The sequence below is a fragment of the Streptomyces sp. ISL-96 genome (assembly GCF_018614035.1).
Classification (GTDB): domain Bacteria; phylum Actinomycetota; class Actinomycetes; order Streptomycetales; family Streptomycetaceae; genus Streptomyces.
Genome location: NZ_JAGGPA010000009.1, coordinates 113597 through 170717, shown reverse-complemented (window position 1 = coordinate 170717; position 57121 = coordinate 113597). Strand labels below are relative to the sequence as shown.

Annotated in this window: 53 protein-coding genes and 1 pseudogene (2 of these 54 cut by a window edge); 29 read left to right on the top strand and 25 right to left on the bottom strand. The window is 69.4% G+C overall.

Going from position 1 to position 57121, the window contains the following annotated elements:
- On the top strand, positions 1 to 1654 hold the 3' portion of the coding sequence (locus tag J7E96_RS06620) for a cation-translocating P-type ATPase (RefSeq protein ID WP_215128386.1). The gene continues 662 nt to the left of window position 1, outside the view; 1654 of the gene's 2316 nt are visible here — the last part of the coding sequence; its start codon lies beyond the left edge, outside the window; its stop codon occupies positions 1652 to 1654.
- Between the two features lie 330 nt (positions 1655 to 1984).
- Here the strand turns inward: J7E96_RS06620 and J7E96_RS06615 are convergent, their stop codons facing one another.
- The 6 genes from J7E96_RS06615 to J7E96_RS06590 form a co-directional block, all read right to left on the bottom strand.
- Positions 1985 to 3274, bottom strand: coding sequence for a citrate synthase (locus J7E96_RS06615; protein WP_215128384.1), 1290 nt, complete (start codon positions 3272 to 3274; stop codon positions 1985 to 1987).
- Positions 3275 to 3470: 196 nt separating this feature from the next.
- Positions 3471 to 5735 carry an ATP-dependent RecD-like DNA helicase gene (locus J7E96_RS06610; protein WP_215128383.1) on the bottom strand — a complete coding sequence of 755 codons (2265 nt, stop codon included), beginning with the start codon at positions 5733 to 5735 and terminating at the stop codon, positions 3471 to 3473.
- Between the two features lie 88 nt (positions 5736 to 5823).
- A complete protein-coding gene (locus J7E96_RS06605; protein ID WP_214907630.1) occupies positions 5824 to 6063 on the bottom strand; it encodes a hypothetical protein in 240 nt (79 codons plus the stop codon).
- Positions 6060 to 6386: a DUF6247 family protein gene (locus J7E96_RS06600; protein WP_251069490.1), complete on the bottom strand. Its 327-nt coding sequence runs from the start codon at positions 6384 to 6386 to the stop codon at positions 6060 to 6062. The genes J7E96_RS06605 and J7E96_RS06600 overlap by 4 nt, the downstream gene beginning before the upstream one ends.
- A 137-nt stretch (positions 6387 to 6523) precedes the next feature.
- The gene (locus J7E96_RS06595) at positions 6524 to 6862 is read right to left on the bottom strand and encodes a hypothetical protein (RefSeq protein ID WP_215128381.1); all 339 of its coding nucleotides are present in this window, start codon (positions 6860 to 6862) and stop codon (positions 6524 to 6526) included.
- Positions 6859 to 7026 carry a hypothetical protein gene (locus tag J7E96_RS06590; protein ID WP_215128379.1) on the bottom strand — a complete coding sequence of 56 codons (168 nt, stop codon included), beginning with the start codon at positions 7024 to 7026 and terminating at the stop codon, positions 6859 to 6861. Before J7E96_RS06590 ends, J7E96_RS06595 begins: the two co-directional genes overlap by 4 nt.
- A 188-nt stretch (positions 7027 to 7214) precedes the next feature.
- Here J7E96_RS06590 and J7E96_RS06585 point away from each other — a divergent pair, with 188 nt between their 5' ends.
- From J7E96_RS06585 to J7E96_RS06545, 9 genes are all read left to right on the top strand, one after another.
- Positions 7215 to 8039: a helix-turn-helix transcriptional regulator gene (locus tag J7E96_RS06585; RefSeq protein ID WP_215128377.1), complete on the top strand. Its 825-nt coding sequence runs from the start codon at positions 7215 to 7217 to the stop codon at positions 8037 to 8039.
- A complete protein-coding gene (locus J7E96_RS06580; RefSeq protein ID WP_215128374.1) occupies positions 8026 to 8250 on the top strand; it encodes a DUF397 domain-containing protein in 225 nt (74 codons plus the stop codon). The genes J7E96_RS06585 and J7E96_RS06580 overlap by 14 nt, the downstream gene beginning before the upstream one ends.
- 117 nt (positions 8251 to 8367) lie before the next feature.
- A complete protein-coding gene (locus tag J7E96_RS06575; RefSeq protein ID WP_251069489.1) occupies positions 8368 to 8631 on the top strand; it encodes a hypothetical protein in 264 nt (87 codons plus the stop codon).
- Between the two features lie 139 nt (positions 8632 to 8770).
- The gene (locus J7E96_RS06570; protein WP_215128372.1) at positions 8771 to 9265 is read left to right on the top strand and encodes a hypothetical protein; all 495 of its coding nucleotides are present in this window, start codon (positions 8771 to 8773) and stop codon (positions 9263 to 9265) included.
- A 239-nt stretch (positions 9266 to 9504) separates the two neighbouring features.
- Positions 9505 to 11154, top strand: a complete 1650-nt coding sequence (locus J7E96_RS06565) for an alpha/beta hydrolase (RefSeq protein WP_215128370.1) — start codon at positions 9505 to 9507, stop codon at positions 11152 to 11154.
- A 58-nt stretch (positions 11155 to 11212) separates the two neighbouring features.
- Positions 11213 to 11692: a hypothetical protein gene (locus tag J7E96_RS06560; RefSeq protein WP_215128368.1), complete on the top strand. Its 480-nt coding sequence runs from the start codon at positions 11213 to 11215 to the stop codon at positions 11690 to 11692.
- Positions 11693 to 11705: 13 nt separating this feature from the next.
- Positions 11706 to 12212 (top strand): type VII secretion target, encoded by a 507-nt coding sequence (locus J7E96_RS06555; RefSeq protein ID WP_215128366.1) that lies wholly within the window; start codon positions 11706 to 11708, stop codon positions 12210 to 12212.
- Positions 12213 to 12282: 70 nt separating this feature from the next.
- Positions 12283 to 12588 carry a helix-turn-helix domain-containing protein gene (locus tag J7E96_RS06550; RefSeq protein WP_215128365.1) on the top strand — a complete coding sequence of 102 codons (306 nt, stop codon included), beginning with the start codon at positions 12283 to 12285 and terminating at the stop codon, positions 12586 to 12588.
- Positions 12560 to 12955, top strand: a complete 396-nt coding sequence (locus J7E96_RS06545; protein WP_215128363.1) for a RidA family protein — start codon at positions 12560 to 12562, stop codon at positions 12953 to 12955. The genes J7E96_RS06550 and J7E96_RS06545 overlap by 29 nt, the downstream gene beginning before the upstream one ends.
- 217 nt (positions 12956 to 13172) lie before the next feature.
- On the opposite strand, the gene J7E96_RS06540 is transcribed toward J7E96_RS06545, so the two are convergent.
- From J7E96_RS06540 to J7E96_RS06530, 3 genes are read right to left on the bottom strand one after another with little or no spacing between them, the layout of a single operon-like run.
- Positions 13173 to 14018 carry a sugar phosphate isomerase/epimerase gene (locus J7E96_RS06540; RefSeq protein WP_215128361.1) on the bottom strand — a complete coding sequence of 282 codons (846 nt, stop codon included), beginning with the start codon at positions 14016 to 14018 and terminating at the stop codon, positions 13173 to 13175.
- Positions 14015 to 15163 carry a dihydrodipicolinate synthase family protein gene (locus J7E96_RS06535; protein WP_215128359.1) on the bottom strand — a complete coding sequence of 383 codons (1149 nt, stop codon included), beginning with the start codon at positions 15161 to 15163 and terminating at the stop codon, positions 14015 to 14017. Before J7E96_RS06535 ends, J7E96_RS06540 begins: the two co-directional genes overlap by 4 nt.
- A complete protein-coding gene (locus J7E96_RS06530; RefSeq protein WP_215128357.1) occupies positions 15160 to 16317 on the bottom strand; it encodes a Gfo/Idh/MocA family protein in 1158 nt (385 codons plus the stop codon). Before J7E96_RS06530 ends, J7E96_RS06535 begins: the two co-directional genes overlap by 4 nt.
- A 92-nt stretch (positions 16318 to 16409) precedes the next feature.
- Between J7E96_RS06530 and J7E96_RS06525 the strand changes: the two genes are divergently transcribed.
- The gene (locus tag J7E96_RS06525; protein WP_215128355.1) at positions 16410 to 17534 is read left to right on the top strand and encodes a LacI family DNA-binding transcriptional regulator; all 1125 of its coding nucleotides are present in this window, start codon (positions 16410 to 16412) and stop codon (positions 17532 to 17534) included.
- A gap of 86 nt (positions 17535 to 17620) precedes the next feature.
- Here J7E96_RS06525 and J7E96_RS06520 read toward each other — a convergent pair whose 3' ends face one another.
- Positions 17621 to 18517, bottom strand: a complete 897-nt coding sequence (locus tag J7E96_RS06520) for an ABC transporter substrate-binding protein (RefSeq protein ID WP_215128353.1) — start codon at positions 18515 to 18517, stop codon at positions 17621 to 17623.
- A 110-nt stretch (positions 18518 to 18627) separates the two neighbouring features.
- Between J7E96_RS06520 and J7E96_RS06515 the strand changes: the two genes are divergently transcribed.
- From J7E96_RS06515 to J7E96_RS06505, 3 genes are all read left to right on the top strand, one after another.
- Entirely contained in the window at positions 18628 to 19587 is a 960-nt protein-coding gene (locus J7E96_RS06515) for a helix-turn-helix domain-containing GNAT family N-acetyltransferase (protein WP_215128351.1), read from the top strand.
- Entirely contained in the window at positions 19584 to 20408 is an 825-nt protein-coding gene (locus J7E96_RS06510; RefSeq protein WP_215128349.1) for a sugar phosphate isomerase/epimerase, read from the top strand. Before J7E96_RS06515 ends, J7E96_RS06510 begins: the two co-directional genes overlap by 4 nt.
- Before the next feature lie 2622 nt (positions 20409 to 23030).
- Entirely contained in the window at positions 23031 to 24926 is a 1896-nt protein-coding gene (locus J7E96_RS06505) for a glycoside hydrolase family 3 protein (protein WP_215128347.1), read from the top strand.
- 151 nt (positions 24927 to 25077) lie between these two features.
- On the opposite strand, the gene J7E96_RS06500 is transcribed toward J7E96_RS06505, so the two are convergent.
- From J7E96_RS06500 to J7E96_RS06490, 3 genes are all read right to left on the bottom strand, one after another.
- Positions 25078 to 26517 (bottom strand): S28 family serine protease, encoded by a 1440-nt coding sequence (locus tag J7E96_RS06500; protein WP_215128345.1) that lies wholly within the window; start codon positions 26515 to 26517, stop codon positions 25078 to 25080.
- Between the two features lie 67 nt (positions 26518 to 26584).
- Positions 26585 to 26956 (bottom strand): hypothetical protein, encoded by a 372-nt coding sequence (locus J7E96_RS06495; RefSeq protein ID WP_215128343.1) that lies wholly within the window; start codon positions 26954 to 26956, stop codon positions 26585 to 26587.
- Positions 26957 to 27178: 222 nt separating this feature from the next.
- A complete protein-coding gene (locus J7E96_RS06490) occupies positions 27179 to 30907 on the bottom strand; it encodes an ABC transporter ATP-binding protein (protein ID WP_215128341.1) in 3729 nt (1242 codons plus the stop codon).
- A gap of 177 nt (positions 30908 to 31084) precedes the next feature.
- On the opposite strand from J7E96_RS06490, the gene J7E96_RS06485 reads away from it, so the two are divergent.
- The gene (locus J7E96_RS06485) at positions 31085 to 31468 is read left to right on the top strand and encodes a type II toxin-antitoxin system RelE/ParE family toxin (protein ID WP_215128340.1); all 384 of its coding nucleotides are present in this window, start codon (positions 31085 to 31087) and stop codon (positions 31466 to 31468) included.
- On the top strand, positions 31468 to 31809 hold the full coding sequence (locus J7E96_RS06480; RefSeq protein WP_215128338.1) for a helix-turn-helix domain-containing protein: 342 nt from the start codon (positions 31468 to 31470) through the stop codon (positions 31807 to 31809). The genes J7E96_RS06485 and J7E96_RS06480 overlap by 1 nt, the downstream gene beginning before the upstream one ends.
- Positions 31810 to 31822: 13 nt before the next feature.
- Here J7E96_RS06480 and J7E96_RS06475 read toward each other — a convergent pair whose 3' ends face one another.
- Positions 31823 to 32740, bottom strand: a complete 918-nt coding sequence (locus J7E96_RS06475) for a serine hydrolase (protein ID WP_215128336.1) — start codon at positions 32738 to 32740, stop codon at positions 31823 to 31825.
- A 394-nt stretch (positions 32741 to 33134) separates the two neighbouring features.
- Complete coding sequence (locus J7E96_RS06470; RefSeq protein ID WP_215128446.1) at positions 33135 to 33893, bottom strand: GntR family transcriptional regulator; 759 nt, start codon at positions 33891 to 33893, stop codon at positions 33135 to 33137.
- Positions 33894 to 34084: 191 nt separating this feature from the next.
- Here J7E96_RS06470 and J7E96_RS06465 point away from each other — a divergent pair, with 191 nt between their 5' ends.
- Positions 34085 to 34537 (top strand): ATP-binding protein, encoded by a 453-nt coding sequence (locus J7E96_RS06465; protein WP_215128334.1) that lies wholly within the window; start codon positions 34085 to 34087, stop codon positions 34535 to 34537.
- Here the strand turns inward: J7E96_RS06465 and J7E96_RS06460 are convergent, their stop codons facing one another.
- The 3 genes and pseudogenes from J7E96_RS06460 to J7E96_RS06450 all read right to left on the bottom strand — a co-directional run.
- The gene (locus J7E96_RS06460) at positions 34538 to 36229 is read right to left on the bottom strand and encodes a thiamine pyrophosphate-binding protein (RefSeq protein WP_215128332.1); all 1692 of its coding nucleotides are present in this window, start codon (positions 36227 to 36229) and stop codon (positions 34538 to 34540) included.
- A gap of 115 nt (positions 36230 to 36344) precedes the next feature.
- A complete protein-coding gene (gene speB, locus J7E96_RS06455) occupies positions 36345 to 37343 on the bottom strand; it encodes an agmatinase (RefSeq protein ID WP_215128330.1) in 999 nt (332 codons plus the stop codon).
- A gap of 42 nt (positions 37344 to 37385) precedes the next feature.
- Positions 37386 to 37646 (bottom strand): annotated as a pseudogene (locus tag J7E96_RS06450) (sodium:solute symporter); the annotation flags it as partial.
- 201 nt (positions 37647 to 37847) lie between these two features.
- Between J7E96_RS06450 and J7E96_RS06445 the strand changes: the two are divergent.
- From J7E96_RS06445 to tesB, 3 genes are all read left to right on the top strand, one after another.
- On the top strand, positions 37848 to 39353 hold the full coding sequence (locus J7E96_RS06445; RefSeq protein ID WP_251069488.1) for a PucR family transcriptional regulator: 1506 nt from the start codon (positions 37848 to 37850) through the stop codon (positions 39351 to 39353).
- A gap of 116 nt (positions 39354 to 39469) precedes the next feature.
- Complete coding sequence (locus J7E96_RS06440; RefSeq protein ID WP_215128326.1) at positions 39470 to 40627, top strand: acyl-CoA dehydrogenase family protein; 1158 nt, start codon at positions 39470 to 39472, stop codon at positions 40625 to 40627.
- Positions 40628 to 40651: 24 nt separating this feature from the next.
- Positions 40652 to 41524: an acyl-CoA thioesterase II gene (tesB, locus tag J7E96_RS06435; RefSeq protein WP_215128324.1), complete on the top strand. Its 873-nt coding sequence runs from the start codon at positions 40652 to 40654 to the stop codon at positions 41522 to 41524.
- Between the two features lie 116 nt (positions 41525 to 41640).
- Here the strand turns inward: tesB and J7E96_RS06430 are convergent, their stop codons facing one another.
- The 4 genes from J7E96_RS06430 to J7E96_RS06415 form a co-directional block, all read right to left on the bottom strand.
- Positions 41641 to 41874: a DUF2191 domain-containing protein gene (locus J7E96_RS06430; RefSeq protein ID WP_308295859.1), complete on the bottom strand. Its 234-nt coding sequence runs from the start codon at positions 41872 to 41874 to the stop codon at positions 41641 to 41643.
- Between the two features lie 103 nt (positions 41875 to 41977).
- On the bottom strand, positions 41978 to 42769 hold the full coding sequence (locus J7E96_RS06425) for a phosphatase (protein WP_215128321.1): 792 nt from the start codon (positions 42767 to 42769) through the stop codon (positions 41978 to 41980).
- A gap of 95 nt (positions 42770 to 42864) precedes the next feature.
- Positions 42865 to 43485 (bottom strand): TetR/AcrR family transcriptional regulator, encoded by a 621-nt coding sequence (locus J7E96_RS06420; RefSeq protein WP_215128319.1) that lies wholly within the window; start codon positions 43483 to 43485, stop codon positions 42865 to 42867.
- 22 nt (positions 43486 to 43507) lie between these two features.
- The gene (locus tag J7E96_RS06415) at positions 43508 to 44743 is read right to left on the bottom strand and encodes a DUF418 domain-containing protein (protein ID WP_308295858.1); all 1236 of its coding nucleotides are present in this window, start codon (positions 44741 to 44743) and stop codon (positions 43508 to 43510) included.
- A gap of 191 nt (positions 44744 to 44934) precedes the next feature.
- Here J7E96_RS06415 and J7E96_RS06410 point away from each other — a divergent pair, with 191 nt between their 5' ends.
- The 9 genes from J7E96_RS06410 (at position 44935) to J7E96_RS06365 (ending at position 53602) form a co-directional block, all read left to right on the top strand.
- A complete protein-coding gene (locus J7E96_RS06410) occupies positions 44935 to 46551 on the top strand; it encodes a carboxyl transferase domain-containing protein (protein WP_215128317.1) in 1617 nt (538 codons plus the stop codon).
- A 25-nt stretch (positions 46552 to 46576) separates the two neighbouring features.
- Complete coding sequence (locus J7E96_RS06405) at positions 46577 to 48799, top strand: acetyl-CoA carboxylase biotin carboxylase subunit (RefSeq protein ID WP_251069505.1); 2223 nt, start codon at positions 46577 to 46579, stop codon at positions 48797 to 48799.
- Positions 48796 to 49761 (top strand): hydroxymethylglutaryl-CoA lyase, encoded by a 966-nt coding sequence (locus J7E96_RS06395; RefSeq protein WP_251069487.1) that lies wholly within the window; start codon positions 48796 to 48798, stop codon positions 49759 to 49761. Before J7E96_RS06405 ends, J7E96_RS06395 begins: the two co-directional genes overlap by 4 nt.
- 2 nt (positions 49762 to 49763) lie before the next feature.
- A complete protein-coding gene (locus J7E96_RS06390; protein WP_215128315.1) occupies positions 49764 to 50924 on the top strand; it encodes an acyl-CoA dehydrogenase family protein in 1161 nt (386 codons plus the stop codon).
- A 253-nt stretch (positions 50925 to 51177) separates the two neighbouring features.
- The gene (locus tag J7E96_RS06385; RefSeq protein ID WP_215128313.1) at positions 51178 to 51561 is read left to right on the top strand and encodes a hypothetical protein; all 384 of its coding nucleotides are present in this window, start codon (positions 51178 to 51180) and stop codon (positions 51559 to 51561) included.
- A 192-nt stretch (positions 51562 to 51753) separates the two neighbouring features.
- A complete protein-coding gene (locus J7E96_RS06380) occupies positions 51754 to 51999 on the top strand; it encodes a hypothetical protein (RefSeq protein WP_215128312.1) in 246 nt (81 codons plus the stop codon).
- A gap of 97 nt (positions 52000 to 52096) precedes the next feature.
- Positions 52097 to 52810, top strand: a complete 714-nt coding sequence (locus tag J7E96_RS06375) for a hypothetical protein (RefSeq protein ID WP_215128310.1) — start codon at positions 52097 to 52099, stop codon at positions 52808 to 52810.
- A 76-nt stretch (positions 52811 to 52886) separates the two neighbouring features.
- On the top strand, positions 52887 to 53318 hold the full coding sequence (locus J7E96_RS06370) for a hypothetical protein (RefSeq protein ID WP_215128308.1): 432 nt from the start codon (positions 52887 to 52889) through the stop codon (positions 53316 to 53318).
- An 86-nt stretch (positions 53319 to 53404) separates the two neighbouring features.
- Positions 53405 to 53602, top strand: coding sequence for a hypothetical protein (locus tag J7E96_RS06365; protein ID WP_215128306.1), 198 nt, complete (start codon positions 53405 to 53407; stop codon positions 53600 to 53602).
- 60 nt (positions 53603 to 53662) lie between these two features.
- Here the strand turns inward: J7E96_RS06365 and J7E96_RS06360 are convergent, their stop codons facing one another.
- From J7E96_RS06360 to J7E96_RS06350, 3 genes are all read right to left on the bottom strand, one after another.
- Complete coding sequence (locus tag J7E96_RS06360; protein ID WP_215128440.1) at positions 53663 to 55381, bottom strand: IS1182 family transposase; 1719 nt, start codon at positions 55379 to 55381, stop codon at positions 53663 to 53665.
- A gap of 114 nt (positions 55382 to 55495) precedes the next feature.
- Complete coding sequence (locus J7E96_RS06355; RefSeq protein WP_251069486.1) at positions 55496 to 56863, bottom strand: vanadium-dependent haloperoxidase; 1368 nt, start codon at positions 56861 to 56863, stop codon at positions 55496 to 55498.
- Positions 56864 to 57054: 191 nt separating this feature from the next.
- A protein-coding gene (locus J7E96_RS06350) for a response regulator transcription factor (protein WP_215128302.1) crosses the window boundary here: on the bottom strand, positions 57055 to 57121 show its final stretch. 620 nt of this gene lie beyond the right edge of the window; only the last 67 of its 687 coding nucleotides appear in the window; its start codon lies beyond the right edge, outside the window — the gene reads right to left on this strand; it ends in the stop codon at positions 57055 to 57057.

Sequence of the window (57121 nt, the reverse complement as noted above, 5' to 3'; positions counted from 1 at the left end):
AGTCGCCGCCGGAGTCGTCACCTTCATCCTCCTCGGCCGCTACCTGGAGGCGAAGGCCAAGCGGAAAGCGGGCTCCGCGCTGCGCGCACTGATGGAGCTCGGATCGAAGGACGTGACGGTGCTCCGGGGCGGTACGGAGGTGCGCGTCCCGGTCGACGCCCTCGCCGTCGGGGACCGCTTCGTCGTACGCCCGGGAGAAAAGATCGCCACCGACGGCACGGTCACCGAGGGCGCCTGCGCTGTCGACGCCTCCATGCTGACCGGCGAGTCCGTACCGGTGGACGTGACCGCCGGCGACACCGTCACCGGCGCCACCGTGAACACCTCCGGCCGGATCGTCGTCGAGGCGACCAGGATCGGCGCGGACACCCAGCTCGCCCGCATGGCCCGGCTCGTCGAGGACGCCCAGAACGGCAAGGCGGACGTGCAGCGCCTCGCCGACCGCATCTCCGCGGTCTTCGTCCCCGTCGTGCTGCTCATCGCCCTCGCCACGCTCGTCACGTGGCTCCTGCTCACGGATGACGCGACCGCCTCCTTCACCGCGGCCGTGGCGGTGCTGATCATCGCGTGCCCGTGCGCACTGGGGCTGGCCACACCGACCGCGCTCATGGTCGGCACCGGACGCGGCGCCCAGCTCGGCATCCTGATCAAGGGCCCGGAGGTGCTGGAGTCGACCCGGCGCGTGGACACCGTCGTACTCGACAAGACGGGGACGGTCACCACCGGGCGGATGGAGCTCCACGACGTCTTTGCCGCACCCGGCACCGACGAGGCCCTGCTGCTGCGCCTGGCCGGCGCGCTGGAGCACGCCTCCGAGCACCCGGTCGCGCGGGCCGTGGCGGCAGGCGCCGCCGGGCGGACCGGGCCGCTGACCGGCGAAGTGGAGAAGTTCGAGAATGTGGCGGGGCTCGGGGTGCGCGGCCTGGTCGACGGCCACGAGGTGCTCGTCGGGCGCGAGGCGCTGCTCGCCGAGGCGGGCGTGGAGCTGCCGCGCGAGCTGGCCGGCGCCAAGACGGCGGCGGAGGCCCGGGGGCGTACGGCGCTGGCCGTGGCCTGGGACGGGTCGGCGCGCGGCATTCTGACCGTCGCGGACGCGGTGAAGGAGACCAGCGCGGAGGCGGTGGCGCGGCTGCGTGAGCTCGGGCTGACTCCCGTCCTGCTGACCGGCGACAACCGGGCGGTCGCGGAATCGGTGGCCCGTGCGGTCGGGATCGACTCCGGTGATGTGTACGCCGAGGTCCTGCCGCAGGACAAGGTGGACGTCGTGAAGCGGCTCCAGGCCGAGGGGCGCAGCGTGGCGATGGTCGGCGACGGCGTGAACGACGCGGCCGCGCTGGCCACCGCCGATCTGGGGATCGCGATGGGCACGGGTACGGACGCCGCGATCGAGGCGGGCGACCTGACGCTCGTACGGGGAGATCTGCGGGTGGCGGCGGACGCGATCCGGCTGTCGCGCCGGACGCTGGGCACCATCAAGGGGAATCTTTTCTGGGCCTTCGGCTACAACGTCGCGGCCTTGCCGTTGGCGGCCGCCGGGCTGCTCAACCCCATGATCGCCGGATTCGCGATGGCGTTTTCCTCAGTGTTCGTAGTGACAAACAGCCTCAGGCTGCGTACCTTCACAGGACGCACACAAAGTGATGGACGTCACTGAGATTTGAGGGTAACCATTTGATCGGCTCGCGAGTCTAAGTGGGCGATGCCAAGAACGTCTTGGGGGACGTTCGCGGAAGGTCTTGGGGGACATTCCGGGCAAGCGTTGGCCGGGACACGTGCACCGGGGAGCTTTGAGCGGCCCTCCCGTACGTACGCGTCCCGGCAGACCGCGTGTGGAGCTTCTGTGCGCACCAGACGCCCGGCCGGATCCCGTGGGGGGAATCCGCTCCGGGGAAAGGGAAGCGCCCCGCATCGTCGACCCGTGGGGGGATCGGCGGCGGGGCGCTTTCCGCTTTTCAGCGGGTGACGCGGTGAGCGGGGTTCGTCGTCAGCGGCCCTCGACCGGGACGAAGTCGCGCAGGACCTCGCCCGTGTAGATCTGGCGCGGGCGGCCGATGCGCGAGCCCGGCTCCTTGATCATCTCGTGCCACTGGGCGATCCAGCCCGGCAGCCGGCCCAGCGCGAAGAGCACCGTGAACATCTCGGTCGGGAAGCCCATGGCCCGGTAGATCAGGCCGGTGTAGAAGTCGACGTTCGGGTAGAGCTTGCGCGAAACGAAGTATTCGTCGGCCAGCGCGTGCTCTTCGAGCTTGAGCGCGATGTCGAGCAGCTCGTCGTCCTTGCCCAGGGCGGAGAGAACGTCGTGCGCCGCAGCCTTGATGATCTTCGCCCGGGGGTCGAAGTTCTTGTAGACGCGGTGCCCGAAGCCCATGAGCTTCACGCCGTCTTCCTTGTTCTTCACCTTGCGGATGAAGTTGTCGACGTCGCCGCCGTCGGCCTGGATGCCTTCCAGCATCTCAAGGACAGACTGGTTAGCACCCCCGTGGAGCGGCCCCCACAGGGCGCTGATGCCGGCGGAGATCGAGGCGAACATGTTCGCCTGCGAGGAGCCGACCAGACGCACGGTGGACGTCGAACAGTTCTGCTCGTGGTCCGCGTGCAGGATCAGGAGCTTTTCGAGCGCCGCGACCACGACCGGGTCCGGCACGTACTCCTGCGCCGGGACCGAGAAGGTCATGCGCAGGAAGTTCTCGACGTACCCGAGGTCGTTGCTCGGGTAGACGAAGGGGTGCCCGATCGACTTCTTGTACGCGTACGCCGCGATGGTCGGAAGCTTGGCGAGGAGGCGGATCGTCGAAAGGTGACGCTGCTTCTCGTCGAACGGGTTGTGGCTGTCCTGGTAGAACGTCGACAGCGCGCTGACGACCGACGACAGCATGGCCATCGGGTGCGCGTCACGCGGGAAGCCGTCGAAGAACCGCTTCACGTCCTCGTGCAGCAGCGTGTGCTGCGTGATCTCGTTCCGGAAGGCGGCAAGCTCGTCGACCTTGGGAAGCTCGCCGTTGATCAGCAGGTACGCCACCTCCACGAAGGTGGAGCGCTCAGCCAGCTGCTCAATGGGATATCCGCGGTAGCGCAGAATGCCCTGCTCACCGTCGAGGTAGGTGATCGCGGATTTATAGGCGGCTGTGTTGCCGTATCCGCTGTCGAGAGTCACCAGCCCGGTCTGGGCCCGGAGCTTCCCGATGTCGAAGCCCTTGTCGCCGACGGTGCTGTCGATCACCGGGTAGGTGTACTCGTCATCGCCGTACCGCAGTACTACAGAGTTGTCGCTCACGTCATCCCTCACCGACGTAGTGCCTCTTCTTCGAGGTGCCCTGACTGTCTCTACCATCCCCCATTTGGCTCAGCAGAGTGCACTCGGGGTCGGCCATTAGGCCCATTCGCGGCACTCAGTGCCGCCAACCTGCTCATCCTGCCCCCTTACCCCCGGTTCTGGAAGTCGACGGAGACGTTTGCCATGAACAGTCCCTCTATGGGGCAGTTTGCGCGGTGGTGCGGCTCCTCTCAATCCGTCCGGCGAGCCGGTGATCGAGCGCCGTACACCGCCGGCCTGCGGAAACCGTACGAACGGCCTGGCCGATCGCCTTGCGCGACCCCACGAGCACGACCAGCTTCTTGGCCCGGGTGACCGCCGTGTAGAGCAGGTTGCGCTGCAGCATCATCCAGGCGCCGGTGGTGACCGGGATCACCACCGCCGGATACTCGCTGCCCTGCGAGCGGTGGATCGTCACGGCGTACGCGTGCGCCAGCTCGTCCAGCTCGTCGAAGTCGTACGGAACCTCCTCGTCCTCGTCCGTCAGCACCGTCAGGCGCTGGTCGTCCAGGCTGAGCGAGGTGACCACACCCACGGTGCCGTTGAAGACCCCGTTCTGTCCCTTCTCATAATTGTTGCGAATCTGGGTCACCTTGTCTCCGACGCGGAACACCCTTCCGCCGAATCTCTTCTCCGGCAGGTCGGGCCTGGCGGGCGTAACAGCTTGCTGGAGCAGCCCGTTGAGGGCGCCCGCGCCCGCCGGGCCGCGGTGCATGGGGGCGAGCACCTGGATGTCACGCCTCGGGTCGAGGCCGAACTTGGCTGGGATGCGGCGGGCGGCCACGTCGACCGTGACCCGCCCGGCGTCCTCGGTCTCGTCCTCGACGAAGAGGAAGAAGTCCGGCAGGCCCTGAGTGATCGGCTGGAGCCCGGAGTTGATGCGGTGGGCGTTCGTCACCACGCCCGACTGCTGGGCCTGGCGGAAGATCCGGGTGAGACGGACGGACGGCACCGGCCCGCCGTCGGCCAGCAGGTCACGCAGCACCTCGCCGGCGCCGACCGACGGCAGCTGGTCCACGTCCCCCACCAGGAGCAGGTGCGCGCCCGGCGCCACGGCCTTCACCAGCTTGTTGGCGAGCAGCAGGTCGAGCATGGACGCTTCGTCGACGACGACCAGGTCGGCGTCCAGAGGGCGGTCCTTGTCGTACGCCGCGTCGCCGCCCGGCTTGAGCTCCAGGAGCCGGTGCACGGTGGACGCCTCGGCCCCGGTGAGCTCGGCCAGGCGCTTGGCCGCCCGCCCGGTGGGGGCCGCCAGGACCACCTTGGCCTTCTTGGCGCGCGCCAGCTCCACGATGGAGCGGACCGTGAAGGACTTGCCGCAGCCGGGCCCGCCGGTCAGTACGGCGACCTTCTCGGTCAGCGCCAGCTTGACCGCCGCCTGCTGCTCGGGCGCCAGCTCGGCGCCGGTACGCCCCGCCAGCCATGCCAGCGCCTTGTCCCACGCCACGTCCCGGAACCCGGGCATCCGGTCCTCCTGGGTGCGCAGCAGCCGCTGGGTCTGCGCGGCGAGGGACACCTCGGCCCGGTGGAAGGGGACGAGATAGACGGCGGTGACGGGATCCCCTTCGCCGCCCTCCTGAGGCGGCACCTTTTCCCGTACGACACCCTCGTCCACCGCCAGTTCGGCCAGACAGTCGATGACCAGGCCGGTGTCCACCTGGAGCAGCTTCACGGCATCGCTGATCAGCTGCTCCTCCGGGAGGTAGCAGTGGCCCTGGTCCGTGGACTGCGACAGCGCGTACTGAAGGCCGGCCTTCACGCGCTCCGGGCTGTCGTGCGGGATCCCGACGGACTGGGCGATCTTGTCGGCGGTGAGGAAGCCGATGCCCCAGACGTCGGCGGCCAGGCGGTAGGGCTCGTTCTTCACTATCGAGATGGAGGCGTCGCCGTACTTCTTGTAGATGCGCACAGCGATGGAGGTCGAGACTCCGACGCCCTGGAGGAAGATCATGACCTCCTTGATGGCCTTCTGTTCCTCCCAGGCCGCCGCGATCATCTTCGTCCGCTTCGGGCCGAGCCCCGGCACCTCGATCAGCCGCTTCGGCTCGGTCTCGATCACGTCCAGGGTGTCGACGCCGAAGTGGGTGGTGATCCGGTCCGCCATGACCGGACCGATGCCCTTGATGAGGCCGGAGCCGAGGTAGCGGCGGATGCCCTGGATCGTGGCGGGCAGCACGGTGGTGTAGTTCTCCACGGTGAACTGCTTGCCGAACTGGGGGTGCGAGCCCCAGCGGCCCTCCATGCGCAGCGACTCGCCGGGCTGCGCGCCGAGCAGCGATCCCACGACGGTCAGGAGATCACCGCCGCGGCCCGTGTCGACGCGGGCGACCGTGTAGCCGTTCTCTTCGTTGGCGTAGGTGATCCGCTCAAGGACGCCTTCGAGTACTGCGAGAGCCGCCGGAACCGCTGCTGGACTGGACATGACCCGACGGTACCGCCGGGGTCCGACAGGGCGGGAAGCCTGTGGACGACTCGGTTGTCACTCCCGGTACGCAGAGGGCGGGCGGCGCTCAGAGCGCCACCAGGTCGACCACATTGATCACGATATGGCGGTTCGAAACGACGTACGTCACAAATCCGCCGGTGAACGCCGCCGACCAGCTGTTGTCTCTGTTGCTCGTAGCGGGCGGACCAAATGGGTTGAGTGCGAGACGCTTTTCAAGCTCTGCGAGTGAAGTGCGCTGAGGTGCGGAGAGCGCCGCCTTGCGCCGAGCAGCCCGGTCCGCGTAACGGATCGCGTAGGCGCTCACCCCTCGCCCCTCGCATTCACCGGATGATTGTCCGCGTCGTACGCGTTGCCTTCCTCGTCGCGGAAGACCATCCCCGCGGTGTCGCCCTCCGCCATGCGCTTGATGGTGTGCTCCACATCGTCCAGGTAGCCGGGAGTCGCGCAGGCACAGGCAAAGGGGAACCACTTGTCGAGTACACCGTCCAGGGCCGCGTGATCGAAATCGGCCGCCGCACTCAGCCATTCCTGCTCGAACGCCTGAAGCCAGTCCGGGCGTCGCTGCAGCGCCACCCGAACGGCCTCCGGGGTTCTCTCGCAGGCCTCCGGGTCCACTTCGAGGACCATGATCAGCTCCTTCGGTGGTGGGTACGGACGAGAGCGCCCATGCTAAAGCCGACCGGAACCACCCGCCCCGTGAACCGCATGGGCCGCCCCTGAAGGAGTGCTTCACTCCCGTTGGGAGTCGCCCTCCCCCCAATCACCTAGCTGTCGCCGTGCCCTCGCTCAGCCTCGGGGCCTCCATCCTCGTCAAACATCAACTGACGCAGCAGCCCTCCCCTGCTTTCCGCGACGCGCTTGACGTCACGCAGCGACTCGGTCAGCCTGCTGGCGAGGTAGTGCAGCTGCCTGCTGGTCGCTCTGCGGTCGGCGAGCAGATCGGCCGCGTGACTGAGCAGATCGCCCGCCATGCCGAGCTGCACGCTCTCGGTGTTGTCCGCAACGCGGGACACATACCCGGCGCCGTCGCCGAGGACGTAGCACGGTTTACCCTCCGGGCCAGCCCACGGCAGCAGTCGCACCGTCCGGTGCTCACTCTTCACGCGGCGACCTCCACCCCATGAATCAGCCGAGGCCCGACGTCCACCCCGTGCACCGCGAGCCACAGCGCCCGCCGCCTCGCCCGCTGTTGTGCGCTGCCCTCCCCGTGCAGGGGGAACAGAAACCGCGACAGCGGCTCGAAGATACGGGCGATACAGTCCTTCATGTCGACCTGCTTTCTTCAGGTTGGCCATGCCCCCGGGCCGTTCACATCAGCCGCGGGGGTCTGGTCTGTGCATTGACGCGCGATCACTGCTTTCTGTAGCGAACCCCTCACACAGTGGCGTCACCCCTGGCTACGCTGCCAGTAGTCGGAGCTTGACAGCGCGCCCGTCAGGTCGGGGAGTTGGCCGCATGGAGAAAAGCCGCAAGCCGCGTACGCCACGTGAGAAGTACGGAGAGGAACTGAGACTCCGCCGGACAACGGCGGGCCTTACCCAGGAGGCCCTGGGCGATCAGGTGGTGTGCTCACCGACACTGATCAGCCACTTCGAGGCAGGAAGGCGGCTCCCGAACCCTGATGACGCGCAGCGGATCGACCGGGCGCTGGGGACGGACGGGTTCTTCGCGCGCTGGTTGCAGGATCTGGAGACGAAGTACGCCGATCACTTCGCGGCCGTTGCCGAATTGGAGCAACAGGCGAAGTTGATCCAGCAGTTCGCGCTCTCCCTGGTCCCTGGCCTGCTTCAGACGGACAGCTACGCGCGTGCGCTGTTCCGCGCTTACCGGCCGAATCACACGCGGGAAGAACTTGACAGAGACGTTGTCATTCGAACAGAGCGCTCCCGGATTCTCGACGGCCCGTTGAACCCGGTCGTATGGACCTTGCTGGACGAAGCCGTGCTCAGGCGCCGGGTCGGCGGACCCCACGTCATGACTGAACAGCTACGCAAGATCGCGGACATGGCCGAGACCGGCCGGCTGCGGCTGCATGTGCTGCCGTTCGGGGTCGGTGCACATGCTCTTCTTGAAGGCCTGCTCACCCTCATGAGCTTCGAGGACGGCGCCCCGATTGCATACGCAGAAGGGCTTCTCACCGGGCACTTGATGGACGATCCGGCTCTGGTGAGCACCAGTCAGACGGCCTACGCTCTAGCGCTGAGCGACGCAATGTCGCAACAGGAGTCACTGGCCCTCGTCAGGGCGGCAGCAGAGGAACACGCACATGGTCAGCAGTGAGCACACCGTCTCCGATTCGTCCACCCTCACGGGCTGGTACAAGTCCAGTTTCAGCGGTGGTGGGCAGGGCGAATGCCTTGAGGTCGCGCGCGGTTACGCCGGCGTGCCCGTACGGGACAGCAAAGCCGTGAACGGCCCGGCGCTCGTCTTCTCGGCTGACGGCTGGTCGTCGTTCGTCACCGCAGTCAGGGACGGCCGCATCGGCGCCTGACGCGTCCGCTCGTCACGGCCCGGCCTGCGGGTCCTGGGCCGTCACGAGAAAGCTCACACCCGAACCGAGCAGGCTAATCACGTGCGTGTTGGTGGCGAGACCACCAGACTCACGGGCATGAATACGAAGATCACCCGTATCAACACGCAGATCGAGGAACTGCAGAGCCGGCTGCGGGAGGCCGAGACTCATCTTGAACATCTCGCGATCACCCGGAAGACCGTCACCGCTCTCGCTGACCGGCTCCCTGCCCAGATCTCCGCGGCCGACCGGCCCGAGCACCCGGACTACCCCCGCATCCTCACCGTCTTCAACGAGGCCACCCGCCCCCTCCGGGCCCGTGAATCGCCCCGGCTCGAGTGGAGACTCGATTCCATGTAGGGATTGAGTCATGGTCACCGTTTCACGCTGCCGCAGGTCCCATGCGAATTCCTCTCGATCTCAGGACGGACCGTAGCCGTCTGGATGTGCACTTGCAGTGCATGACGCGCCTGGGCCGTGCTCGCGCAGCAGATCGCCCGTGAAGAAGAGCAGCGCCGTGCCCTGGCTACTTCGTGCGGCGCTGGAGGGCGACGCCCGGGACGTCCTAGCCCTGCTGCTGGTCAGCCGGGGCCACTGCCAAGTGCAGGGCAGGGCCCCGGCCCCCGACACCGACCTCACCGGCCAGCGCGTGATCGTGGACGCCTTCCTCGCGGCGGCACGCGGCGGCGACTTCGAGGCGCTGGTCTCGGTGCTCGACCCGGATGTGGTGGCGCGGTCCGACGGCGGCGCGCTGGGGAGCCTGGTACGCCACGGCGCGCGGACGGTGGCCGGGCAGGCCATCGCCTTCGCCCGCTTCGCGCAGTACGCACACCCCGCGCTGGTCAACGGGACAGTGGGAGTCGTCGCAACCTCGGAGGGCCGGGCGCTCTCGGTCATGTCGTTCACGATCGCGCACGAAAAGGTCACCGCGATCGACACCCTCAACGACCCGGAACGCCTCCGCCGCCTGGACCTGTCCTCCCTGGACAGCTGACGGCCGGCCCACAGATCGGTGCCGCGCGGACCGCGTCGGCAGCAAATATCCGACCGCCCTACCAGTCTCACCAGCCCCATCGAACACGGATACACTCATTGCTCAACCAGCCCCTCTGCACAAGGTAGTTGGGTCAATACGGGGGTATTTTTGGTGAGAAGTTCACGGAATTCCGGAACGCAGCCACGCGCCATCACCCTCACCCTCACCCTCACCCTCACCCGCAAGACGGGGTGGGCATGACGTCGGATTTCGCACGCCTGATGAAGCAGGATTTCGGCGACCTGAAGGCAGCAGCAGCCGCCTGGCGGAAGCTCGCCACGTGCGCGGACGCGGCCGTCGACCGGCACCGCACCAAAGTGACAGGGCCGCTCCACGCCACCTGGAAGGGTGACGACGCCGACAGCGCCCTGCGGTTTCTCGAGAATGTAGAGGCGCGGCTGGGAATCGTCCAGACGGAAGGCATGGCGATAGCCGTCGTACTGGACGATGTGCGCTTCGAGATGGAGAGCGCACAGAACAAGCTCCGCAACGCCGTGAAGCGGGCCGAGGAGAACCACTACAAGGTCGACGACGACGGCTGGGTCAGTGACCCCACCACCTCTTCGCTCCCCCGCAACGACCCGGACAGCCAGCAGGTCATCAACGGCCGCAGCGGCCCGCTCGGCGAGTACCGGTCGTGGATCGACGAGGCGCTGAAAGAGGCCCGCAAGGGGAGCGCCGACGGGCACCGGGCGCTGACCCTGCTCAACGGGGACGTCATGGACGGCCAGGGGCCGAACGGCACCATGGAGTCCACAAAGGACGTGAAGGAGGCCATGAAGGCCATCGGCGTCGAGGGGCCGCAGATCCCCGAGAACGACCCGAAGGCCGCCGCCACGTGGTGGGACGCCCTCAGCCCGGAGGAGCAGCGCGAGTACACCACGCTCTATCCGCGGGAGATCGGCGCCACCGACGGCCTGCCCACCACCGTACGCAACGACGCCAACCGCACGGCGATCACGCAGGAGAACGCCTACCTCCACTTCGCGGGCCACCCCAGCGACCTCTACCCCGACGACAACCCGCAGGAGTTGCGCAAGCGCATGCACAACATGGAGGTCCTGCAGAACCGGCTCGACGAGGGTGACGCGGCTCCCAAGGGCAAGGAGTTGTACCTCCTCGGCTACGACACCAAGGGCGACGGGCGGGCCATCATCGCGATGGGCAACCCCGACACCGCCGACCACACCGCGGTCCTCGTACCGGGCACCAACACCGAGATGGACAGCGTACCGGGGCAGCTCAACCGCATAGAAGCACTCCAGGATGCCGGCACGAAACACAGCCAGGGTGGATCAGTGGCGACCGTGAGCTGGTTGGGCTACGACGCCCCCGAGGCCTCCGCCACCGACTTCAACAGCGTCGGTGGAACGGGCCGCGCCGAGGATGCCGCCCCCGATCTGCGGCAGTTCATCGAGGGCACCCGGGCCTCCCACGAAGGGCCGCCGAGTCACACCACCGTCGTCGGCCACAGTTACGGCTCGACGGTCGTCGGCGCCGCCGCGGCGGGCGGCGACGGTCTCGGCGCGGACGAGATCGTCGTGGCGGGAAGCCCCGGCATGACCGTCGACAGGGCATCCGACCTGCAGATGAACCCGGACCACGTATGGGTCGGGGGATCGAGTAACGACGGCATCATCGACGGCTTCTCCGACCTGACACTGGGCGAGAACCCGATGGAGGAACCGTTCGGCGGCCACAACTTCGAAGTCAGCAACCAGGGCGATCACAGCGCTTACTGGGACGAGGACAGCGTCTCACTGGACAACCAAGGGAAGATCATCGCCGGTGTGCCGCCGACGGAGACCCCCAAGGAGGACAACGATGTTCCGCTCCTCCCCTGGTAGAGCCACTCCGCTCCGGGCCGCGATCACCGCGGTCGCCGTACTCATCACAGGAGGCTGCATGCCCGCCGACGACGACAGCAAGGACATCAACGCACCGCTGCCCCGGATGACCAGGGAAGCCGCGCTGAAGTGGGCGAGGGACTACACCGATTACATGGGCGGGATCGCGGGTGTCGACATCGACCGCTCCACCGAGGTCCCGCGCTTCGGCAAGTGCGTGGGCAAGAACGACGAAGTGGCCGAGGACGGACGGTTCACCCTCACCTACTACGTCTTCGCCGAGGTGCCGCACACCCAGCACACCGCCGCAGTCCGGGCGTTGAAGAGCCGACTGGAGAAGGAGGGATACGAGATGGCCGGGTACCGCGAATACCAGGACGCCTACTACAGCGCCTCGCTCTCCGCGCGCCACAAGGAGCACGGGTACACCGTCATGGCCGACACGAACAAACCGAAGAAGACCTCGCCCGACTCCATGTCCTTCTCCGCCAACGTCCCTTGCATGCTCCCGCCCGACGCCGAACAGCAGCAGTTCTGAAAGGGGTTGACCCATGTCGTCAGAGCCCAAGGTCGACCCCGCCGAGCTGCGCGCCTCCGCGCACGCGGAGGACGGGACGGCCCAGGACATGAAGGGGCCTTCGGGCACCGCCGTACGCGAATCCGCCACAGCGGCGGGGTCGCTGGCGGGCTGGCAGGTCAGCGCAGCCCTGCAGACCATCGCGGACAGCTGGAAGCCGGCCCTGGCGGGGCTGGACCAGCGGATGCGTACGGGAGCCACGAATCTGCGCTCGTCCGCGAACGGCCATGAGTGGAACGACCGTGCCACGGCGAAGGACTTCGAAGGCATGGACACCGTCGGCACCATGTCCGCGCCCGCCTCGGGCGGCGTCGCACCGCCCACGGCCCGGCTCCCCGATGGCCAGTGGAATCCCAGCGACACCTCCCCCACCCATGAGTTCGGCCCGCCGCCCGCCGGCGACTTCGACGTCACCGCGCGCGACCCGCGCGGTGACGGGGGATCCGCGATGCCGACGTACAACCCGGGTACGGCCGGCTAAGAACTCCTACCGAGGTTTCGGGTTGTCGTCGGGTAGTGACGGTTCATGATCTCTGCGGTATGCCGGTGGTATGCGTTATCCGGAGGGTGGGTGCCTGACCGCTGAGCGTCGGGCATTTCGGGAGAAGATCCGGCTCCAGGCAGGCGAGCGGTTCGCGGCGGGGGAGAAGACCGCTGCAGTCGCGAAGGATCTGCGGGTGAGTGTGCGGTCGGTGGAACGCTGGCGCCGGGCCTGGCGCGAGGACGGCCTGGAGGGTCTGCGCTCTGCCGGGCCGGCGAACTCCCCAACCGTCACCGAGGTCCAGTTCGCCGTACTCGAGGAAGAACTCGGCAAGGGCCCGACCGGGCATGGCTTCGAACCCAGACCAGTTGCATGAAACGCCCGGCTATCACCACATCACCGTGGTCGAGGCCGGCCGGACGGCGTACTTGGCGGGACAGTGCCCACTCGACCCCGATGGATCCCTCGTCGGTTCGGGTTCCCTGGACGCGCAGATCGATCAGGTCGCGGCAAACGCACTGGCCGCACTGACTGCGGTTGGAGCCCAACCGCAGCATGTCGTTCGCTCGGTGATCTACGTGTGCAGCGACGACACCGACGTCCTGGGCGCCGCGTGGCGCCGTCTCACCGGCTCGGTCATCGGTCCGGCGTTCACCACCGCCAGCACGCTCCTGGGCGTCACACAGCTCGGCTTTGGCGGACAGCTCGTTGAAGTGGATCTCACCGCGTCACTGCCCGAGTGAGCGGAAAACCAAGGAGGCCCGGTCCGTCGACCGGGCCCCTCAGATCCCCTCCCAAACAGGCCTCCCTGAATCCCCTCGGATCCCCTCCCAGAAGCCCTGATGCCAAGTAGGACCCGCAGAGTGGCGGAACGGTTGCACGGAGATTTGAATTTATTTTTGACGAGGACACAAGATGCCTGCGGATGATCAAAGCTTGATCGCAGCCGGAGCATTTCGGTCATGATCGGAGGACGTGAGTGACGTAGCGGTCCGCCACCTCTGCCAGGACTTCCGCGCCGTCACGGGACCAGAGGGCCTCGTTGAAGATCTCCACCTCGACCGGCCCTGTGTAGCCGGTCGCGTCCACCAGTTCGCGGAAGCGGCGGAAGTCGACCACGCCGTCGCCGAGCCGGCCGCGGCCCAGCAGTACGCCCGCGGGTAGCGGAGTGATCCAGTCCGCCAGCTGGAAGGCGGCGATGCGGTCGCCCGCGCGGGCGATGTCGTCCGCAACCCGGTCGTCCCACCACAGGTGGTAGGTGTCGACGACCACGCCCAGCTGGTCGGAGGGGAAGCGTTCCGCCAGGTCGAGCGCCTGGCTCAGGGTCGACACCACGCAGCGGTCCGAGGCGAACATCGGGTGGAGCGGTTCGATGGCCAGCCGTACGCCCCGTTCCCCGGCGTACGGCGCCAGTTCCGCCAGCGCGTCCGCGATGCGCTCGCGCGCCGCGTGCAGGTCGCGGCTGCCGGGCGGGAGGCCGCCCGAGACCAGGACCAGGGTGGCGGTGCCGAGTGCGGCGGCCTCGTCGATGGCCCGGCGGTTGTCGGCCAGGGCGGCGGCGCGGTCGGCGGCGCCGACGCCCGTGAGGAAGCCGCCCCGGCACAGGCTGGTGACGACCAGTCCCGCGTCCCGCATCAGGCGCGCGGCCCGCTCGACGCCGTACTCCTGGACCGGTGCGCGCCACAGCCCCACACCCGGAACGCCCGCCTTCACGCAGCCCTCGGCCAGCTCGGGCAGCGACCACTGCTTGATGGTCTCCTGGTTGAGGCTGAGGCGGGACAGGTCGTTCGGTGTTACGGCGCTCACTGGTCCACTCCGTGCAGGGCGAGGAAGGTCTTCATACGGGTCTCGGCAAGGAGGGGGTCCGGGAAGAGGCCCAGGCCGTCGGCCAGTTCGTACGCCCGGCACAGATGCGGCAGCGAGCGGGCGGAGTGGAGGCCTGCGACCATCGTGAAGTGCGACTGGTGGCCCGCGAGCCAGGCGAGGAAGACGACGCCGGTCTTGTAGAAGCGGGTGGGGGGCTCGAAGAGGTGCCGGGACAGCTCGACCGTGGGGTCGAGGAGCTCGCGGAATTTCTTCGCGTCGCCCGTGTCGAGCGTACGGACGGCTTCCGCCGCCAGCGGGCCCAGCGGATCGAAGATGCCGAGGAGGGCGTGGCTGAAGCCGTGGTCGTCGCCGGCGATGAGCTCGGGGTAGTTGTAGTCGTCGCCCGTGTAGCAGCGGACGCCCTTCGGGAGGCGACGGCGCAGGCCGATCTCGCGCTGGGCGTCCAGGAGCGAGACCTTGACGCCGTCGACCTTGTCGGGATGCGCGTCGATGACCTCCAGGAACGTCTCCGTGGCGGCGTCCAGGTCCGGGCTCCCCCAGTAGCCGTCGAGCGCCGGGTCGAACATCGGGCCCAGCCAGTGCAGGATCACCGGCTCGCTCGCCTGGCGCAGGAGGTGCCCGTACGTCGCCAGGTAGTCCTCGGGGCCCCCGGCGGCCGCCGCCAGCGCCCGTGACGCCATGAGGATGGCGCGGGCGCCGGTCGACTCGACCAGGGCGAGCTGTTCCTCGTACGCGGCGGTGACTTCGGGGAGGGTGCTCTCGCCGGGGGGCAGTTGGTCGGTGCCTACGCCGCAGGCGATCGCGCCGCCGACCGACTTCGCCTCCGCGGCCGACCGGCGGATGAGCTCACGCGCGCCCGCCCAGTCGAGGCCCATGCCGCGCTGTGCCGTGTCCATCGCCTCGGCCACGGCGAGTCCGTGCGACCACAGGTGCCGGCGGAAGGCGAGCGTGGCGTCCCAGTCGACGGCGGCGGGTGAGGCCGGTGATACGTCGGCGAAGGGGTCGGCCACCACATGCGCCGCCGAGTAGACCGTGCGGGAGGTGAGGGGGGCACCGTGTGGCGCGAGTGCGAGGGGTTCGGTGCGGGGTTCGTACGCGCGGCCGTGCGGCAGTCTGATCGTCACAGCGACAGCTCCGGTACGTCGTAACGGCGGCCCTCTGCGGACGACTTGAGCCCGAGCTCCGCGAGCTGTACGCCGCGTGCGCCGGCCAGCAGGTCCCAGGCGTACGGCTCGTCGAGCACGACATGGCGCAGGAACAGCTCCCACTGCGTCTTGAAGCCGTTGTCGAAGTCGGCGTTGTCGGGGACCTCCTGCCACTGGTCGCGGAAGGAGTGCGTGACCGGAAGGTCCGGGTTCCAGACTGGCTTGGGGGTCGCGCCGCGGTGCTGCATGCGGCAGTTTCGCAGTCCGGCGACCGCGGAACCGTGCGTTCCGTCCACCTGGAACTCGACGAGTTCGTCGCGGTTGACGCGGACCGCCCACGAGGAGTTGATCTGCGCCACCGCGCCGCCCTCCAGCTGGAAGATGCCGTACGCCGCGTCGTCGGCGGTGGCGGCGTACGGCTTGCCCTGCTCGTCCCAGCGCTGCGGGATGTGCGTCGTGACGTGCGACTGGACGGTCGTGACGCGGCCGAACAGCTCGTGCAGCACGTACTCCCAGTGCGGGAACATGTCGACGACGATGCCGCCGCCGTCCTCCGCCCGGTAGTTCCACGAGGGGCGCTGGGCGTCCTGCCAGTCGCCCTCGAAGACCCAGTAGCCGAACTCGCCCCTGATGGACAGGATCTCGCCGAAGAAGCCGCCGTCGATCAGGCGCTTCAGCTTGAGCAGGCCCGGGAGAAAGATCTTGTCCTGTACGACGCCGTGCTTGATGCCGGCGTCGCGGGCGAGGCGGGCCAGGCCGAGGGCGGCGTCGAGGCCGGTGGCCGAGGGCTTCTCCGTATAGATGTGCTTGCCGGCGGTGATGGCCTTTCTGATGGCCTCCTCGCGGGCGGAGGTCACCTGCGCGTCGAAGTAGATGTCGATCGTCTCGTCGGCGAGGACGGCGTCGAGGTCCGTGGACCATTCGGTGAGGCCGTGGTGTTCGGCGATCTCCTTGAGCGCGTGCTCGCGGCGGCCCACCAGGACCGGCTCCGGCCACAGGACCGTGCCGTCGCCGAGGCCGAGGTCCAGACCGCCCTGTTCGCGGATGGCGAGGATCGAGCGGACGAGGTGCTGCCGGTACCCCATCCGGCCGGTGACGCCGTTCATGGCGATGCGCACTGTCTTGCGTGTCACGAAAGTTCCTCCGTACGGCGATAGCAAGCGCTTTCTATAGGCTATGAAGCTAGCCTGCGGGCAGCTGCTCGTACAAGACCCGGAGGACGACAATGACAGTGACCTTGGCGGACGTGGCGGCACGCGCCCAGGTGTCGCCGGCCACCGTCTCCCGTGTGCTCAACGGCAACTACCCGGTCGCCGCTGCCACCAGGGAGCGGGTACTGCGCGCGGTCGACGACCTCGACTACGTGCTGAACGGACCGGCGAGTTCACTTGCCGCGGCGACGTCCGATCTGGTGGGGATCCTGGTGAACGACATCGCCGACCCCTTCTTCGGGATCATGGCCGGGGCGGCTCAGTCGCAGATCGGCGGCTCCGAGGCACCGGGGGCGGGGCGGGCGGGCGGCGAGAAGCTGGCGATCGTCTGCAATACGGGGGGATCGCCGGAGCGGGAGCTCACGTACTTGACGCTGCTGCAGCGGCAGCGCGCTGCCGCGGTGATTCTGACCGGGGGCGCGATCGAGGACCCCGACCACTCGGCGGCGGTCGCGGCGAAGCTCGCGAAACTGGCGGACGGGGGCGCGCGGGTGGTGCTGTGCGGGCGACCGCCGCTGGCCTTGCCGGGGGGCTTGGCGGAGGGCTTGCCGGGGACCTTGCCGGGCGCCTTGCCGGGGGGCGGAGACGCGGTGGTGGCCGCGTTGACCTTCGACAACCGGGGCGGGGCGCGGCGGCTCACCGAGCATCTGCTGGAGCTGGGGCACCGGAGGATCGGGTACGTCGCCGGGCCGGTGGAGCGTACGACTACCCGGCACCGGCTGGAGGGGCATCAGGAGGCGATGGGGGCGGCTGGGCTGGGTGACGCTGTCGAGCATCTGACGGTGCACGGTCCGTACGACCGGCGGTCGGGGTACGACGCGACGCTGGAGCTTCTGCGGCGGGAGCCGGAGCTGACGGCGGTCGTCGCCGCGAACGACACGGTGGCGCTGGGCGCGTGCGCGGCGCTCCGGGAGCGGGGGCGGAGCATCCCGGACGACGTGTCGGTGGCGGGCTTCGACGACCTGCCGTTCTCGGCGGACACGATGCCCGCACTGACGACCGTACGACTGCCGCTGTACGAGGCGGGGGCACGGGCGGGCCGCCTCGCGATGGGGCGGGAGGCGGCGCCGCCGGGGGGCATCGCTTCCGTACCGGCGGAGCTGATGGTGCGGGGGTCTACGGCGGCGCCGCGGGGGTGAGGTGGGTCGGGTGCGGGCGGGGTCGTGCCGCTCCGGGGGCGGCCCCCTGCGCGGCCCGCCCCTCGCGCCGGTTCACGGTTCACGGTTCAGCGGCCGGCCAGCGCCTCACTCACCCGGGTGAAGAAGCGTGCGTGCGCCGCGCTGCTGGCCGGGAGCTCCGGGTTCCAGGGGATCACGCGGGTGTTGCGGGTGTTGCGGGTGTTGCGGGCGTTGTGGGTGTTGTGGGCGTTGTGGGCGTTCCCCAGGCGGGCCGCGTCGAGGGGCGACGCGTTGGCGCGGGTGTCCGCGAGGATGACCGGCGCGGCGAGCGAAGCCGCTTCGGCCCAGGCCACGGTGGACCAGTTCCCGCCGCCCTCGGCGGGCGGTTCCACCAGGCGTACGCCCAGGTCGGCCAGGGCGCGCAGGTCGGGCCAGGAGTGCGGCCGGGCGAGGTGGACCTGCTCGTCGCCCGCCGGGGAGAGGGCCAGGACGCGCGGTGCGTCGTCCGTAGCGACCGTACGCAGCCGCTCGCGCGCGGCGTCCAGGGCGACCGGGGGCTCCGCGCCGCCGAGTGAGGCCGCCAGTGCGGCGAAGCGTCCGCGGATCGCGTCGAGTGAACGCCCCTGCCCCACTTCCAGTACGACGACCGGAACCCGCTCCTCCAGGTGTTTGGCCGCGTCCGGGTCGATTCCGTACACCTGACCGCCTCCGTAGCTGACGGCTACGACGAGGTCGGCTCCGGAGGAGAGGAGACGGTCGGGGTCGAGTGAGGCGCCCGCCCCGAAGTAGGTCACTTCGCCGAAAGGCAGTCGGCCGGACTTGGCGCGGTCGGGTGCGGCGCCGTCGTGGTACGAGCCGAAGATGCCAAGCGGAAGCAAGCCGTGGTCCCAGAGGGTCGCCCCGGCCTGGATGTAGGCAACGATCCTGGTGGGCCACTGGGCGGCCGACAACAACTGCCCGCGGTCGTCACTGAACTGCCATATCCCATCTGCTGCTGCTGTCATGGGCGAGTCCTGCCCCATCCGGAGCTTCCGTACGCGGCGGCCGGCGGCCCGGCGCTACTGTTGACTGAGTCAAAGAAAAGCCTGAGGCGGACGGACGGATCAGACCCACCATGGCCATTAAGGAAGTCCGCGCGTTCAACCGCTTCTATACGAATCTGATCGGCGCGCTGGACTACAGCCGCCACCTCTACACCCCGTACACGCTGACCGAATCGCGCATCCTCTACGAGCTCGCACACTCTGCGCACGCTGCACACTCTGCACGTACGGACGCGGCCGATCTGCGCGCGCAGCTGTCGCTCGACGCCGGTTACTTGAGCCGTCTGCTGGCCAAGTTCGAGCGGGACGGGCTGATTGAGCGCGGGCCGTCCAAGGACGACGCCCGACGCCAGCGGGTCACCCTCACGGCGCGCGGGCGGGAGGCAGCGGCCCTGCTGGACGAGCGGTCGCGCGAGGCGGTGGGAACGCTGCTGTCGGGCGTACCGCCCGAGGAGCGCTCGCGCCTGACGGGCGCGATGCGCACCATCCAAGAAGTACTGGGCACGAGCACCACCACGGCCCCTACCCCTTCCGAGCCGGTGTTGCGGGAACCGGCGCCCGGTGACCTCGGCTGGATCGTGCAGCGGCACGGCGCGCTCTACGCGGCCGAGTTCGGCTGGAACAGCGAGTTCGAGGGGCTGGTCGCCCGTATCGTCGCCGACTTCGCCCAGGACCACGACCCGCACCTCGAACGCGTATGGATCGCCGAGCTCGACGGCCGCCCGGTCGGCTCGGTGATGTGCGTACGGGACGACGCTCCCGGCACGGCCAGACTGCGCCTGCTGCTGGTCGATCCGCGGGCGCGGGGACACGGGCTGGGCGAGCTGTTGGTCCGTACGGTGATCGATTTCGCTTACGAGGCGGGGTATCGGGAAGTCGTGCTGTGGACGAATGATGTGCTGACAGCGGCACGGAAGATCTATCAGCGCGCCGGGTTCACGCTCGTCGCCGAGAAACCACACCGCTCGTACGGAGCGGACTTGGTGGGCCAGGACTGGCGACTCCCCCTTCAGGAAGGAGCATCAAAGTGAAGTACGCCTTCTCCACCCTTGGGGTGCCGGGCATGCCGATGAGCGATGTCGCACGGCTGGCGGCCGAGACCGGTTACGACGGCGTGGAACTGCGCGCGCACCCCGAGGAGCCGGTCCATCCGGGCATCGGTGTGGAGGAACGGGCGGACGTGGTCGAACGATTCGACGACGCGGGCGTCCGGATTCTGGCAGTGGCGGGGTACGTCCAGGTGGCGGCACCCGGCGAGGACGAGCCCGTGCAGGAGGAACTCCGCGCGCTGCTGGCGCTCGCCCGCGACCTGGGCGCCCCGTACGTCCGGGTCTTCCCCGGTGGTGGTGGCGACGGGCAGAGCCATGAGGAGGCGGACGAGACGGCGGCCCGCCGCCTTGGCCTGGCGGCGGAGACGGCGGCGGACCTGGGCGTACGCATTCTGCTGGAGACGCACGACTCGCACAGGACGGGAGCGGCGGCCTCCCGCATCCTCGGCCCGGTCGGCCACAAGAACGTGGGCGCGCTGTGGGACGTGATGCACACCTGGCTGGGCGGCGAAACCCCAGCGGCGGCACACGCGGTACTGGCACCTCACCTCGGATACACCCAGGTCAAGGACATCGCATCGGCCGACGACACGACCCCGCTGCCGTTGGGCGCGGGAGTGCTGCCGCTGGGCGAGTGCGTCGCGCTGCTCGATGAGGACGGGTGGGTGTGCTGGGAGTACGAGAAGCGCTGGTACCCGAAGGCGGCGGAGCTACCGGGCATGCTGGCGGCGGGCCTGGAGCACATGGAACACCTGAGGCACTCTCACCACACCGGCGGGAAGGACCCTCACCCGGGTCAGTAACAACCAAGGCTTGCTTCTGGGGGTTTCGGGCCGTCCCGAGCGCTCGAGTGTCGGTGGGCCGGACCGGCGCGTCAAGGGCGCTCCTGCGTCGCGTCGCTACGCGAGAACCCTTCGGGCTCCCCTTGACCCGCCGCCCCGGCCCACCGCTAACGCTTACACGGGGACGGCCCAAAGAAAAACGCCCTGCACGGGGGCTCGGGGAGTAGCGCGGGTGGGTTCGGTGGCTGTCGGGCGAGTGGGTGGGGCGCGGTCTGCTTAGGGGGCGGCCCGGCCCCTGGCTCGGCGGGTGCGGCGACGGCCGTTGGTGCGACATCCCCATTCCCACGCATACAAGCACCCACGTCGAAGGGCGGCCGATCTGCCGGGTCGACCTGCGGACTCCTGTCGGCGCGGGTGGGGCGCGACAGTTGAATGGGGTGACTCGGGTGGCTGTGGCGTCCACCCGGACCGGTGGTCGGTTGGGCCGCAAGCAGGTTGCTGATGTGAGTGGGTGGAAGGGCCTCCAGGGGTTGGTGGTCCTGCCGACGGTCCGGCCGGGACGATGACTCGGCCGGGCTAAATGGCGCACTGTCCCGGCTCCCACACCGGCGGGATGGGACGAACCCAGCACGTGACACACAGGCGCGCCCGTTTCACCCCACATTTGACCCATGAGTGAGGCCTCGTCGTGCGTCATCTGTGGGGTTTGTTGCACGCCAATGGCAGAAGACGACTCCCGACGGCCCACCAGTCACACCAGCCCCAACCGGCGCCCCGGTGGGACGGCGTCGTGCCGGTGTGAGGCTGCGGCGGCTGGTGCGGGCCGACACGGTGGCCGGCTACGTCGCTTGTGGGCTTCGTTCGCTGCAACGACCCGCTGCGGGCCGCTGGAACGCGATTAACCCCACACTTGATGAATCCCAACGCCCCTCCAACCCCACCCGTCTCAGCCGTATCGCTCCCCGCCATCACGGGAGCGTTTCAACCCACACAGACGGCTCGGACGACTCAGTGGCCCGCCAGGTCCACCTGAGCCCTTCGACCGCCCTTGATGGGATTCGGGCGCTCCAACCGTCCGCCTCGGAGCCATGTGCGCAACCAACCCAGCACTTCATGAGCCGCAACGCCCCTGCAACCCCATGCGTCCCAGCCATATCGTTTCCCGCCACCACGGGAGCGTTTCAACCCACACGGACGGCTCGGACGACTGGGACGGCACGCCATATTGCCGAGGGTGGACCTGGCGGCCGCCGCGGTGATCTGACAGCCGGAATCCCACCCTCCCGCCACATCAGCTTCAACCGCTTCACTGTCGGCCATCACAGAGACTTTTCGACCGCCCTTGATGGGATTCGGGCGCTCCAACCGTCCGATTCCGGGCCGCGTGTGCAACGAACCCAGCACTTCGTGAGCCGCAACGCCCCTGCAGCCCCATCCGTCCCAGCTGTATCGTTTCCGGCCGTCGCGGAAGCGTTTCGGTCCGCACTGTGGCTCGCACGAGTCGCGGGGCGGCTTCCGCGATCCGGTTTCTGGGCTCCACAGTGCAGTCGGTGCCTCACCACCCGCCCACACCAGCAACGAGCTTGTGGCCCAACCGACCACCGGTCGGGGTGGACGCCACACCGTCCCGAGTCGCCCCATTGAACTGTCGCGCCCCACCCGCGCACCGGACAGGCCGCAGGTCGCCCCGGTTGGCCGGCCGTCCGCCTACCTGAGTGCGCGTGTGCGTGGGAATGGGGGTGTTGCACCAGCGGCCGTTCCCGCAGCCGCTGAGACTGGGGCCGCACCGCCCCCTAGACCCGTACTTCGCAGGTCACCCGATCGTGAAGATCAACTGGTCACGACCGATCGCCGCTCAGTCCGGTCCGCAACGGCGATCGCAATGCCGGTCCGATCCGGTCGGGTTCGGACGCCGAAGAGCCGCTGCGGCGAACCTTTTCAGCGACCCGCGAAGTCCGGGCCTAGAGCTCATGCGCCCCACCCACACACCCTCGGGCGGCAGCGAGACAGCGGCCACTTGCCGGGCCTCCCCGTGGGCTCCCCCCGGGGGCCGCCCCCCAGAAGCATTGCGGCGGAGGGCCGACGGTCAAGGGTGTAGCGCAGCGCAATCGCCGCAGGCGACGCGACGCAGGAGCGCCCTTTACCGGCGGGCCTCCGACGCCACACTTACATGTGGCGGCCCCCATCGCAGAAGCCACCAACGCCCCAGGCCGCGCGAAGCCCCCTTCCCGCTCGGCCCCGAGTGCTACTGCGACCTCGAACAACGCAACCCAGCCGCCCCACCCATCCACCCCATCCACCCATCCACCCCACCCGCACCATTTCCTGAAATCTCCGTAGCGGCGGAACCTGTGGCGTGCCGGGGCCGTCCGATCGGCGTACTGCCGTGAGTCTCCGCACAGCGGTGTCGGCACTCGCTGCTGGCTGCGATCGCCGACTCCCCTCTCCAGCCGCCTGCGGCCGGCAGCACAGCCGTCACTGGTGCGCCCCCCTCCGAATGCGCCAGTGGCGGCTCCCCTTTGTGGGGGGTCCTGGCTCCTATGTGCTGCCACACCCTTGACCTGGCAGTTACTTTCCGTATATCCGTGACTTCTTGGAAGTTTCCTTCAACTCCCTTGTCGGGTACGGCCGTAAGGAGCTCACGTGGACCACCACCGCACCTCCGCCTCCACTTCCAGACGCACCCTGCTCACCGCGACCGCCGCCGCAGTGGCCGCGACCGCCATCAGCTCCACTCCCGCCGCCGCCGCCTCGGACACGGCGACGGCCACGGCCACGGCCACGGCCACAGGTACAAGCACAGGTGACGAGTCCGTCAGGGGCGCCGGGCGGGAGCGGCTCAAGCGCCTCATCTCCCGCATGAGCCTCGAAGAGAAGGTCGGCCAGCTCTTCGTCATGCGGGCGTACGGGCACTCCGCGACCGAGCCCGACCAGGTCGACATCGATATGAATCTCAAGGAGATGGGAGTCAGGACCGCCGCCGAACTGGTGGCGAAGTACCACGTCGGCGGCATCATCTACTTCGCCTGGGCGCACAACACCCGCGACCCTCACCAGATCGCCGACCTGTCGAACGGCATCCAGCGCGCCGGGCTCGCCCAGGACACCCCCGTCCCCCTCCTCATCTCCACCGACCAGGAGCACGGCATCGTCGCGCGCGTCGGCAAGCCCGCGACCCTCGTGCCGGGCGCGATGGCGCTCGGGGCCGGCGGGTCGCGTTCCGACGCGCGCAAGGCGGCGCGGATCGCGGGGGCCGAGCTCGCGGCCATGGGCATCGTGCAGAACTACGCGCCCGTCGCCGACGTCAACGTCAACCCGGCCAACCCCGTCATCGGCGTACGGTCCTTCGGGTCCGACCCGCAAGCCGTCGCCGGAATGGTCGCCGCGCAGGTGAAGGGGTATCAGGGCGCCGGGATCGCCGCCACCTCCAAGCACTTCCCCGGGCACGGCGACACGAAGGACGACAGCCACTACTCCCTCCCGACGATCCATCACACCGCCGAGCAGTGGGAGGAACTGGACGCGCCGCCGTTCCGGGCCGCCATCGCCGCCGGTATCGACTCGATCATGACCGCGCATATCGTCGTACCGGCTCTCGATCCGGCCAAGGACCCGGCCACGCTCTCCAAGCCGATCCTGACCGGTGTCCTGCGCGAGCGCCTCGGCTACGACGGGGTCGTCGTGACCGACTCCCTCGCCATGGCGGGCGTACGCCAGAAGTACGGCGACGACCGGGTGCCCGTCCTCGCGCTCCTCGCCGGGTGCGACCAGCTGCTGAACCCGCCGGACCTGCCCGTCGCCTGGAACGCCGTCCTCAAGGCCGTGCGGGACGGGGAATTGAGCATGGCGCGGGTCGAGGAATCGATCCTGCGGATCCTGCTGCTCAAGGCCAAGCTCGGGCTGTTCCGCGACCCCTACGTCTCTCACAAGGACGTGGACAGGACCGTGGGCTCGCGCGCCCACATCGACGCGGCCGACCGGATCGCCGAGGGGACCACCACCCTGCTCGCCAATGACAGCGGGCTGCTGCCGCTCAGCCGTCGTACGCACCGGAATGTGCTCGTGGTCGGGGCCGATCCCGCGTCCCCCACCGGGACCACCGGGCCGCCCACCACCGTCATCGCCAAAGCCCTGACCGAACTCGGCTTCACCGCCACGGCCCTGTCCACCGGGATCACCCCGACCCAGGCGAAGATCAAGGAAGCGGTGGCCGCGGCCAAGGGCAAGGACGTGGTTGTGGTGGGGACGTACAACGTCTCCGCCACCAGTCCCCAGCGCACCCTCGTCCGCGAGCTGGCCGCGACCGGGGTGCCCGTCGTCGCCCTCGCCATCCGCAATCCGTACGACATCGCCCAGCTCGTCGGGACGGGGTTCGGCGCGAGCGTCGCCGCGTACTCCTGGACCGATGTCGAACTGCGTGCGGCTGTGCGGGCCATCGCCGGCCATAGCGTGCCCGGAGGGAAGCTGCCGGTTCCGATACAGCGTGCGGACGATCCGGCGAAGGTGCTGTATCCGGTGGGGTACGGACTGACGTACTAGACGTACTAGCGGACGTGTGTAGTGGGCGCAGTTCTCCGCCGGCGACGGCGTTGTACGTCCAGTTGGGCGTGCAGAAGGGGGTGGGCTGCGCCCGCCGGGTGTGAAACCCCGGCGGGCGCAGCCCGTTCGAGCATGAGTGCGTTACGTTGCGTTACGGGCGCAGCGTCTGTCGCTGCTCCGCGTCGCGCTTGTCCAGCTTCGCGTCGTACCGTGCCAGCGGCTTCGCCTTCGCCGGGTCCGCCTGGACGGCGGCCGGGGCCACGCCCGCCCATTCGAGGATCGCGGCGGTCGCCTTCGCCTTCTCGGCGGGGGCGAGGCCCGCGACGTTGGCGCCGTGGTTGGCGCCGGGCGCGGTGTAGACGTACGAGTCGCGCGCGCCCTTGCCGAGGCGGAAGGGTTCGGCGCTCCACGGGTCGTTCTGGCCGTTCACGAACAGCATCCGCGTGGCGTTGTGCCGCACCCAGCTGTCCACGTCCCGCATCGTGCTCGGGTTGAACTTCATCGGGATGTCGCGCGGCACGTAGACACGCGGCTGGAAGAAGTCCGGGCCGTACTTCATGAGGCCGTCGAGGTGCGGGTACTCGATCTGCGGCGCGCCCAGCTGGGTGCCCGCCTGGTAGTAGTACGGCGTGTACGTCGCCAGACTGCCGTCGCTGTAGGCGGAGAAGCCGGAGATCGCGTCGACGTAGTCGTAGATGACCTGGTCGGAGGAGTCCGCGGCGGGCACGTCCGCGCAGTCGGCCGCCTTGCTGTACTGCCAGAAGGCCCACACGAAGTCGAGGACCGTGGACTCGTACGCCTTGTCGAGGCTGCCGACGGTGTTGAAGGTGGCGTTGTTGGCGTCCGCCCACTCCTTGACCTTGGCGCTCAGCGGACCGCGCCGCTCAAGTGCCTCACGCTGTACGGCGTTGAGCGCGTCGCGGCACTCCTTGGTGCCGACGCCGCGGAAGAAGCGGTCGTACGCCGCGTCCTCCTTGTTCACCACGTCGTTGGGGGCGACGTACGCGACGACGCCGTCCATGTCGCGCGGGTAGAAGCGCTCGTAGTACGTCGCGGTCATGCCGCCCTTGGAGCCGCCGGTCGAGATCCACTTCTTGGAGTAGATCTTCTTCAGGTCGGTGAAGATGCGGTGCTGGTCGCTCGCGGCCTGCTTGATGTCGAGCTTCGACCAGTCGGCGGGATCCGCCGGGCGGGACGGGGTGAAGAAGCGGTACTCCATCGAGACCTGGTTGCCGTCGATGATCTGCGTCGGCTCACTGCGGCGCGGGGCCGTCGAGACGTTGTAGCCGCTGGTGAAGAAGACCGTCGGGCGGTTGGTGTCCTTGTGCAGCAGGGTGACGCGCTGCTTGAAGGTGCCCTTGGACGGGTCCCGGTGGTCGACCGGCTGGGTGTAGTTCAGTACGAAATAGCGATAGCCGGTGTACGGCTTCTCCTCGACCAGGCTCATGCCCGGTATCGCGAGTATTCGCTCCTTGATGTCCTGCTCGGTGCCCGGCTCTGCGGTGGTGACCGCCCCGGCCGGTGCGCTGCCGAGTCCTATGGTGCCTATGAGCACCGCGAACGACAGCAGCATGCTGCGCGCCTTGCGCATTCGCCCTCCCCTGTTCAGTCACAGACGACGGGGCGAACCTAGCCGGGCAACTCCCGTACCACCAGACTCAGCAGAGAATCCAGCCGGTCGATGCGTTCCGCGCACCGACCGAACCATGCGCCCGCACACAGCGGTTGAGGGCGTAGACCGTCACCGGTCCGGCGCGGTAGGTGAAGCGGCCGCTGTCCCTGGCGGTGCGGCTGCCGCGCGCCTGGATGGTGACTGCCATGGTCTGCCGTACGCCGGGGCGTTTGGAGACGGTGATGGCGCAGGCGTAGCGGCGGCTCTTGTAGATGCGCAGTTCTCCGGTGGCGAAGGCGACCGTCTTCACTTTCCGGCCGGAACAGGCCGGTCCGGCAGACGCCGCCTCGGCGCTCCCGATGCCGGGGCTCGCGAGAGTCAGTCCCGCCGCCGCGATCACGATGGCAAGTCCGTACATCAGGTGTTTTCTCATCGCCCCACTCGCCGCAGCGAACACACGTGTCCCCTTACCCCACATGAGCGTACGTGCGTACGGACGCTTGGGAAACAGTGTGCGGTTGCGGGACTTCCGCACGAAGGTTCGGGACAAGGTACGGAGCCTTGTTCATGCCCCTCATCAAAGCGGAGCCGGCCCCGCTGAGGGACCGGCTCCGCTACTCGTCTTCCTCACGGAACGTACTCAGACGGCCGCCGGCTCGTCCTCGCCCACGAACGTGCGCCACAGGCGGGCGTACGTCCCCTCCAGGGCCAGCAGTTCGTCGTGCGTGCCGTCCTCGACGACCCGGCCGTGGTCCATGACCACCACCCGGTCCGCGCGCGCCGCCGTCGTCAGGCGGTGGGCGACGACCAGCGTGGTACGGCGGCCGGTGAGACGGTCCGTGGCCTGGTTGACCTGGGCCTCGGTCGCCAGGTCCAGGGCGGCGGTCGCCTCGTCGAGGAGCAGGATGTCCGGGTCGACGAGTTCGGCGCGGGCGAGCGCGATGAGCTGGCGCTGGCCGGCGGAGAGGTTGCGGCCGCGTTCGGCGACCTCGTGCAGGTAGCCGCCGTCCAGCGTCGCGATCATGTCGTGCGCGCCGACCGCGCGGGCCGCCGCCTCGACCTCGGCGTCGGTGGCGTCGTGCCGGCCGTAGGCGATGGCGTCGCGGACCGTGCCCGCGAAGAGGTACGCCTCCTGCGGTACGACGCCGAGGCGGTGCCGGTACGCCGTGATGTCGAGGTCGCGCAGGTCGGTGCCGTCGGCGGTGATGCGCCCGGAGGTCGGATCGTAGAAGCGGGCGACGAGCTTGACGACAGTGGACTTGCCCGCGCCGGTCTCGCCGACGAAGGCGACGGTCTGGCCGGCCGGGATCCGCAGATCGATCCCGCTCAGCGCCTCTTCCTCATCGCCGTACTGGAACCGCACGTCCTCGAAGGCGATCTCGCCGCTCAGCGACGGGACTTCCTTCGGCCGGTCGGCGGGGGCGGTCGAGGTGGGCTCCTGGAGGAGTTCCTGGATGCGCCGCAGGGAGACCGTGGCCTGCTGGTATCCGTCGAAGACTTGGGAGAGCTGCTGTACGGGGGCGAAGAACAGGTCGATGTAGAGGAGGTACGCGACGAGCGCGCCGGTGGTGAGTGTGCCCGCGTCCACCCGCCCCGCGCCGACGATCAGCACCGCGGCGGCGGCGACGGACGACAGCAGCTGCACGAAGGGGAAGTAGATGGAGATCAGCCACTGGCCGCGCACCCGCGCCTGCCGGTAGCTGTCGCTGCGCTCCGCGAACCGCTCGGCGCCTGTGCGCTCGCGCCGGAACGCCTGGACGATGCGCAGCCCGGACACGGACTCCTGGAGGTCGGCGTTGACGAGACTGACGCGGTCGCGCGCCAGCTCGTAGGCCTTGACGCTCGACTTGCGGAAGAAGTACGTACCGATGATCAGCACCGGCAGTGTCGCGAAGACGACCAGGGCCAGCTGCACGTCGATGACGAGGAGCGCGACCATGATGCCGAAGAAGGTGACGACGGAGACGAAGGCGGTGACGAGGCCGGTCTGGAGGAACGTCGACAGGGCGTCGACGTCCGTCGTCATGCGGGTCATGATGCGGCCGGTCAGCTCGCGCTCGTAGTAGTCGAGGCCGAGGCGCTGGAGCTGGGCGAAGATCTTGAGGCGCAGCGCGTAGAGCACGCGCTCGCCGGTCCGGCCGGTCATCCGGATCTCGGCGGTCTGCGCGACCCACTGCACGATGACGGACAGCAGCGCGAGCCCGGCCGCCGCCCAGACCGCGCCGAGCGCGAGCTGGGTGACGCCCTCGTCGATGCCGTGCCGGATCATGATCGGCAGGAGCAGCCCCATGCCGGCGTCCACGGTGACGAGCGCGAGGCTGACGAGCAGCGGCAGCCCGAAGCCGCGCAGCAGGCGGCGCAGGCCGTACGACTCCTCGGGCTGGACGGCGCGGTTCTCGTCGATGTCGGGTACGTCGTTGGCGGGCGGCAGCGCCTCGACCTGCGCGAGCAGCTCGGGCGTTGCGGGCATCCCCGGCGCGTGGTCGGTGGCTGCGCGGTCGTCGGGCGAGGCCTCGTCCCGTACCCACAGCTCGGGCGTGATGCCGCGCTCGGCGTCGAACTCGGCGTCCAGCTCGGCCTGCACGGACCGGTCGTCGGCGGGTTCCGGCGCCTTGGTGAGGATGTGCCCGGGCGATACGCCGCCGAGCTCGTCGGGGTCGGTGAGCAGCCGCCGGTAGAGCGCCGAGCGCTCCTGGAGCTCCTCGTGCGTACCGATGTCGGAGAGGCGGCCGTCGTCGATCACGGCGATGCGGTCGGCGAGGTTGAGGGTGGAGCGGCGGTGGGCTATGAGCAGCGTCGTACGCCCGGCCATGACGGACTTCAGTGCCTCGTGGATCTCGTGCTCGACGCGGGCGTCCACGGCGGAGGTGGCGTCGTCGAGGAGGAGCAGGCGGGGGTCGGTGAGGATGGCGCGGGCGAGGGCGATGCGCTGGCGCTGGCCGCCGGAGAGGGTGAGGCCGTGCTCGCCGACGGTGGTGTCGTAGCCGTTCGGCAGCTCGGAGATGAAGCGGTCGGCCTGGGCGGCGCGGGCGGCGGCCAGGACCTGCTCGTCGGTCGCGTCCGGCAGGCCGTAGGCGATGTTGGCGCGGACGGTGTCGGAGAAGAGGAAGCTGTCCTCCGGTACGAGCCCTATGGCTGCGCGCAGCGAGTCGAGGGTGAGTTCGCGGACGTCGTGCCCGCCGACGAGGACGGCGCCGTGGGACACGTCGTAGAAGCGCGGCAGGAGCAGCGACACGGTGGACTTGCCGCTGCCCGAGGAGCCGACGACGGCGACGGTCTCCCCGGCCCGGATTTCGAGGGAGAAGCCGTCGAGGACGGGCCGGTCGTCGTCGTAGCCGAACGACACGTCGTCGAACTCGACGGTGGCGGGTGCGTCGGCGGGAAGCTCCTTGGTCCCGTCCTCGATGGACGGCTCGGTGTCGATCAGCTCCAGGACGCGCTCGACACCGGCGCGGGCCTGCTGCCCGACGGTGAGGACCATGGCGAGCATGCGGACGGGGCCGACGAGCTGGGCGAGGTAGGTGGAGAAGGCCACGAACGTACCGAGGGTGATCTCCCCGCGCGTCGCGAGCCAGCCGCCGAGCGCGAGCATCGCGACCTGGCCGAGGGTGGGCACAGCCTGGAGGGCGGGGGTGTAGCGGGAGTTCAGCCGGACGGTCCGCATCCGCCCGGCGAAGAGGCGGCGGCTGACCTCGCGCAGCTTGCCGGTCTCCTGGTCCTCCTGCCCGAAGCCCTTCACGACGCGTACGCCCGACACGGCCCCGTCGACGACGCCGGCGACGGCGGCGGCCTGGCCCTGGGCGTACCAGGTGGCCGGAAAGAGCCGGGTGCGGCTGCGCTTGGCGATGAACCACAGGGCGGGGGCGACGGCGAGGGCGACGAGGGTCAGGAGCGGCGAGAGCCACGCCATGATCCCGAGCGAGATGAAGAACAGCAGGAAGTTCCCGATGGTCATCGGGAGCATGAAGAGGAGGCTCTGGATGAGCTGGAGGTCGGTGGTGGCGCGGCCGACGACCTGCCCGGTGGAGAGCTCGTCCTGGCGGCGTCCGTCGAGGCGGGTGATGGTCCCGTACATCTCGGTGCGCAGATCGTGCTGGACGTCGAGGGCGAGGCGGCCGCCGTAGTAGCGGCGGATGTAGGTGAGGCCGTACACGACGACGGCGGCGACGATGAGCAGCCCGGTCCATACGGCGAGCGACCGCGTCTTGGCCCCGATGACGTCGTCGATGATCACCTTGGTGATGAGCGGGACGAGCGCCATGACGGCCATGCCGGCGAGCGACGATCCCAGTGCGAGCACGACATTGCGCCGGTACCTCCAGGCATAGCCCGCCAGCCGCCGTGCCCACCCTTGATCTGCCGCCGCCACTGTTGCCTCCCGGTCGTCCTGACGTCCTGATCTGCCGGAAGTCACCAACGCGGTGAGGTGCGGATTTCATCCCGCCGCCATGAAGACCGGTCTCTGGTCCTAGGACCATCACCCGTTCGGTGGGCTTCACGTACGTTTCATCACGCCATACACTCAAGCATCTATACGTTCCGGTGTATGGATGATCCCTTTGTGATCGAGATCGAGCCGGAGGTCCGGCTGTGGCTGATGAACCTGTCAGAGCACGACTACGCGAGGGCCGAACACGCCGCTGCCCGACTGGCTGGGGATGCGAGCACGCTCTGCGAGCCGCACTCGCGCCATCTGGGAAACGGGGTGAGGGAATTGCGATTCGACCTCGGCCCCAATCGTGACGCTGTCAGAATCACGTACTGGCTCGCTCCGGGACGCCGAGCCGTGCTGCTGACGGTCTTCCGCAAAACGAAGCAGCGCGAGGACGCGGAAGTCGCCCGCGCGAAGCAGGCGAAGGCCGTCTGCCAAGCAGCACACGAACCTGCGCACGATGTATTCGTCCGCGACACACAGCAAGGAGGGCTGTAATGGTCAGCCACGCCCAGTGGAAACTCGCCAGGGACCGGAAGATCGCCCAGGGCATCGCGGAAGATCCCGAGGTCGCCAAGCTGCGCGAGGAGATCAGCATGTCGTGGGATCTCGGTCAGGCGGTGTACGACCGGCGTACCGAGCTCGGGATCTCGCAGACCGAGCTCGCGCAGCGCGCCGGCATGACGCAGCCGCAGATCTCCAAGCTGGAGCTGGGCGGCACCATGCCGACGCTGCCGCTGCTCGCGCGGCTGGCACGGGCGATGGAGGCCTCGCTGAGTGTGGAGCTCGACGGTGATACGTCCGTTGTCGCGTTCCGCGCACGTACCACCGCTGCCTGACGGAGCCGGGCCGTCAGGACTTCGGTACCGCCGGGATCGCCTCGCGGGGTGTCTCGGTCGGGGCGTACAGAGTCGATGCGGACGCCGTCGGGTTGAGGGCCTTGTGGATCGCGCGGGACACGGCCTGGATGGTGTTCACGCCGTCGTTCATGGTGGCGTTGTCGTAGGTGAGCACCGTGATCCCGTAGTCGTGGCCGTTGCCGGTGAACGCGCCGATGGAGTGCACGCGCCAGCCGTGCGTGGAGCGCGGCAGCCAGCCGTTCTTGACCTGGATCTTGGCGGTGGACGGGGCGCCGGCCGGAGTGCCCCAGCGCTGGGAGGAGATGACCTTGCCCATCAGGCCGAGGGTGTACTTGCGCGAATTGTCGCTCAGCACGGTGTTCTTCGCGGTGAGCAGCGCGAGCAGCTTCTGCTCGTCGCGTGCGGTGATCTGGGTCAGGCCCCAGTAGCCGCCGGTGCCGGGCACGGTCTGGGTCATCCCGGCGGCGGCCAGGAAACCCTTGATCTTCGTCATGCCGAGCTGCCGCCACAGGGTGCTGGTGGCGTTGTTGTCCGACTTGGTGATCATGTCGGTGGCGAGCTGGTTCTCGCGCGACGTCAGGTAGCGGTTGGTCTTCTTCGCGTCCCACAGCAGCGCGGCGAGGACGGTCACCTTGACCACGCTCGCGGAGTCGTACTTCTGCGCGGCGCGCAAGGTGCAGGTGGTCTTGGTGGTGCGGTCGTACAGCGAGATCGCGGTCGTGGACTTCCGCCCCTTGAGCGCCTCGGTGATACCCGTGGTCAGCTTGGCCGCGAGCCCGGTCTTGCCCGAGGTGCAGACCACCGTCGGCGCGGTAGCGGCAGCGGCGGGCGCGGCGGCGGCGAGGGGCACGAGTACCGCCCCGGCCAGGACTGCGGCGGTAGTGGCGAGCGTTATTCGACTGTGCGTCATGGTGTGGTTTTCCGTCCCCTCGTAACGTCTGCTTCAGATGACCCTTGGGGGGCGGAAAGGTTGTACGGGATTCACCGGAGAATGGAGCCACGGCACACGACGATGTCTTCGTCGTCCTTGAAATGGCTACGCGTGGTGAAAGAGATGACGGGGCCCTCTTGCTCGTAGCGCGCGGTGTACAGGCGACGGGAGACCTCTTCGCGGCGCAGCCATCGTGCGATGGCCTCGGCGTTCAAAGATGCCGCGCAGGGCCGGAGGACGGGGGCGCCGCCCGCTGCGCGTCATGTCCCCATCCCCCCTCTGCGTAAGCAAGTTGTCGTCGCGTGGCTACGCCGGCCAAACGCAGAGCATCAGGCGCGCACTTCTTCGGGCAGCAGGCCCTGAATGCTGGACGTCAGGCGTCGAAGTCGTACTCCAGGACGTACGCCGACGCGTCCAGGACCATGTCGTTCACCTCAACCACGCGCCCACCCTCGGCGAAAGCCGTGCGGCAGACGAGGACGACCGGAGTGCCTGATGCCAGGCCGAGGTCGCCGGCCTCGGCCGCGCTCGGCATCCGGGAGCGGACCTCCTCGCGGAAATGGACCGGTTTGACACCGAGTTCCTCAAGCCGCGCATAGATTCCGCCGGGGCCGGTATCCGCCTGCACAATCGCCGTTCCTGCCACGAGTTCGGCGTCAAGGTAGGACGAGGCGAGCAGCACCGGCTTACCGTCGAGCACGAATCGCCGACGGCGTACGTACACTCGCGCGCCCGGCGCGACACCGAGGACGCCCGCGATCCCCTCCGGTGCCTCTTCCTCGGCCACCGAGAGCAACTCGACCACCAAGTCTCGTCCCTCGGCCTCGCCTTCCCAGATGGACCGCCCCTCACCCCACGTCAGGTGCGAGAGCCGCTGCACCCCGCGGCGCCTGATGGGCCTGAACTCACGGACAAAGACCCCCGCACCCTTGCGCGCTTCGACCAGCCCCTCGGACTGAAGCACGCCCAGCGCCTGCCGCGCCGTCATACGGGCGACGTCGTACGTGGCCATCAGGTCGTTCTCTCCAGGCAGACGCTCGCCCGGCGCGTACTCACCCGCCTCAATCGCAGCCTTCAGCTCCGTTGCGATGCGCTGGTACTTGAGCTCTCGGCCGGCGCCCTGGCTACCCATGGAGAAGTCCTCCCTGATCATCTCTAGACATCCTAGGCGCCTTTCGCCGGGCACCACCCGGCCAGCATTTGAGCACAAGCGAGCAAGCGCGTACATCTCTAGAGAAGCACTGGACCAGACAGCCTTCATCACGCTTCACTGGCATAGATCTCTAGAGATGCATGTGTCATTGCGACGCTCAGGAGGCTTCCATGCCGGTCCACCCCACCGACGTACCCCTCGAAGTTACGTGGCAACTCCCCCGCAGCCCGCGCAGCGCGGGACGCGCCCGGGCCCTGCTGCGCGAACAGCTCGCGGCCTGGAAGATCGACGGCACGGTGGCGGAGACCGCCGAACTGTTCGTGTCGGAGCTGGTCACCAACTCCGTCCAGCACGCGTACGTCCCACCGGGCCGAGAGATCGGCGTACGGTTCGCACGCTATGACGGGGTCCTGCGCATTGAGGTCGCCGACGCCAACGGCTGCCACCCGACCCCGCACCAAGCGGGCGACGACGACGAACGAGGCCGGGGCCTAGCCATCATCGTCGCCCTGGCGCAGCGATGGGGCTACTGCCCTCGGCGCCACGGTATTGGCAAGGCGGTCTGGGCAGAGCTCAAACTTCCGGAGCAGACGGAGCCGTTGGGCTCCGTCACGCGTGCGTGATCAGGCTCCCGTCAGGTGTGTCGGGGCGAACATTCGGAGCAGCGCCGGGAGTACGAGCACCGAAGGGCCGGGGGTCGAGAAGGACTTGGTCAGGTCTTCGGTCAGGGTTTCCGGGGTCGTGCGTGCTGCCGGTACGCCGAAGGAATCCGCCAGGGCGATGAAGTCCGGGCGGGCCAGTTCCGTGCCGGTGGCCTCGGCGAAGGCGTCGGTCATGTACTCGCGGAGGATGCCGTAGCCGCCGTCGTCCACGATCAGCCAGGTGACCGGGAGGCTGTGCTGGCGGGCGGTGGCGAGTTCCGCGATGGAGTACATCGCGCCGCCGTCGCCGGAGACCGCGAGTACGGGGCGGGTACGGTCCGCCGTCGCCGCGCCGAGCGCCGCCGGGAAGCCGTAGCCGAGGCCGCCCGCGCCCTGCGCCGAGTGCATGGTGTTGGGGTGGCGGGGGTCGAACGCCGACCAGGCCCAGTACGCCAGGATCGTCATGTCCCAGAAGCTCGGGGACGTGGCGGGGAGTGCTTCCCGGATCGATGCGAGCAGGTGCTGCTCCAGGGGGAGGTCCTGGGAGGCGATGCGGGCGCGAACCTTCGACAGCACCGCCGCCACTCGCTCCGCCGCCCCCTCGTCCTCGCGGTCCTCCACCGTCTCCAGCAGCGCCGAGAGCGCCAGGCGGGCGTCCGCGTGGATGCCTAGTGCCGGGTGGTTCGATTCGAGTTTGCCCAGGTCGGCGTCGATCTGGATGATCCGGCCGCGCGGGCTGAACGTGAAGTAGTTGGAGGACAGTTCACCCAGGCCGCTGCCGACCACCAGGAGTACGTCCGCCTCTTCCAGGAAGTCCGTCGTGTGGCGGTCCTCCATCCACGACTGGAGGGAAAGTGGATGCGTCCACGGGAACGCGCCCTTGCCGCCGAACGTCGTGACCACCGGCGCGTTCAGCTTCTCCGCCAGCGCGCGCAGCTTGCCGGAGGCGTCGGAGCGTACGACACCGCCACCCGCGATGATCACCGGACGGTCGGCCGTCGACAGCAAGTGGGCAGCCAGAGCCGTCAGTTCGGGGCGTGGAGGGAGTTCGCGCGGGGTCGCGTCCATTGCCGTGACGACGGGGAGGGACGTCTCCGCCAACAGGACGTCCTGGGGGATCTCGATCCATACCGGGCCGTGCGGGGCCGTCAGGGCCGACTCCCACGCCTCGGCGATCGCGGACGGGATCTGCGACGCCGTACGAACCGTGTGGACCGACTTCACGATGTCGCGGAACGACGCCTTCTGGTCGCGCAGTTCGTGCAGGTAGCCGTGCCTGCCGCCGCCCAGCCCCGCCGACGGGATCTGGCTGCTGATCGCGAGTACGGGCGCTGACGCCGCCGCCGCCTCTTGGAGCGCGGCGAGCGCGGTGAGGGCCCCCGGGCCGGTGGACAGGAGCAGCGGCGCCGCCTCGCCGGTGATCCGGCCGTACGCGTCGGCGGCGAAGCCCGCGTTGTTCTCGACGCGCAGGCCGACGTACGAGAGGGACGAGCGGCGCAGCGCGTCGAACATGCCCAGCGCGTGCTGGCCGGGGAGGCCGAAGACCGTCGTCGCGCCCAGGCCGGACAGGGTCTCGACGACGAGGTCGCCGCCGTTGCGGCCGGGGGGCGGGTTCAGGGCGGCCTCGGTCTGCGCGGCGGTGGGCCGCAGGACCAGGTCGTGGTCGTGGGTCATGCGTACATCCATCCCTTCCGTCGTGCCGGGCGTCGTTCCGGCCGCGCGCCGGACGGCCGGCCCGCCGTACGCATGAGTGCGCGGCGGCGGGCCGGTGCCGGCTCCGGCGGTGAGGTTACTTCGCGCGCTGCTCCGCGCCGCCCTGGGCGCGGTTGGCGGCGATCTGCCGGGACATGATCGTCGTCAGCTCGTACGCCGTGTGGGAGGCGGCGACGGAGGTGATCTCCGCGTGGTCGTACGCCGGCGCCACCTCGACGACGTCCGCCGAGACCAGGTTGCAGGAGGACAGGCCGCGCAGGATCTCCAGCAGCTCGCGGGAGGTCATGCCGCCCGCCTCCGGGGTGCCGGTGCCGGGCGCGTGGGCCGGGTCGAGGCAGTCGATGTCGATGGAGATGTAGAGCGGGCGGTCGCCGATGCGCTGGCGGAGCTGGTCGGCGACCTCGTCGGCGCCGCGCCGGTAGACGTCGGACGACGTGACGATGCCGAAGCCCATCTTCTCGTCGTCGGTCAGGTCCTGCTTGCCGTAGAGGGGGCCGCGGATACCGACGTGGGAGAGCGCCTCGGTGTCGAGGATGCCCTCCTCGACGGCCCGGCGGAACGGCGTGCCGTGGGTGTACTCCGCGCCGAAGTACGTGTCCCACGTGTCCAGGTGCGCGTCGAAGTGCAGCAGGGCCACCGGGCCGTGCTTCTTCGCGACGGAGCGCAGGAGGGGAAGGGCGATGGTGTGGTCGCCGCCGAGCGTCATCATGCGGGCGCCGGAGCCGATGAGGTCGTCGGCCGCGGCCTCGATCGTCTCGACGGCCTCGTTGATGTTGAACGGGTTGGCGGCGATGTCACCGGCGTCGGCGACCTGCGCGAGCGCGAAGGGCGACGCGTCCTGCGCCGGGTTGTACGGGCGCAGGAGGCGCGAGGCCTCGCGGATCGCGTTGCCGCCGAAGCGGGCGCCGGGTCGGTAGGAGACCCCGGAGTCGAAGGGCACGCCGACGATGGCGACATCGGCGGTGCCGACCTCGTCGAGGCGGGGCAGCCGCGCGAACGTCGCCGGGCCCGCGTACCGGGGGATGCGGGAGGAGTCGACCGGACCGCGGAACTGCTGCTCGCTGCTGCTGCTCATGTGAATTGCCTTCTTTCGTACGCTTCGTTGCGTTATATGACTTTAGCCCGGCGTGGGGACGGACTTGGACTGGGGCTCGGGGTCGGACCCGGGCTCGTGATCGGGCTCCGGCTCGGCGCCCCGGCCCGCCAGCCGCTCGCGCCAGGCGGCCAGGACGGCGGCGTCGGTCGGCGGGGTGGCGAGGCTGACGACGACGTACGCCGCGAGCGACAGCAACAAGCCGTAGTAGACGGGCTCGTTGGCGAGGATTCCGTACCAGGCCATGACCCCGATGACCGCGAGGCCGCCGACCGTGACGACCGCGTAGTCGACGGCCATGGGCCATCCTCCTTCGAGCACCTCAGTGGCGTGTCGCGCAGGGATATGCAGGGAGAGCGGCGGCTCTTGTGCGGGGACATCCGCCCGTACCCGCGGCCGCCGGTTCGCTCGACATTAGGTGGCTGGAAGGCGACGCTGAAGTGTACGTTTCATCCACTCTCCCGACCCCAGATGGATGGACTGTCCATGCCGGAGCCTGTGACCTCCCCTCCTACCCCGCCCGTATCGCTGGCAGAGCTGCTGGCGCGGGAGGAGCTCGGCCTGCGCCGGATCGCGGGGCCCGAGGACGCGGATCTGCACTGGGTGCATACGTCGGAGATGGGCGACCCGTACCCCTACCTCCTCGGCGGTGAGCTCCTTCTGACGGCGGGCGTCCAGCTCACGGACCCCGACCACTACGTCTCCCGGGTCATGGAGGCGGGCGCGGCGGCGCTCGGCTTCGGTGTCGCGCCGGTGTACGACACGGTTCCGCCGGCCCTGGTGGCGGCGTGCGAGCGGCACGGGCTGCCCCTGGTGGAGGTGCCGCCGCCGACGACGTTCACCGCGATCGCCCGCGCGGTGTGGCGGCTGATGGCGGAGGCCCGCCACCGCGAGCTGCGCCGCGTCGCCCAGGCCCAGCAGGGCCTGGCCACGGCTGCGGCCCGCCCCGACCCGGTGCCCGCGGTCCTGCGGCAGCTGACGGCGCGGCTGGACGGGGGCGGGGCGTGGGCGGTGTTGCTGTCGGCCGACGGGGCACCGCTGGCCACGGCGGGGCGTACACCGTCGCCCGAGACGCAAGCGGCCCTGACCCGGCTCGCGCGCGTGGTGAACCCGCCGGAGCCGGCCGCGACAAAGGGCGCCCCGCCCGCGCCCAGGACCGCGCCCGCCTCCGCCACCGACACCGCCGGCGCCAGCCATCTCGCCGCGTACGCCCTCGCCGGCGGCCAGCGGCTGGCGCTCGCGGTGGCCTCGAACCGGCGCGAGGCCGGGGACCACACCATCGCCGGCGTCGCCGTCGTACTGCTGTCGCTGCTCACCACGCCGCATCAGGGCGCCGCGGAGTCCGCCCGCGCCGCCGCGCTGGTGCGGCTGCTGCTCGGGGCGAACGCGGGGGAGGTGGCGCCGCTGCTGGGCGCGGAGGACTGGACCGTGGTCCACGCCCGCCCTACCGTTACTTCCGGTACTCCCGGTCGTGATCCGCTCGCCGCCGCGGCGCTCGGGTCGGCCCTCGGCAGCGCGCTGGTGGACGCGACGGACGAGGCAGGCGGCGTACGGATCCTCCTGAGCGACGCCCGGGAGATCGAGCCGCAGGCCGGTTGGACCCTGGGCGTCAGCTCCCCCGTGCCCGCGTCCGACCTGCCGGCCGCCGAAGTCCGCGCCGAGCGGGCGGTACGCCGAGCCGAGGCCACCCGCAGCCCCCTCGTGCGCGACCGGGGCGAGGCAGGCGAGGGAATCGCCTCCCTGGTCGCCCCCGACGAGGCCCGCGCCCACGCCCGCGTACAGCTCGCGCCGATCGCCGACTCCCCCGCCCTCACCTCGACCCTGCGCACCTGGCTCTCACTCCACGGCAGCTGGGACCGTACCGCCGTCGCGCTCGACGTCCACCGCAACACGGTCCGCCAGCGCATCACCCGCTGCGCGGCCCTGCTCGATGCCGACCTGGACGACGCTGACGTACGGATGGATCTGTGGTTCACGCTGCGCTGGCTGTGACGCGTACGACCGTCCCGGAGCCTGGACAGCGCTGGTGACTACCCGGTAACTTCGACTGAGCAAGCGCTTAGAACAGCATCGCCAGCATCGCCGATTGAGCATGAAGGGGGCGTCCCGTGCGCCGTAGCGTTTTTGACGAGGACCACGAGGCGTTCCGGAAGACCATCCGGGCCTTCATCGAGGCCGAGGTCGTACCCGTCTACGACGAGTGGTTCGCCGCCGGCCAGGCGCCGCGTGACTTCTACTACAAGCTCGGCGAGCTGGGCGTCTTCGGCATCCGGGTCCCCGAGGAGTACGGCGGCGCGGGCATCGAGTCGCACAAGTACGAAGCCGTGATGTACGAGGAGACGTCCCGCGCGGGCGTCAACTTCGGCGGCTCCGGCGTGCACGTGCTGCTGGGCCTGCCCTACATCGAGATGCTCGCCACCGACGAGCAGAAGCAGCGCTACCTGCCGAAGTTCGTCTCCGGCGAGGAGATGTGGGCGCTGGCGATGACCGAGCCGGGCACCGGCTCCGACGTCGCGGGCATGAAGACCACCGCCAAGCTCTCCGAGGACGGCACGCACTACGTCCTCAACGGCGCGAAGACGTTCATCACCGGCGGTGTGCACGCCGACCGCGTGATCGTGTGCGCCCGCACCTCCGCCCCGCGCGAGGACGACCGCCGCTTCGGCATCTCCCTGTTCGCCGTGGACACCAAGTCCGAGGGCTACTCGGTGGGCCGCAAGCTGGACAAGCTCGGCCTGAAGACCTCCGACACCGCCGAGCTGGCGTTCGTCGACGTGAAGGTGCCGGTCGAGGACCTGCTCGGCGAGGAGAACAAGGGCTTCGGCTACCTGGGCAAGAACCTGGCCTCGGAGCGCTGGGGCATCGCGTTCGGCGCGTACGCACAGGCCAAGGCCGCGGTCCGCTTCGCGCAGCAGTACGTCCAGGACCGCACCGTCTTCGGCAAGCCGGTGGCCTCCTTCCAGAACACCAAGTTCGAACTGGCCGCCTGCCAGGCCGAGGTGGACGCCGCCGAGGCCGTCGTCGACCGCGCCCTGGAAGCCCTCGACGCGGGCGAGCTGACGCCGGCCGAGGCGGCGTCCGCGAAGCTGTTCACCACCGAGGTCGCACACCGCGTCATCGACAGGTGCCTCCAGCTGCACGGCGGTTACGGCTTCATGAACGAGTACCCGATCGCCCGCCTGTACGCGGACAACCGCGTCAACCGCATCTACGGCGGCACCAGCGAGGTCATGAAGATGATCATCGCCAAGGACATGGGTCTGTAAGACCCACCCTGTAGAACTGCCGTTATGAACAAGGCACTCGATGCACTCCTCGATCTGCTCGACCTGGAGCAGATCGAGGAGGACATCTTCCGAGGCGTGAGCCGTTCGGCGATCGTCCCGCGCGTCTTCGGCGGCCAGGTCGCGGCCCAGGCCCTCGTCGCCGCGGGCCGCACGGTCCCCGGCGACCGGCTCGCCCACTCCCTCCATGCCTACTTCCTGCGCGCGGGCGACCCGGGCGCGCCGATCGTCTACACCGTGGACCGCATCCGCGACGGCCGCTCGTTCACCACGCGCCGCGTCGTCGCCGTCCAGCACGGCCAGCCGATCTTCCACCTCTCCGCGTCCTTCCAGACGTACGAGGAGGGCCTGGAGCACCAGGCGGACATGCCGCCCGCACCGGACCCCGAGACGCTCCCGACGGCCGCCCAGATGCTGCCGCGGTACGCGGACCACTTCCTCGACCCGGGTGTCGTCGACCGCATGCTGGAGGCCCGCGCGGCGGTCGATCTCCGCTACGTCGACGCCCCTCCGTACGGCAGCGTCGGCGAACGGCGCGAGCCGCGCTCGCAGGTCTGGTTCCGTACGAACGGCAAGCTCGCCGACGACCCACTCCTGCACGTCTGCCTCGCGACGTACGTCTCCGACATGACGCTGCTCGACTCGGTGCTGCTCGCGCACGGGCGCGGCGGCTGGGCGACCGGCGATGTCGTCGGCGCGTCACTCGACCACGCGATGTGGTTCCACCGGCCGTTCCGGGCGGACGAATGGCTGCTGTACGACCAGGAGTCACCGTCGGCGTCGGGCGGACGGGGACTGGGCCAGGCCAGGATCTACACGCAGGACGGCCGCCTGGCGATTTCCGTCATCCAGGAGGGCGTGGTCCGGGTACCCCGCTGAGCGCTGATGGCTGATGACCGTCCGGCGTCAGAGGGTGCCCGAAGGCGCCACCCACCTCGTGGGCTGCCCAGTCGCCCCGGCGACGGTCGCGAAGTCCGCGTCGTAGTGCAGCACGGTCAGCCCGGCCGGCTCGGCGGTGGCCGTCGGCGCTGCGGTGGTCGACGGTAGCTGCCCTTGTCCAGCAGGATGTCGAAGTCGCCCCGCTCACCCATGGCGGCGAGCTCTTCCAGTGCGATCAGGCGCCGACGACGCTTGGCCACCTCGAGGAGAGCGGCGTTGACGGTGTCCTGCTCCGTCGCAGTGCCCAGTGTCGACGCGGCCTCGCTGAGGGCGTCGTCCCGATCTTCCATCCGGCGGAACATACACACCGCCCAGCCTGAGGGCGCCCGAAGCCCTGGGAAGGCCGCCGTACGAGTGAAAGCCGGGCCCGCCCCCCACGAGCGCGCGCGAGTGTCAGGCCGCGCCTTCGCCCAGGCCCGCCGCGTCCAGCAGGTACGCCGTCATCGGGTCGTAGAAGCGCGGGTCGGTGACGTGGTCGTCGAGCGGGACCGTGACCTGGAGCGTGCCTTCCGCCTCCGCGATGAAGAGCGCCGGGTCGTTGGAGTCGGCGTACCCGACCGCGTCGATCCCGCGCTGACCGGCGCACCCCGCCCACCCGTGGTCGGCGACGACCAGGTCGGGCAGTGGCCGGCCCTGGTGTTCCATCGCGTTGAGGATCGCCGTCATCGGCTCGGGCGAGTGCGTGTGCCACAGCGTCGCGCCGCGTTCCAGCATCGCGACGTCCGCGAACTGGAACACCATGCCCTCGTCGGCCATGAGCCCGCCGGGGATCCGTACGATCTCGCAGCCCGCGCGGCGCAGCGCGTCCGCTGTCTGGCGGTGTACGTCGAGCAGCCCGCCGGGGTGCCCGGTCGCGAACAGCACGCGCTCCTTGCCGGCGGCGGCCTTGCGCAGTCGCGCCGCCATGCGCTCCAGCGCGTCGACGGTCAGCTCGGGGTCAATGGTGTCCTGGCCCATGCGGTGCTCGGGGTCGTCACTGACACCGCAGCGCTCGGCCATTACGGCGAGGACGTCCTGTTCGTCGGTCCAGCGGTCACCGAGTTCGAGACCGAGCCAGTAGTGGCGGTCACCGTTCGCGAGCTTGCGGTAGTGGGAGAGGTTGTTGTCGCGGGGAGTGGCGACGTCACCGGCGATGCGGGTGCGGGCGAGGTGATCGACAAGAGCGGCGCGGCTGGGTATCGGCATGAGCCCATTGTGCCGTCCGGGTCCCACCCCCGTCCGGCAAAGCCTGCCCAGGCGGGCAACGGGCAACGGGGGTCCGGGGCAGCGCCCTGGTTGCGTCAGGCCACAGCCCGCGGCGCCAGCGCCCCGAACGCCCCGTGCGCCAGCCGCCGCAGCAGCCCCTCCATCGCCGCCCGCCCCGGCAGTCCGTTGCCGTACGACCCCAGGTGCGGCGTCGAGTTGAGCAGCCCGAACACGGCGTGCACGGCCGACCGCGCCTCCGCCTCCGGTACGTCGGGATTCAGCTCCCGTACGACGGTGACCCACAGTTCGACGTACTGCCGCTGGAGCTGTCGGACCCGCTTGCGGTCGCTCTCCCTGAGGCGGTCCAGTTCGCGGTCGTGCAGGGTGATCAGGGGCCGGTCGTCGAGCGCGAAGTCGATGTGGCCGTCGATGAGCGAGCCCAGGACGGCCGCCGGGCTGTCGGCCGATTCCGCGGCGGCGCGCTGCCTGCCGCCGTCCAGCAGCCGCTCGCTGATGCCGACGAGCAGCTCGGCGAGCATGGCGTCCTTGCCCGGGAAGTGCCGGTAGAGCCCCGGGCCGCTGATGCCGACGGCGGCGCCTATCTCGTCGACGCCCACGCCGTGGAAGCCGCGCTCTGCGAAGAGGCGGGCGGCCTCTTTGAGGATCTGCTCGCGGCGGGCGGGGGCCGCGACGCGGGCGGCGGCGTTGGTGCTCATGAGGCCATTCTAAACCGGCCGGTTAGCGGTCGTTAACCTTATGGTGCTGCTCTCCGGGATGCACGGCGGAACGCTCTGCGGGACGGGCCCGGAGGTGGGTGAACGCCCGCAGCACCCACTCCACCGGCCCAAGCCGGTATCGCCGCATCAGCAGCCCGCTGAGGGCGAGCTGGGCGGCGTAGAGGACGAGCGCGACGCCGAGCGGGGCGGCGATGCCCATGCGCCCGTACAGACCCAGACCGTACCCGGTGAAGATCAAGGCCATGACCAGCGACTGCGTGAGGTAGTTGGTCAGCGCCATCCGCCCGGCGGGCGCGAACACCCCGGCCACCCGTGCCCCGCTCGGCGTACCGAACCAGAGCAGAAGTCCGGCGACGTAAACGGCACTGAGTGCCGGGGCCATGACGATGCCGGTCATCCCGGCGAGCCATTCCCAGCGGGTGGAGAGCGGGCCCGCCACGCCCGCCGCCGAGAAGGCCGCAGCCGGCACTCCTACGCAGAGGCCGATCACGAGGGTACGCCGCAGGGCCGCCCCGCCGGCCCGCGTGACCCACTGCCACTTTCCGGCCGCGAGTCCCACGAGGAAGGCGGCGACGACGAAGCCGCCCGTGAACAGGAACGCGAGGGCGGCGGTCGGCAGGTGCTCCACGTTCGCTCCGACGACGTCCGCGAAACCGCCCCGGTAAGCGGTGACGAGTCCGGCGGCCTCCGCGTCCAGCGCCGCTTCCGATGCCGGGTCCGCGACGGCGTCGGCCAGCGTCAGGAGCAAGCCGAGCATCAGCACGACCGAGCCGCACGCGCCCCACACCCAGAGCGCGGCACGGAAGGCCCGCCGGGCAGTGGCCCGGCGGGCGGCGAAGAGGATCAGGCCGAGCACGCCGTACATGGTGAGGATGTCGCCCACATAGAGGAACACCGCGTGAAGGGCGCCGAGGACGAACAGCCCCAGCAGCCGCCGCATCGTCTGCGGCCCGAACCGGGCGCCGGCGCGCTCGGCCGAGGCCGCCTGGAGGGTGAAGCTGTAGCCGAAGAGGAACGAGAAGAGCAGGTAGAACTTGCTCTGCGCGAGGAACTCGACCAGCCAGAGGGCCACGGTGTCGGCAGAGCCGGACGGACGCCCGCCCAGCAGGCCGTACGTGCCCGCCATGGTCAAGCTGTTGACCAGCAGTATGCCCAGGAGCGCGAAGCCGCGAAGGGCGTCCACCTCCAGGATGCGCTGCCGCGGCCGCAACGCCGCCGTGCCCTCTAGTGCCGTCACAATCCCTCGCCCCGTACGAAATGCGTCGGACAGATCCTGACAGGAATCGATCCTGGCCGCGTCATACCGCAGGAGGAATCCGCCACCCCTGGACAGGAAGGTTAGCGCTCGTTAACCTGAAATGGCGTTAACGCTCACTAACATGCGCGTCATGATCACCATCACATCGACCGGGCAAGGGGGCTCAGGAGATGCGGCAGGCACCGGTGCTGACCAGCACCGCCGATCCGGCAGCCGAGGCATGGCGGGCCAATGAAGCGGCCCACCTGGAGCTCGTGGAGGGGCTGCGCGGGCGGCTCGCCGCGGCGCGGCTCGGCGGCGGCGAGAAGGCGCGTGCCCGGCACACCGCGCGCGGAAAGCTCCTCCCCCGCGACCGCGTGGACGCGCTCCTGGACCCCGGATCGCCCTTCCTGGAGCTGGCCCCACTGGCGGCCGAGGGGATGTACGGCGGGGCGGCGCCGGCCGCCGGTGTGATCGCCGGGATCGGGCGGGTGAGCGGCCGCGAGGTGGTCGTGGTCGCCAATGACGCCACGGTCAAGGGCGGCACGTACTACCCGATGACCGTCAAGAAGCACCTCCGCGCCCAGGAGGTCGCTCTCGAAAACCGGCTGCCCTGCGTCTACTTGGTGGACTCCGGCGGCGCCTTCCTCCCCATGCAGGACGAGGTCTTCCCGGACCGCGAGCACTTCGGGCGCATCTTCTACAACCAGGCCCGCATGTCGGGGGCGGGCATCCCGCAGATCGCGGCGGTGCTCGGCTCCTGCACGGCGGGCGGGGCGTACGTACCCGCGATGAGCGACGAGGCCGTCATCGTGCGGAACCAGGGCACGATCTTCCTGGGCGGGCCACCACTGGTGAAGGCCGCCACTGGCGAGGTCGTCACGGCGGAGGAGCTGGGCGGCGGCGAGGTCCACTCCCGCACGTCGGGCGTCACCGACCACCTCGCCGAGGACGACGCCCACGCGCTGCGCATCGTCCGGAACATCGTCGCGACGCTCCCGGAGCGCGGCCCGCTGCCGTGGTCGGTCGAGCCGGTCGAGGAGCCGAAGGTCGATCCTGCCGGGCTGTACGGCGCGGTGCCGGTGGACTCCCGTACGCCGTACGACGTGCGTGAAGTGATCGCCCGTACGGTCGACGGCTCGCGCTTCCAGGAGTTCAAGGCGGAGTACGGCCAGACGCTGATCACGGGCTTCGCGCGGATCCACGGGCACCCGGTCGGCATCGTCGCCAACAACGGCATCCTGTTCTCCGAATCCGCCCAGAAGGGCGCGCACTTCATCGAACTGTGCGACCAGCGCGGCATCCCCCTCCTCTTCCTCCAGAACATCTCGGGCTTCATGGTCGGCAGGGACTACGAAGCGGGCGGGATCGCCAAGCACGGCGCGAAGATGGTGACAGCGGTGGCGTGCACGCGCGTACCGAAGCTGACGGTCGTCGTCGGCGGGTCGTACGGCGCGGGCAACTACTCGATGTGCGGCCGGGCGTACTCGCCCCGCTTCCTGTGGATGTGGCCCAACGCGAAGATCTCGGTGATGGGCGGCGAGCAGGCGGCGTCGGTCCTCGCGACGGTCAAGCGGGACCAGTTGGAGGGGCGGGGCGAGGAGTGGCCGGCCGAGGAGGAGGAGGCCTTCAAGGATCCGATCCGCGCCCAGTACGAGGCCCAGGGCAACGCCTACTACGCGACCGCGCGGCTGTGGGACGACGGCGTGATCGACCCGCTGGAGACCCGGCAGGTGGTGGGCCTGGCCCTGACGGCCTGCGCCAACGCCCCGCTGCCCGAGCCCGCCTTCGGCATCTTCCGGATGTGAGAGACAGATGACGACGACGATGAAGATGTTCGACACAGTCCTGGTTGCCAACCGCGGCGAGATCGCGGTCCGCGTCATCCGCACGCTGCGGGAGCTGGGCGTGCGCTCGGTGGCCGTGTTCAGCGACGCGGACGCGGATGCCCGTCATGTACGGGAGGCGGACACGGCGGTCCGGATCGGCCCGGCGGCGGCGTCCGCCTCCTACCTGCGCACGGACCGCCTGCTGGAGGCGGCCGCCCGTACCGGCGCGCAGGCCGTCCACCCGGGCTACGGCTTCCTCGCCGAGAACGCCGCCTTCGCCCAGGCGTGCGCGGACGCGGGCCTCGCCTTCATCGGGCCTCCCGCCTCCGCCATAGCGCTGATGGGCGACAAGATCCGGGCGAAGGAGACGGTACGGGCGGCAGGCGTGCCGGTGGTCCCCGGCTCGTCCGGCAGCGGGCTGACCGACGCCGAACTGGCGGCGGCGGCACGTGAGATCGGCATGCCGGTCCTGCTCAAGCCTTCGGCCGGCGGCGGCGGCAAGGGCATGCGGCTGACGCGGGTCGAGTCGGCACTGGCCGACGAGATCGCGGCGGCGAGGCGTGAAGCAAAGGCGTCCTTCGGCGACGACACCCTCCTCGTCGAGCGGTGGATCGACCGCCCCCGGCACATCGAGATCCAGGTCCTGGCCGACGCCCACGGAAACGTGATCCACCTGGGCGAGCGCGAATGCTCCCTCCAGCGCCGCCACCAGAAGATCATCGAGGAGGCCCCGTCGGTCCTCCTCGACGAGGCGACCCGCGCGGCGATGGGCGAGGCGGCGGTCCAGGCAGCGCGCTCGTGCGGCTACCGGGGTGCGGGCACGGTGGAGTTCATCGTCCCGGGCAACGACCCCTCCTCGTACTACTTCATGGAGATGAACACCCGCCTCCAGGTGGAGCACCCGGTGACAGAGCTGATCACCGGCCTGGACCTGGTGGAGTGGCAGCTTCGGGTCGCGTCCGGCGAGGAACTCCCCTTCTCCCAGAAGGACATCACGCTCACGGGCCACGCGGTGGAGGCCCGCATCTGCGCGGAAGACCCCTCCCGCGGTTTCCTCCCCTCGGGCGGCGCGATCCTCGCCCTCCACGAGCCGCAGGGCGACGGCGTACGCACGGACTCCGGCCTCACGCAGGGCACGGAGGTCGGCAGCATCTACGACCCGATGCTCTCCAAGGTCATCGCGTACGCCCCCGACCGCGCCACGGCCCTGCGCCGCCTGCGCGCGGCTCTGGCCGACACGGTCACCCTGGGCGTCCCGACGAACGCGGGGTTCCTGCGCCGCCTGCTGGCCCACCCCGACGTCGTCTCCGGAGCGCTGGACACGGGCCTGGTCGAACGCGACGCGGACAGCCTGATCCCGGACGGAGTCCCGCCGGAGGTGTACGCGGCGGCGGCTCTGCTGCGGTCCGGGGAGACGGCCGTCGCCGACGGCACACCCGGCTGGACGGATCCCTTCTCCGCCCGCACGGGCTGGCGCCTGGGCGGCACCCCCGCCTGGACGGTGCACCACGCCCGCGTACCGGGCCACGACCCGGTGGCGATCCGCTTGCGCACCACGGCGGCGGGCCAGGAAATCCAACTCCCCGCCCCGCACCCGGCAGCCCCGGACCTGGCAACCGCCATCCCCCTGGAACCCGTCGCCCCGAACGGCACACAACTCCCGCCCCAGGAACCCAACGGCACGCACCCCGACGCACCCACCCGTGGCGAGGCCGAAGCCCCGACAGGGCCCGGCGGCGCGCAGCTGCCGCCCCGGGGGGCTGGGGGCTTGCCCCCAGTTTCGGGAAGGGGCGGGGTGGGGGAAGAAAAACTGCCCACCCGCGCGCGCCTCGTCACCGCCGACGCCGGCACCGTGACCATCGAACTCGCCGGCGTCACCCACACCTTCAGCCACGCGACCAGCCCGGAGGGCACCTGGCTGGGCCGGGACGGGGACGCCTGGCACGTCCAGGACCACGACCCCGTCGAGGCGAGCCTGACCGGCGGCGCCCGCTCCGGGGTGGACACCCTCGCCGCGCCCATGCCCGGCACCGTCACCGTGGTCAAGGTGGCCGTCGGGGATCACGTCGACGCCGGGCAGAGTCTCCTCGTCGTCGAGGCGATGAAGATGGAGCACGTCATCTCCGCCCCGCACGCCGGCACCGTCACCGAGCTCGACGTGACGCCGGGCTCGACCGTCGCCATGGACCAGGTCCTGGCCGTCGTCACGCCGCAGGAGGAGTCATGACCGACGGGCCGCAACTGCCGATGCGGGTCGGGGAGCCCGGCCTGCCCACCCGCGTCCGCATCCACGAAGTCGGCGCCCGCGACGGTCTCCAGAACGAGAAGACCGTCGTACCGACCGAGGTGAAGGCGGAGTTCATCCACCGCCTCGCCGACGCCGGGCTGAGCACCGTCGAGGCGACCAGTTTCGTGCACCCCAAGTGGGTGCCCCAGCTGGCCGACGCCGAGGACCTGTTCCCGCTCCTGCACGACTTGCGGGGGATCGCCGACCTCCCCGTGCTCGTGCCGAACGCCCGCGGCCTCGACCGCGCCCTGGCGCTCGGCGCGCGCCGCATCGCCGTGTTCGGGAGCGCGACCGAGACGTTCGCGAGCCGCAACCTCAACCGGACGATCGACGAGTCGCTCGCCATGTTCGAGCCGGTCGTCGCCCGCGCGAAACAGGACAGCATTCACGTACGCGGCTACCTCTCCATGTGCTTCGGCGACCCGTGGGAAGGCCCGGTCCCGGTCCCCCAAGTCGTCAGGGTCGCCAAGGCACTCCTGGACCTCGGCTGCGACGAACTGAGCCTCGGCGACACGATCGGCGTGGCCACCCCCGGCCACGTCCGTTCCCTGCTCACCCACCTCAACGAGGCCGGAGTCCCGACCCCGGCCATCGGCGTGCACTTCCACGACACATACGGCCAGGCACTCTCCAACACCCTCGCCGCACTCCAGCACGGCGTCACCACCGTGGACGCCTCCGCGGGCGGCCTGGGCGGCTGCCCGTACGCGAAGAGCGCCACCGGAAATCTCGCCACCGAAGACCTCGTGTGGATGCTCAACGGCCTCGGAATCGAAACCGGGGTCGACCTCGGCCGCCTCACCGCCACCAGCGCGTGGATGGCCGAACGGCTGGGCCGCCCCAGTCCCTCCCGCACCGTGCGTGCCCTGTCCCACAAGGACCTGTCCCACAAGGAGTCGTAGCCATGCCCCTCGACCACCGCCTCTCCCCCGAACACGAAGAACTCCGCCGTACGGTCGAGGAGTTCGCCCACGACGTGGTCGCCCCCAAGATCGGCGACCTCTACGAGCGCCACGAGTTCCCGTACGAAATCGTCCGCGAGATGGGCCGCATGGGCCTGTTCGGCCTGCCCTTCCCCGAGGAGTACGGCGGCATGGGCGGCGACTACCTCGCGCTCGGCATCGCCCTCGAAGAGCTGGCCCGCGTCGATTCCTCGGTCGCGATCACCCTCGAAGCGGGCGTCTCACTCGGCGCGATGCCCATCTTCCGCTTCGGTACGGAGGAGCAGAAGCGCGAGTGGCTGCCCCGCCTGTGCTCGGGCGAACTGCTGGGCGCGTTCGGCCTCACCGAACCGGACTGCGGCTCGGACGCTGGCGGCACGAAGACGACCGCACGCCGCGAGGGCGACGAGTGGGTGATCAACGGCTCGAAGTGCTTCATCACCAACTCCGGTACGGACATCACCGGCCTGGTCACCGTGACCGCGGTGACCGGCCGCAAGCCCGACGGCAAGCCGGAGATCTCCGCGATCATCGTCCCGTCCGGCACCCCGGGCTTCACGGTCGCCGCCCCGTACTCCAAGGTCGGCTGGAACGCCTCGGACACCCGAGAGCTGTCCTTCTCCGACGTACGGGTCCCGCTCGCCAACCTCCTCGGTGAAGAGGGCCGTGGTTACGCCCAGTTCCTGCGCATCCTCGACGAGGGCCGCGTCGCGATCTCGGCACTCGCGACGGGCCTGGCCCAGGGATGCGTCGACGAGTCGGTGGCGTACGCGAAGGAGCGCCACACCTTCGGCCGCCCCATCGGCTCCAACCAGGCGATCCAGTTCAAGATCGCCGACATGGAGATGCGCGCCCATATGGCCCGTATCGGCTGGCGTGACGCGGCGTCACGCCTGGTCCGGGGTGAGCCGTTCAAGAAGGAGGCGGCGATCGCGAAGCTCTACTCCTCCACGGTCGCGGTCGACAACGCCCGTGAGGCCACCCAGATCCACGGCGGCTACGGCTTCATGAACGAGTACCCGGTGGCCCGGATGTGGCGCGACTCCAAGATCCTGGAGATCGGTGAGGGCACGAGCGAGGTCCAGCGCATGCTGATCGCCCGCGAGCTCGGCCTCACCGACTGAGGTCCGACCGCCCCGGCCCCGCACCACGAGCCACACAGATGCTGAACCCCCCGCCGAACGGGGGAAGAAGCTCCTGCCCGGCATCGAAACCGAAGAATTCACGCACCGCTACACCGACCCCGACACCGGGGAACGCCGAACCCGCACCGAGCACCGCATCAGCGCCGTAGACCCCAAGGTCCGCGTGTGCGACGGGTGCTTCCTGGCCCAAAAATGTCCCGAGTACCAACCCGGGGAATCCTGTGCGTACGAGATGCCTGTACGCGTCCGCACGAAGGAGCAGTACATCGCGCTGCTCGACTCCATGATCAGCATGCAAGCCATGCGCGTGTTCTCGATGCGCATGTCAGAGGAGGTCGAAGGCGGGTACGCCGACCCGAATCTCTCCTCCGAGATGGATCGCCTCGCCAAGTTCGTCAAGCTGAAGTCTGATATCGAGGAGGCCGGTTTCAGCTTCTCGATGAAGATGCAGTCGAAGGACAACGCGGAGGTCGGTTTGATCTCGCGCCTCTTCGGACCAAAGTCCGATGGGCCCCCCGCGCTGTCCCCCGCCGGGGCAGTGTCAGCCCAAGACGCTCTCGGTCAGATGGGCATCATGGACGCCGAGATCGTCGAAGAGCCAGTTCCGAGGGAGTAGCTCCCTCACCGGCCACGTCGACCGGATCGGCGCTCAACAGCAGCAGCCTGATCGCCAGCGCCGCCTGCGTCAGCGCCTCGCCGGCCCCCGGACTCGTCATGGCCTCCACGAACGCGGCCTCCTGCGCACGCGTCTCCTCATCCTGCGGAACTATCTGCACCGGCCACTCCTCCCCCACGGTGCGCCCCCTTCGTGCGTCTACCGTTTCACCTCGGCCCTCGCCGAGGAAGCGCCTCATCACCCACCGCCACGTCCAACGCCTTTGTTAGGACCTCTTACACCGCCCTCGGCGCCCTCACCAGCCTGCTCACCGCACTCACCCAGTCCATCCCCCAGACCGGCAGCCAGCTCGCCTGCCTCAAGCACACCCACACCCTCACCACCGACGACACCAGCGACCCCGAACAGCGCGTCGACTCCGTCCACTGGTGGACCTGATTCCACTCCCGTCCCAGCCTGTGGGATCTCCTTGGTGATTCCCAACTCGGTTAGTATGTCGACGAGTTCATCTCATCTGACCAGAATTCCAGGAGACGTGTTGAAGACCCGAAAGATCGCCATACCCTTCGCCGCCGCGCTGCTCGTGCTCGCCGGAGCCCAGGTCGCCAGTGCCGACACCGTCGACCCCGCCGCAGAGCAGGCCAAGGAGCAGGCCGACCGGGCCGGTACCAAGAAGACCGGTGACATCTTCGCCACGTACAAGGGCAAGAAGATCAACCTGACCAAGAACGGCTGGGGCACCGCCAAAAACTGCGCCGAATACCCCGACCTCACCGTCAAGTGCTTCGACACCGAAGACGAGGAGAAGGCCGCCACCAACTCCTACAAGAAGGCCAAGAAGGGGACCAAGTACGCGATCCCCGAGGCGCCCGAAGGCAGATCCGACCTGACGATGAAGAAGGGCGCACCGAACAAGTTCGGCTCGATGGCCATCGCGGTCGACGGTGACGGCACCGCCTACACCCCGTACGGTTCCACCCGCATCTGGGCCAACATCTGGTACTACGGCCGCCAGCTCACCTTCTACAGCGACGGCTCGAAGAACCTGGGCGACTACTCCTTCCGCGACCAGGCGTCGTCCACCTGCAACAACGACGAGTCCGGCGGCATGGCACTCTACGACTGGCGCACCGGGATGCCGGACCCGTCCATCATCACCGCATGGGGCGGATGCCTCGGAAACCTGCACAGCTACAGCTACCCGACCGGCGGGAACTGGGGCGACAAGGCCGACGAACTGACCATGTAACACCCCACCGTCACCCGAGCCCCCGCACTGACTACGGTGTGGGGGCTCTCCCATTCCTGCACCCGAGGAGCCCGCCTTGATCACACGCCGTCTGCTGCTGACCGCATCCCTCCTTGCACTGGCCGGATGCTCACTGGAGGCCCATCCGAAGGGAGACCTCGCCGTACCCGACCGTCTCACACCCCAGCCCCACGGGTTCTACCACCAGGACGAGGCCAGGGACGGCGAACTCTTCAAGACATGGGCAGCCTCCGAAAACAGCTCGGACTGGTCCGTCGTGAGCCACGTGAAGGCGGTGCAGCGCGTGGTGGAGGGAGACGCGGTGTACGCCTACATCCACACCGACCTGAACCCGAAGAAGGGCGACCCCGACATGCAGGCCCAGGCGATCGGAGAGGCGTATACACAGTGGCCTCAGCGTGCCACGGACGCGGTCCGGATCGGTGTCTTCGACGCACAGGGCAAGCGCATGGGAAGGGCCATGATGGTGGAGCCTCAGCGAAGCTGACGATATCACCGGTATGACAGAGTCTGAATACGAAGACATTCGTGGGCATCTGTGATGCTATCCGCACGAAGCGACACAGCGTACTGGTGGCCGGAGGAGCAGTACTCGCAGCAGGAGTGGGCACCATCGCCCTGCGGGGAGGCGACAACGACGCACCCTCCGACCGCGTCAAGGACGTAGCCCGCGACATCGCCCGCACCGACGAGAACGGGAAGGTGCTCCACGCCGACCACGGCGAATGGAAGATCAACTCTAGAACGAGCCCAACCAACCTCCAGACATGACGAAGCCCCCGCTCCATACGCGGACGCTGACTCTGTCGGGGATCTTGGGGTGGTCGTTGGTCAGGTGTCGACGGTGCGCCAGGACTTTGACCGGGGAATGGCGTTCTGGTCCAGGTAAGTCTGGAAGGCAGTCGGTGGCCGGGTTGAGCGGACTTCGTCGGCGGGTGCCCGGCCGCTGAGGCGTTCGATGTTGACGGCGATGGCCGTGAGCACGTGTTGCAGGTGGACTTTCGGCTGTCCTCGGTATCGGCAGTGGCGCATGCCGTGTCCGTGGGCGAATTCGTTGATGGTGCCTTCCACTCCGGAGCGGGCCGAGTAGCGGGCCTTCCACTCAGGTGTCCGCTGCTCGGCCCGGACGCGGAGTTGCAGGTCGCGGAGTTCTCGCGGGGGAAACCCGACGGTTCGGGCACTGTCGGCGGTGCTCGTGCAGCGGGTGCGGGCCGGACAGGGACGGCACTGGCTCTTGGTGAACCGTGCCACGATCAGAGGCGCCGCGGTGGGCGAGGAGGTCGGGTAGGGGCCGTGCCAGCCCCGGCTGACCTCGCCCTGCGGGCAGGTGACCTGTTGGCGGTCGAAGTCGATGTGGAAGTCGTCGCGACCGAAGCCATTGTTCTTGCTGTGCTGGCGGGTGGTGTTGACCGGCAGTGGCCCGGTGACCGTGACCTGGTGATCCCGTGCTGCTTGCTCAAGGTGGACCAGGGAGGTGTAGCCGCCGTCGACCAAGTGCTCGGCGGGCAGCAGCCCACGGCGCTTCAGTCGGGTGTGGATGCCGGGCAGGGCCTTCGCGTCGTAGCTGGTGGCGTCGGTGGTGGCCACATCTGTGATCACGTTGACGCCGTCGGGAGCACAGGTCTCGGTGAGATGTGCGACGAACCCTTTCCAATGGGTGACATGTCCGCGGCGCGCGTGGCGGGCCGTCGGGTCGTAGGGCGAGACGACTGCGGCCGGCGAAGGAGGCAGCCCGCCGTCCTCGGTGGTGCGCCAGCGCAGGCGGCCAGCCCCGTCGCGGTAGTAGTTCTGCACCATGATCTGCCGCAGGGCCTGGACCCGGGGCCCGGACAGGCGTTCCGCCCCGTGCTGCCCGAGGTGCTCGATCAGCCGGACGGCGTCGTCGCCCGTGGCGAGGATCCTGGTCTTGGGACGGGTGGGGTTCTTGCCCAGGCGGACCGGGCGGCCGTAGTGGCGTCCCCATTCCTCGTCGACCAGGCCGTCCAGCAGGTGCGAGGCGGTGCCGGCCAGCTCTTCCAGCGCGGCCCGCACCGCCTCGGTGACCAGCTCCAGCCGGGTCAAGTCACGGACTGCAGCCAGGACATGGGTGGAATCGGTGCGCTGTGTGGTGCGCTCCCGCACCAGCCCGGCGTCCTTGAGCCGGGTCAGCGCCAGGTCCAGAAGCCGATCCGTGCGATCACCCTCGATGAGGCGTTCACGGAAGTCGCCCAGAACGCTGTGGTGGAATCCCGGATCGTCCAGCTCCAAAGCCATGGCGTACTTGAAATCGATGCGGCAGCGCACTGCCTCGGCCGCCTGCCGGTCCGAGAGGCCGAGGAGGAACTGCACCACGCAGACGGTGGCCAACTGGGCAGGTGAGAGACCCGGCCGGCCATCGCGCGGGTACCAGTCGGCGAAGTCCTGGTCGTCCCACAGCCCGTCCAGCCGGTCTCTCACCCACATCGCTGTCGTGCCGTTCGGGTTACTCGCACGTGCGATCTGCACGGTCAGAGCCGGAACTTGCTCACCAGAACGGGGACTGAGAGACAACGAACACCTCGGCAACCACATCGACCTGCGGGACAGCCCGAGCATGCCCGCTGATCACGCTGCCCCACCGGAAAACCCCAAGATCCCCGACAGAGTCAGCATCCGAGCCACACAAGGTGCGGGGCCCGGGAGCCGTCAGATCTCCTGGAGCTTGTTCGTGAAGACGTGGTTTCCGACATCGCGGCCGAGCTGCAAGCCGTCGGTGGCGTCCCAGCGGTAGTGCACACCGAGGTAGAGGCGGCTCATGGCGTTCTCCTCCTCGGCGTGACGGAAGCCGGTGAACCTGCGCGTGCGCACCGGGGACTTGGTGTCGTCCGTCCGGCCCTCGAACGCGATCGCGTCGGTCTTGAAGTACGCCCGCATGATCGTGCCCCACGCACCGGCGAACGCAGCATGCCCCGAAGCCCAGGCGGGGAAGCACGGCGTGGCGCCGAGCGGCTGCCAGGCCGTGTCGCCGAGGCCCTCTCGGATGGCCGAGACCGGCCGCCACAGGTCGATCTCCGTGCGGTACTTCACGTCCCATTCCGCGATCGCGGCGTCCGCGAGGGCCAGCGACAGCAGCGCGAACAGCCGGGCGTTCTCGTAGGTGTCCAGCTTCCGCAGCGCGGTGACAGTCCGCGTGTGGTCGATCAGCTGCCCCGGCGGCTTGTACGTCCGGTCGGCGTCGTTCGCCCAGAACCACGCGGCGGCGGTCTTGTCGGCGTCGCGGTCGGCGGGCGAGGCGGTGGCCGACCCCACCCGGCGCACCTCTTCCACCTGCTTGCGGTACTCCTCACTGGCCAGGAGGGCTTCGTACGTGGCGAAGCGCTCCGGCGTCGGTGGCCGGAAATGCGCGCCGGCCGGGATGGCGAAGGGTTCCACCAGTCCCCAGTACGGGTCGACCGCGTCGCTCTCCTGTGAACAGGACGCGCCACCGGTCGGACGCCAGGCACCGGGTTTTCCGTCGAGGTTGTACGCGTCCTCGTTGCTCGACCTGTCGAGCAGACGGTGGTCCCAGACGCGCTTGGCCGTGGGTTCGGCGATCAGCGGCTTGATGATGTCGAAGGCGGTCCAGTCGTTGCCGAACCGGTCCTTGAAGCGCTGGTTGACGAACAGGCTCTCGTTCGGGAAGAGCCGCACGAGGATGTCGCGGGCGGTGAACCCGATCACGCGCTCCTGCTCGTCCGGGCCCTGCTGGAAGGGCGCCCCGGAGTATTTGGGCGCTTCCAGATACGGCCGGTACTTCATCTTGTACCAGGTGTTGTAGTACGCGCTGACGGCGTCGAAGATCGCCACATTGGTCATGGCGGCCGCACGCGCGAGCGGCCCCGGTCCGACACCGGTCTGCTTCCTGAACACGTCCAGCAGGACGCCGTTCCAGTAGTGGACCGGGTCGCCCACGAAGGCGGCAGCCCGGGCGGCCGCGGGCCTGGCCGCAGCGTCGGCGCGCCGGGCGGTGGCCGGCAGTGCGGTGAGCGCACCGGTCGCGGCCAGCAGGCCAAGGGCGCGCCTGCGGCTGAACAAGGGTCTCGGTGCGGGTTTCGGTACGGGTCTCGCTAAGGGTCTCGCGTACGGGTCCATGGGCGTCCCCCTAGGTCTCGGCATGGATGTGCCGGCGCGGGGCCCCCGTGTGCCTCATCCCCGCGCCGGCACTGCGAGAGCCTAGGGCGGGCGCGGAGCGGGCGCGTCGCACCCAGGGTTGATGTCCTTGTGGACTATTGCGGTACATCCAGGCCGCCGGGCACGACGAGGGCGGTCTCGTAGGCGAGCACCACCGCCTGC

Bases quoted from the DNA above. Each gene is read 5' to 3' on its own strand.
- J7E96_RS06410 (WP_215128317.1), top strand. From the start codon at position 44,935: ATGCGGCAGGCACCGGTGCTGACCAGCACCGCCGATCCGGCAGCCGAG.
- J7E96_RS06485 (WP_215128340.1), top strand. From the start codon at position 31,085: ATGGATGATCCCTTTGTGATCGAGATCGAGCCGGAGGTCCGGCTGTGG.
- J7E96_RS06475 (WP_215128336.1), bottom strand. From the start codon at position 32,740: ATGACGCACAGTCGAATAACGCTCGCCACTACCGCCGCAGTCCTGGCC.
- tesB (WP_215128324.1), top strand. From the start codon at position 40,652: ATGAACAAGGCACTCGATGCACTCCTCGATCTGCTCGACCTGGAGCAG.
- J7E96_RS06405 (WP_251069505.1), top strand. From the start codon at position 46,577: ATGTTCGACACAGTCCTGGTTGCCAACCGCGGCGAGATCGCGGTCCGC.
- J7E96_RS06520 (WP_215128353.1), bottom strand. From the start codon at position 18,517: ATGACAGCAGCAGCAGATGGGATATGGCAGTTCAGTGACGACCGCGGG.
- J7E96_RS06465 (WP_215128334.1), top strand. From the start codon at position 34,085: ATGCCGGTCCACCCCACCGACGTACCCCTCGAAGTTACGTGGCAACTC.
- J7E96_RS06495 (WP_215128343.1), bottom strand. From the start codon at position 26,956: ATGTACGGACTTGCCATCGTGATCGCGGCGGCGGGACTGACTCTCGCG.
- J7E96_RS06425 (WP_215128321.1), bottom strand. From the start codon at position 42,769: ATGCCGATACCCAGCCGCGCCGCTCTTGTCGATCACCTCGCCCGCACC.
- J7E96_RS06550 (WP_215128365.1), top strand. From the start codon at position 12,283: ATGCGTTATCCGGAGGGTGGGTGCCTGACCGCTGAGCGTCGGGCATTT.
- J7E96_RS06610 (WP_215128383.1), bottom strand. From the start codon at position 5,735: ATGTCCAGTCCAGCAGCGGTTCCGGCGGCTCTCGCAGTACTCGAAGGC.
- J7E96_RS06560 (WP_215128368.1), top strand. From the start codon at position 11,213: ATGCCCGCCGACGACGACAGCAAGGACATCAACGCACCGCTGCCCCGG.
- J7E96_RS06585 (WP_215128377.1), top strand. From the start codon at position 7,215: ATGGAGAAAAGCCGCAAGCCGCGTACGCCACGTGAGAAGTACGGAGAG.
- J7E96_RS06525 (WP_215128355.1), top strand. From the start codon at position 16,410: ATGACAGTGACCTTGGCGGACGTGGCGGCACGCGCCCAGGTGTCGCCG.
- J7E96_RS06430 (WP_308295859.1), bottom strand. From the start codon at position 41,874: ATGGAAGATCGGGACGACGCCCTCAGCGAGGCCGCGTCGACACTGGGC.
- J7E96_RS06580 (WP_215128374.1), top strand. From the start codon at position 8,026: ATGGTCAGCAGTGAGCACACCGTCTCCGATTCGTCCACCCTCACGGGC.
- J7E96_RS06600 (WP_251069490.1), bottom strand. From the start codon at position 6,386: ATGGTCCTCGAAGTGGACCCGGAGGCCTGCGAGAGAACCCCGGAGGCC.
- J7E96_RS06545 (WP_215128363.1), top strand. From the start codon at position 12,560: ATGGCTTCGAACCCAGACCAGTTGCATGAAACGCCCGGCTATCACCAC.
- J7E96_RS06360 (WP_215128440.1), bottom strand. From the start codon at position 55,381: ATGTGGTTGCCGAGGTGTTCGTTGTCTCTCAGTCCCCGTTCTGGTGAG.
- J7E96_RS06390 (WP_215128315.1), top strand. From the start codon at position 49,764: ATGCCCCTCGACCACCGCCTCTCCCCCGAACACGAAGAACTCCGCCGT.
- J7E96_RS06395 (WP_251069487.1), top strand. From the start codon at position 48,796: ATGACCGACGGGCCGCAACTGCCGATGCGGGTCGGGGAGCCCGGCCTG.
- J7E96_RS06460 (WP_215128332.1), bottom strand. From the start codon at position 36,229: ATGACCCACGACCACGACCTGGTCCTGCGGCCCACCGCCGCGCAGACC.
- J7E96_RS06565 (WP_215128370.1), top strand. From the start codon at position 9,505: ATGACGTCGGATTTCGCACGCCTGATGAAGCAGGATTTCGGCGACCTG.
- speB (WP_215128330.1), bottom strand. From the start codon at position 37,343: ATGAGCAGCAGCAGCGAGCAGCAGTTCCGCGGTCCGGTCGACTCCTCC.
- J7E96_RS06470 (WP_215128446.1), bottom strand. From the start codon at position 33,893: ATGGGTAGCCAGGGCGCCGGCCGAGAGCTCAAGTACCAGCGCATCGCA.
- J7E96_RS06575 (WP_251069489.1), top strand. From the start codon at position 8,368: ATGAATACGAAGATCACCCGTATCAACACGCAGATCGAGGAACTGCAG.
- J7E96_RS06445 (WP_251069488.1), top strand. From the start codon at position 37,848: ATGCCGGAGCCTGTGACCTCCCCTCCTACCCCGCCCGTATCGCTGGCA.
- J7E96_RS06515 (WP_215128351.1), top strand. From the start codon at position 18,628: ATGGCCATTAAGGAAGTCCGCGCGTTCAACCGCTTCTATACGAATCTG.
- J7E96_RS06385 (WP_215128313.1), top strand. From the start codon at position 51,178: ATGCCTGTACGCGTCCGCACGAAGGAGCAGTACATCGCGCTGCTCGAC.
- J7E96_RS06480 (WP_215128338.1), top strand. From the start codon at position 31,468: ATGGTCAGCCACGCCCAGTGGAAACTCGCCAGGGACCGGAAGATCGCC.
- J7E96_RS06590 (WP_215128379.1), bottom strand. From the start codon at position 7,026: ATGAAGGACTGTATCGCCCGTATCTTCGAGCCGCTGTCGCGGTTTCTG.
- J7E96_RS06500 (WP_215128345.1), bottom strand. From the start codon at position 26,517: ATGCGCAAGGCGCGCAGCATGCTGCTGTCGTTCGCGGTGCTCATAGGC.
- J7E96_RS06555 (WP_215128366.1), top strand. From the start codon at position 11,706: ATGTCGTCAGAGCCCAAGGTCGACCCCGCCGAGCTGCGCGCCTCCGCG.
- J7E96_RS06420 (WP_215128319.1), bottom strand. From the start codon at position 43,485: ATGAGCACCAACGCCGCCGCCCGCGTCGCGGCCCCCGCCCGCCGCGAG.